The following is a 55664-nucleotide window of genomic DNA, read 5'->3' on the forward strand; positions in this document are numbered from 1 at the left end:
CGAAACAGACTGTGGGAGCGGCCTTGTGCCGCGAAGCGCCGCGCGGGCGGCGCTCGATCTCACAGGCGATGCTAAAAGCCCGCCGAACACCTCGCCTTTTCTTAACTGACTGGCATTAGCCCTGCCCTGCTTTTGATCTGGCTTTTGATCTTGATCTTCGCGACTTCAGGAGGCCGAACGCAGGCCTCCTGAAGTCGCAATCTGTGTCGCCTGGACTATCGCGCGCTTAGAAGCAAAAGCAAAAGCAACGGCAACGGCAACGGATGGATCAGACCAGCACTGTCCATAGCGCAAACCCGGCATACCACAACACCGCACAGCGCAGCAGCAGCTCCCACAGGCTGTCCAGCCGCCCCAGCCCGCGCTGGCTGTCTTCTTCCTCGGGAATGTCATCGGCAATGCGCCCGACTCGCGCCACCAAGTGTGCGGCGCTGATGTGCCAATTGAGCACTTCGTGCAGCATCACGCGTGTTACCGCCAGGAAGTTGCCCACCAAGGCAAAGCTCAATGCCAGCACCCGCACCGGCAGCCAGTCCAGGATATGCCGCAACTGTTCAGCTCGCGCCTTTAGCGCAGGTTGTTTGCTGTGCTCACCGGTCAACGCCAGCAGCCGGTACGCCAACGCCGCCCCCGGACCCACCACGAAATACCAGAAAATCACCGCGAAAAAGCCCTGGTACACCTGCCACAGCAAGTTGCCCTGCACCCGCACCAGCAGGCTGTGTGGCTCATCGGCCGCAAGGCCCAGGTCACGCTCGGCCACGTGCAGCGCAGCCTGATCATCACCACGCCGCCAGGCATCGCGGAACGGCCCCAGCGAGGCCTTGGCATCGCCACGCCCCAAGCTGTAGATCAGCACCAGCAAGTGCACCGGCAGGGCCAGCAGGCCATAGGCCACAGGTTCCAGTACATGCAGCAGCAACACCAGCAACGCTACCGGTGCCAGCACCAGGATGGCCAGCGTCCACCAAGGGTGCACCTTGCCGCTGCGCTCCAGGCGCACCAGCTCGCCAAGGAAGAACCCGTCACGCTGCACCTGATGGCGCAGGGCCGAAAACTTCTCGACCCACAGTGCCAGCAACAACACCAGAAAACTCATGCCTTGTCCTCATTGTGCTGCAGCGCTTGACGGTAGCGCGGCCAGTCGAAGGCCGGGCCAGGGTCGGTCTTGCGCTGCGGGGCAATGTCGCTATGGCCCTGGATACGGCGCTGATCGATAGCCGGCCAGGCGCCGCAGATGTGCCGGGTGAGTTGCACCAGCACGGTGTACTGAGCATCGGTGTAAGGCAGGTCGTCAGTGCCCTCCAGCTCGATACCGATGGAAAAGTCGTTGCAGCCTTCACGCCCGTCGAAGCTCGATACACCCGCATGCCAGGCGCGGTCGCACAACGACACGAACTGGGTCACCGCGCCGGTACGCTCGACGAACAAGTGCGCCGACACGGTCAGGTGGTTGATGCTGGCAAAGTACGGGTGTTCATCGGGGTCCAGGCGGTTCTGGAAAAACTGCTGGACTTTGCCGGTACCAAAACAGGCCGGCGGCAGGCTGATGTTGTGGATCACCAGCAGGGAAATCGATTCGCCTTCGGGGCGGGTATTGAAGTTTGGCGAGGGGCAGTGGGTGATTCCGATTCCGTGGAACCAGCCAGTGGCACGGTCCAATTGCATGGGGCAGATCCTGAAAACGCCGTTAACAGGGCAAGAGTATGCCTTGTGGCCAATGTGGTGTGCATGTGAATCATTGTAATGTCAGTGACCACAACCCGGCACTGGTCCCCTGTAGGAGCGGCCTTGTGTCGCGAATGGGTTGCAAAGCAGCCCCAGGATGTCAGCACAGATGCTCAAATTGCTGGGGCTGCTTTGCAGCCCATTCGCGACACAAGGCCGCTCCTACAGGGGGCGCGTCAGTTTCTAGACTTTGCGCAGGCTGTCGAGTACCGCCTCCAGCGCCCGCTCGAACAACAGCCCGTCATCCAGCACCCGCACTTCACCGCGTTGCAGTGCCTGGGCCAGGCTGGTGCTGCTCCACTCGCGCACTTTCATGCCGGTGCGGTTGGCAAACACCAGCCTGTCGCTACTGTCGATACGCGCCACCAGTTTGCAGCGCAGCGGTTGGTCTTCGTCCAGCACCTCGACCCAGGTGCCGATGCGCAAGCGCTGCGCCTGAAGCAACGCCGCAGCGTGCCCATCGTCTTGCCACAGCGGTGCGCAGCCTGGCTCTTCGGCGATTGCCAGCACAATGTCATGGGCCACCAGCACTTCAGCCAGGGGCGGCTCGTCGCTACCCGCGCAGGCGCGCAGGTGCAACTGCTCAAGCTGCAGGAAAAACTCACGGGTCGCCAGCGAGCCCTGCGCCACACTGGCCAAACCATCACGCAGTGCCTTGAGCAGGCCCGGCACCTGCTGCAACAGGGCTTGCGGCTCGTGTGGCGGGATGATGCTGGCCAGCAGCGTATCCATCGTCTGCACCGCATGGCACCAAGCCTGGGAACCCTCACCCTGCTTCAACCAAGCCAGCAACAGCACCTGGCTCCAGGCTTGCACCAGCATCTGCACCACCACCTGCGGCAATACCCGGCCACGCAGGCGCTGATTAAGTAGCTGCTGCACCTGTTGCCTGGCCTGCAGGGCCCGCGCCCGGCCTTGTTCGGCGTCGCGGGTGCGTTGTTCGAGCAACTCGTTGCGCCGCCGCTCGTCGTGGTTGAAGGCGAGAAAATCGTCGAGCAACTCGGCAAACAAGCCGGCATCTTCGGCAAAATCGTTTAGAAGCCGCTGGACGGTCCGCTCTACCCGCAGGTGCAGGCTGTCACGCACGCCTTCGCGGTTGCATTCCCAGCCAATCGCTGCGCCGGCAATTTCATTGAGCAAGCGGCGCGCCGGGTGGCTGGCCCGGCTGAACAGCCCCTTGTCCAGCAGTGCCACCTTGAGCAGGGGAATCTGCAAGCGGGCAATCAGTGCTCGCAGGCTGGCCGGCAAGTTGTCATCGCGCTGGATATACGCGAACAGCAGCCTCACCAGGTTGATCATGTCTTCGTCGGCCACGGCGATGCGCCGACGTGTGCCGCTGCGCACGCTGACCCGCAGCAGCAATTGCTCAAGTTGTGGGCCAAGCTCGTAATCATCCGCCTCGTGGGTGGCGGGCACGTAGCGCTGCAAATGCGAAAGCAACCGCAGCAGGTCGGCGGTAGTGATCGGCTGGGCAGCTGCCACCGCCTGCAAACGCGGGGCGAACTGCCCTCGCATCGGGGCCAGCAGCGTTTGCAGCGAAGCAAAGAAAGCCTGCCCCGCTGCGTCCGCACCCAGCGCCTGGCCAAGCCTTGCCGGGCTGCGTCGTGCGTGCATGCGCCGGTCCTCGGCACGCCGGCGCGGTGCCGGTTGCAGTTCCGGCAGTACCCCGGCGGCGGCCAGCAGTTGGTTGGCCTCACCATAGATCACATCGGCATCGCGTAGCACATAACGCTCGAACAGCTTGAGCAGCACCAGCTTGACCCGCAGGCAAACACCCAGGTTGCGCCCGGCATCGAGGAAATAGCCACACAATGCCGCCGGCCCCAACGGGTTGTGCTGCTCGTACAGCGGGCGGTCGAGCAACGCCTGCAAGCGCAGGCTCAGCTGCTGCAGGGCAATGCCGTCGCGGGACAGTACGCGCCCCACCATGCCTTCGACAGCCGCTGCCCGTTCTATCTGGGCCTTGCCACCCGAGTTGTCCGGCTCGACCAGATGCGCCAACAGGTCAACCTGGCCAATGCGCGCAAAGGTTTCATGGAAGGTATCCAGAAACCCACGCTCGATACTCTTGCGCTTGAGGCGCAGGTCGCGCATGGCTTCGAAATACAGGCCCTGGTCACAACGGTCCAAGGCCTTGTCGGCCATTTCGAAGAGGGTGTCGTCGGCGTTGTCGAACAAGTCCTGCAAGCCTTGGCGCAACTGCAGCGCGGCCTTGTCGCGGACCTGCAGAAGCAATACCGGAAGGCAAGGCAGGGGCGCACGCCCGCCCCGGTCGATGGCCGCCGCCAAGGGCACCACCTTGCCTTCTTTTTGCATCCTGGACTCCTTGCAGGGTGTCTCGCCCGATGAGGCGGTAATCGTCAAAGCTATGACGCCAAATACTGGGCGCATTATCGGTAAAAAGTCGCAGCGCTGCCAGCGTCGTCTCACCGCCGGGTTAATGACCCTAGCTCAGGCCAATTGCTCACGACGCTCCGACCAAAGGTCATCGCCAAGGCGGCTGTACACACCGGCCCCCTGCCCTATAATCGCGGGCATCTAGCTTGTGGAGCCAACCATGCCGAATCTACGCCTTGCCGACTTGACCGCTGAAATCGAAGCCAACGTGCGCCGTGCGCTGTTGGAGGACATCGGCAGTGGCGATATCACCGCACAGTTGATCCCGGCCGAGCGCCTGGCCAAGGCGACCATCATCACCCGCGAAGACTGCGTGATCGCCGGCACCGCCTGGGTCGACGCGGTGTTCCGCCAGCTCGACCCGCGTGTGGCGGTGCATTGGCAGGTAGCCGACGGTGAACGGGCCACCGCCAACCAGCCGCTGTTCCACCTCGAAGGCCCGGCCCGTTCATTGCTGAGCGGTGAGCGCAGTGCACTGAACTTCCTGCAGCTGCTTTCGGGCGTTGCCACCCGCGCGCGCTTCCTTGCCGACCTGGTAAAAGACACCCAAGTGCGCTTGCTCGACACCCGCAAGACCCTGCCGGGCCTGCGCCTGGCACAAAAGTACGCGGTGACCTGCGGCGGTTGCGACAACCACCGCATCGGCCTGTACGACGCCTTCCTGATCAAGGAAAACCATATTGCCGCCAGCGGCGGCGTGGCCGAGGCGGTGGCGGCGGCGCACCGCATTGCACCGGGCAAGCCGGTGGAAATCGAAGTTGAAAGCCTGAGCGAACTGCGCGAGGCGCTGGCAGCGGGTGCCGACATCATCATGCTTGACGAGCTGAACCTGGATGAAATGCGCGAGGCAGTGGGCATTACTGCCGGGAAAGCCAAGCTGGAAGCCAGTGGCGGAGTTAACGAGAGCACCTTGCGGGTGATTGCCGAGACCGGGGTGGATTACATTTCGATTGGTGCGATGACTAAAGATGTGAAGGCGGTCGACCTTTCGATGCGCTTGAGCCTCTGAGCAAATAGCAGACAAAAAAAACCGGCCATTGAGCCGGTTTTTTTGGGGGCGCTTTGCGCCCCTTCGCGGGTGAACCCGCTCCTACAATGGTTCACATACTCCTGTAGGAGCGGGTTCACCCGCGAAGGGCTGCAAAGCAGCCCCCGACAATCTCGAGTCAGAACGAGGCGTTGGCCAGCCCGTCCAGGTAGCGCTCAACGTCCAGCGCCGCCATGCAGCCAGCACCGGCCGAGGTAATGGCCTGGCGGTAAACGTGGTCAGCCACGTCACCGGCAGCGAACACACCTTCGACGTTGGTGGCAGTGGCATTGCCTTCACGGCCGCCGTTGACCACCAGGTAGCCGTCTTTCAGGGTCAGCTGGCCTTCGAACAGCGAAGTGTTCGGGGTGTGGCCGATGGCAATGAACACGCCGTCGACCTTGATTTCGTCGCTGCTGCCGTCGTTGTTCTTCAGGCGCGCACCGGTCACGCCCATGTTGTCGCCCAGCACTTCGTCCAGGGTGGCGTTGAGCTTGAGCTCGATCTTGCCTTCGGCCACGCGGGCGTTCAGCTTGTCGACCAGGATCTTCTCGGCGCGGAAGGTTTCACGACGGTGTACCAGGGTCACCTTGCTGGCGATGTTGGCCAGGTACAGTGCTTCTTCAACGGCAGTGTTGCCGCCGCCAACCACGGCCACCGGCTTGTTGCGGTAGAAGAAACCGTCGCAGGTAGCGCAGGCCGAAACGCCCTTGCCCATGAAGGTTTCTTCCGACGGCAGGCCCAGGTAGCGGGCGCTGGCGCCAGTGGCGATGATCAGCGCGTCGCAGGTGTACTTGCCGCTGTCACCCTGCAGGGTGAACGGCTTGTTGGCCAGGTCGACGGCATTGATGTGGTCGAAGACAATTTCGGTTTCGAAACGCTCGGCGTGCTCTTGCATGCGCTGCATCAGGGCCGGGCCGGTCAGGCCGTGGGGGTCGCCCGGCCAGTTGTCGACTTCGGTAGTGGTGGTCAATTGCCCACCGGCCTGCATGCCGGTGATCAGCAGCGGCTTGAGGTTGGCACGGGCGGCATACACCGCGGCGCTGTAACCGGCAGGGCCGGAACCGAGAATGATGACGCGCGAATGACGTACTTCAGACATGTCGAACTCCTGTCGAGCGGGCCGGTATCGGTGTACCGGCGGCGCCAGCTGGAAAATAAAAAGGACCCACGCAGCACTTGGGGAAGGCTACAACGCGCAGGCCCAGAAAGCGGAAAGTTGAGCGCACTGTAGCGAGGTCGCAAAGATTAAGGAAATATCCTTCGACAATCCACCTCATAGGCATCGTCTATGCTGCGATTTCATCGGCGGCCAAGCGGCTGGTGCTTTTGTTACAGCCGGTTTCGCGCCCGCCAGCCGCCTTTCGTCGGCGCGACAAACTCGGTAAGGTCAGCGCGTTTTCCTTGTCTGCGGAGTACCTCGATGCAAGCCCCTGTCCTCTCTGGCCCCCAATACCTGCGCGAAGGCCTGAAACTGGTGCTGAGCCCCAATCTGCGCTTGTTCGTGCTGCTGCCGTTGGCGGTCAACCTGTTGCTGTTCGGTGGCCTGATCTACTTCGCCGGCCATCAGTTCAGCCTGTGGGTGGATGCGCTAATGCCAAGCTTGCCGAGCTGGCTGAGCTTCCTTACCTACATCCTCTGGCCGTTGTTCGTCGCCTTGGTGGTGTTGATGGTGTTTTTCACCTTCACCCTGGTGGCCAACGTCATTGCTGCGCCGTTCAATGGCTTCCTGGCGGAAAAGGTCGAAGTAGTGGTGCGCGGCGAAGACAACTTCCCGGCCTTCAGCTGGGGTGAGCTGGTGGCCATGGTGCCGCGCACGCTCAGCCGTGAGATGCGCAAGCTGGGCTACTTCCTGCCCCGCGCCATCGCCCTGTTCATCCTGTCGCTGATCCCAGTGGTGAACGTAGTGGCTGCACCGCTGTGGCTGATCTTCGGCGTGTGGATGATGGCCATTCAGTACATCGACTACCCGGCGGACAATAACAAAATGAGCTGGCAGGACATGCTCGCCTGGCTGCGCCAGAAGCGCTGGCAGTCGCTGGGCTTTGGCGGCATAACCTACCTGGCGTTGATGATTCCGGTGGTGAACGTGCTGATGATGCCCGCGGCGGTGGCGGGGGCTACGTTGTTCTGGGTGCGCGAGCGCAACTGATCCTTGGCTGTACGCGATCCCTGTAGGAGCGGCCTTGTGTCGCGATAGGGCCGCAGAGCGGCCCCAACAATTTGTGCATTAACTTTGAGATCCCGGGGCCGCGTTGCGGCCCTATCCGACCGGTCCGACGCCTCGGCAAGGCCGCTCCTACAAAAAGCAGAGCGCGTCTGGCTTGGTTTCTACTGCCCCAACCGGCTGGAAAACTGCCCCACCACATCCACCACCCGCTTCGCCCCGTCCTGGATCTCGACAATCACGCTGCCGGTCTCGTCCGCCAGCGCCAGCCCCTGTTCGGCCTGGCGCTTGCTGGTATCAATGATCGCCACCGCCGCCTGCGCCAGTTGCTCGTTCTGCTGCACAACCCGGGCGATTTCCTCGGTGGCGGTGCTGGTGCGCGAAGCCAGCTGGCGTACTTCGTCGGCCACCACGGCAAAACCACGCCCCTGCTCGCCTGCGCGGGCAGCTTCGATGGCGGCGTTCAGCGCCAGCAGGTTGGTCTGCCCGGCAATGTCGCTGATGGTCTTGATGATCGAGCCGATCACCCGCGACTGGGTATCCAGTGCCTGGATACCTTCGGCCGCTTCTTGCATCGAAGCCTCCAGGCCACGCATCACGCTGACGCTCTGGGTCACCACATCGGTGGCCTTGCGGGCGCTGGCATCCGTCCCCAGTGAGGTGGTGTAGGCAACATCTGCCGCCTCGGCCACCGCTTGCTCTTGGTTGACCTGGTCGGTGATCACGGTGGCGAACTTGGCCACTTTGTACAGCACGTCATGAGCATCGAAAATCGGGTTGTACGACGCCTCCAGCCAGATCACCCGGCCATAGGCATCGATACGTTTGAAGCGCTCGGCCACGTACTCGCCCCGGCGCAGCTTGCCCCAGAACGCCTGGTAGCCGGCCGAGTTGGCCTCTTCCGGCTCGCAGAACATACGGTGATGCTTGCCGCGAATCTGCTCCAGGCGGTAGCCGACGGTGGCCAGGAAACGGTCATTGGCGGTGAGAATGGTGCCGTCGAGGTCGAACTCGATCACCGCGGTGGAACGCATCAGCGCCTTGATCAGGCTTTCATGCTCGCGTGAGGTCTGAATGGTACGGGTGAGGTCGCTGGAATGCAGGGTGAAGTACTTGATGCGCCCTTCACTGTTCTTCACCGGCTGCAGGATCGAACGCAGCCAGGCTTCCTGGCCATTGCCGCGCAGCAGGCGAAACGCGCCGTTCAGGTGTTCGCCACGGCTGATCGCGCTTTTCATGCGCTGGTAGAAATCCAGCGATTTGACATGGTCAGGGACGATGTCCTCGATGTTGCGTCCAAGCAATTGTTCGGCACGGTAGAGCATCTCGCTCTCAAAGTTGCCATTGACCATCTCGATCCGTCCCTGGGGGTCGAGTTGCAGTACCAGCATCTCGCTGTCGAGGCTGCTCTTGACCTGTTGGATAGACAACAGGTCTTCGCGCAGCTGACGGATTTCTTGCTTGAGCTTGTTGTTGAACATCACCGCTCTCCTATGGAGCGCATCAGGTAGTCGAATGCATCTTCATCGGCTGCCAGTGACACCTTCTTGAGCACCGCGCCAGGAAATATTCGTGCGTCGGCGGTCAGGCGTCATCTGTACGTCACATGGCAGTCACATTGGCGCAATCGAGCAGGCGGAAACTTTTTGTCATGAATACACGCGCCCTACGCATCACCCTGGTCAGTGAAACCTTCCCACCCGAAATCAACGGCGTGGCCAACACCCTTGGCCGCCTCAGCGAAGGGCTGCGCCAACGCGGCCATGAGCTTGAAGTGGTGCGCCCGCGCCAGGCCGGCGAAGGGCCGGTGCACAACGACCCACAGCTGATGCTGTGCCGGGGCTGGGCCTTGCCGGGCTACCCCGGTTTGCAGTGGGGCGAAGTGTCGATGCACAAGCTGTTGCGTCGCTGGCGGCGACAGCGCCCGGATGTGCTGTACATCGCCACCGAAGGGCCGCTCGGGCTCAGTGCTTTGCGTGCGGCGCGGCGCCTGGGGGTAGCGGTGGTCAGTGGTTTTCATACCAACTTTCCGCAGTATTCCGGCCAGTACGGGCTGGGCCTGCTGGCGCGCATGCTCACGCACTACCTGCGCTGGTTCCATCGGCGCACGGCCATCACCCTCGTCCCTAGCCTCAGCCAGCGCCTGGAACTTGAGCGCCGTGGTTTCGAACGCCTGGAACTGCTGGCCCGGGGTGTCGATGCCTGCCTGTTCAACCCGGCGCGACGTAGCCAGGCGTTACGCGAAAGCTGGGGGCTTGGGCCGGACGATATCGCCGTGCTGCATGTCGGCCGGTTGGCGGTGGAAAAGAACCTTGGCTTGTTGCGGCCGTGCCTGGAGGCACTGCAAAAGACTTATCCACAGAAGCGCCTGCGCCTTGTTTTCGTAGGGGACGGCCCTCAGCGCGCCACCCTCGAGCAACAGTTGCCGGACGCGGTGTTCTGTGGCGCCCAGCGCGGCGAAATACTGGCTGAACACTATGCCAGCGGCGATTTGTTCCTGTTCCCGAGCCTGACCGAAACCTTTGGCAATGTGGTGCTCGAGGCGATGGCTTCGGGGTTGGCGGTGGTGGCTTATGACGAGGCCGCTGCAGCGCAGCATATTCGCCATGGCCATAGCGGCGCGCTGGCCATGCCGGGGGACCAGGCGGCGTTCATTGATGCGGCTTGTTGGCTACTGGAAGAAGAAGAAACATTGCGCCGGGTGCGCCTGAACGCGCGACAGCATGCCAGCCGCCAGGGCTGGACGGCGATTGTCGAGCAGTTCGAGGAATATCTGAGCACGGCTTTCAGAAAAGATGCTGCGCCCTTGCCCGGCAGTGGCTCGCTGGCAATGAAGATCAAGCCTGAATCATCCTAGACGCGCGTGTATGCGTGTTTGATAACTTACGGCCCGTTTGTGTTGCCTCAAATTGGCTGCTGCTTTTTCCAACCCCCCGATCGCTTTTAATGCTTCAGCACGTTGGATGACAAGATTATCCGTAATATAACTGGCGTCTTCAGCGAAGATTATTTTGCTGCCTTCTCCACCCTGCGCTGCGCTTTGTAGGCGGGTTCTTGTTGTATTATTGGTGTCTTTCAGATATTTCAGCTCATCACTCAACATGCGCTCACCGACCTTGATCTCAGCCGAGCTGAGCGTACTATTTTGGGTGTTAGCGCCAGCGCTTGACCAGGTGGAAGGGGCCGCTTCCAACTGATCTATTTTTTTGAAAATCTTTTCTCCATGTTTGGCTTTGACATATTCATACGCCACCGTATCGATAAGTTTCAGCGCGGTACTTTTTACAGATTTTAATATTTTTAGGGGTTTTTGCAGGATGCGGCCCGAGGGGTCGCTGTGGTTGACCGGGTCGCTTTTGCAGTAAACATATGGATTAATCCCCGCCGCCCCGAATGGGCTCCAGTCGTCAGGAGAGTGGAAGCGCATCAAGCGTGGATGGTAGAGACGGTAACCATTCCCTAGCAGGTATCCGCCCATTACTGGCTCAGGTACTTGGCCGGTAAATGCAGGCAACCCGGGCTGAGTTGGCTGATAGCCATACGGTGAATAACAACAATGTCTGGCTTTCTGCTGTGGGTTGATCAGCAAAGTGGAGCCTAAAGCATCACTGGCCAGTAAGACGGGGGGAGTTGCCTGCGTTGCCTCTAGCAGCAATGCATGGGTTTGTATCTCTGAAGTCATCAACCGGCGCTGTGCCTGTGTGTGCTGTATCAGCGCCAGACGGTCCTGTTGATAAAACAATTTGCTCGCCATCGACCAAACCCCGTTTGCGTTTCACGAGGTTGAAGTTTGGCAACACCGTCACCCGGTTGGCTACTGGCAAAAATATCAGGGCCTGCCACGTTGCAGAAAGGGCCGCACAGCGGCCCCGGGATTATCACCCCAGCGCTTTCTCGATCGCCTGCACCACCGCCGGATCATCCGGCGCCGTACGCGGCGAGAAGCGCGCCAGCACCCGCCCATCCTTGCCGACCAGGAACTTCTCGAAGTTCCAGGTGATATCGCCAGGGAACTCGGCGCCCTCACCCGCCAGCAGGCGATACAGCGAATGGCGCTGTGGCCCGTTGACCTCCAGCTTGCCGCCCAGCGGGAAGCTCACCCCGTAGTTCAGGCTGCAGAAGTCCTGAATTTCCTTTTCGCTGCCTGGCTCTTGCCCGGCAAACTGGTTGCACGGCAGGCCAAGCACATTGAAGCCCTTGTCCTTGTAAACCTGATAGAGGTTTTCCAGGGCTTTGTATTGCGGCGTGAGACCACACTTGGAAGCGACGTTGACCACCAGCACCACTTGGCCCTTGAACGGTGCGAGCGGCAGCTCCCCGCCGTTCAGCGCGTCCAGTTTCAGCTCGTGAAATGCACTCATGACGAATCCCCTCTCAGCTTCCCGGGTGCCGCACAGGCGAATTCCGCCCACTAAAAAGGCGCTCGTCCAAACCGTTCACCTCCCGTAGGAAGGCAAATCGGTTTGCCCGAGCGCCTGGCGACTTTCTGAGCTTAGCGCAGAAAATCAGTGGTGATGGCCACCTTCACCGTGGATGTGACGGTGAGCGATTTCTTCGTCGCTGGCGTCACGCACGTCGACCACCTTGACCTGGAAGGTCAGGCGCTGGCCGGCCAGCGGGTGGTTGCCGTCAACAGTGACGTCGTCGCCGTCGATGTCGCGGATGGTGACGATCTGCATCTGGCCGTCCGGCGCCGAAGCATGGAACTGCATGCCGACTTCCAGCACGTCGACACCTTCGAACAGGCTGCGGTTCAGGGTGCTGACCAGCTCGGCCAGGTATTCGCCGTAGGCCTCTTCCGGCTCGATGGAAACGTTCAGTTCGTCACCGGCCTGCTTGCCTTCCAGGGCTTTTTCCAGGCCCGGGATGATGTTGCCGGCACCGTGCAGGTAAACCAGCGGCGCACCACCGGCGGAGCTGTCGATGGTCTCCCCGGCGTCGTTGGTCAGGGTATAGTCGATGGAGACAGCCTTGTTGGCGGCGATCAGCATGGGGCAAGACCTTTTGCAAAAGAATGTAGAGCGCACAAGTGTAACCAAGCCATCGCCCGATTGCGAACGCACTGCGGACCAGCAGCGGCCCATCAGTCGGATCACCGGCTTTCACCAGGACGAAGAAGGCCACTGGGTGGCCGAACTGTCCTGCGGCCACACTCAGCACCTGCGTCACCAGCCACCCTGGCAGTCACGCCCCTGGGTGCTTGACCCGGTACAGCGCGCACAACGCATCGGCCTGCCTTTCGCGTGCGGCTGGTGCGCACAGGGGGCCGATAGCGCTACCCTTGGCCGTTAATTTCTTGCACCGCTTATTTCGAGAAGCACGCATGCAGACATTTTTCATTGCGCCGACCGACTTCGGTGTCGGCCTGACTTCGATCAGCTTGGGCCTGGTGCGTACCCTTGAGCGCGCCGGCCTGAAGGTCGGCTTCTTCAAGCCGATCGCACAGCCTCACCCGGGTGACACCGGCCCCGAACGCTCCAGCGAACTGGTCGCCCGCACCCACGGCATCAAGCCTCCCGTGCCACTGAGCCTGGCCCAGGTCGAGCGCATGCTCGGCGACGGCCAGCTGGACGAGCTGCTTGAGGAAATCATCCGCCTCTACCAGCAAGCCTGCGTCGGCAATGACGTGGTGGTGGTCGAAGGCATGGTACCCACGCGCCACGCCAGCTATGCGGCGCGCGTCAACCTGCACCTGGCCAAGAGCCTGGATGCCGAAGTGATTCTGGTCTCCGCGCCAGAGAATGAAGTGCTCAACGAGCTTTCCGGGCGCGTGGAGTTGCAGGCCCAACTGTATGGTGGCCCGCGTGATCCGAAAGTGCTTGGCGTCATTCTCAACAAGGTGCGCACCGACGAAAGCATGGCCGATTTCGCCACGCGCCTGCGGGAACACTCGCCCTTGCTGCGTGGCAATGACTTCCGCCTGCTGGGTTGCATCCCTTTCCAACCGGAGCTGAACGCACCGCGCACACGCGATGTGGCCGACTTGCTCGGCGCCCAGGTGCTCAATGCCGGCGATTACGAGCAGCGGCGCATGAGCAAGATCATTATTTGTGCGCGTACGGTCGCCAATACCGTGCCGCTGCTCACGCCCGGAACCCTGGTGGTAACCCCGGGCGACCGGGATGACATCATCCTCGCCGTGAGCCTTGCGGCTATCAATGGTGTGCCGCTGGCGGGGTTGCTGCTGACCAGCGATACAAAGCCCGACGCACGCATCCTTGGCCTGTGCCGTGGCGCGTTGCAGGCTGGCCTGCCGATCCTGTCGGTCAGTACCGGCTCTTACGACACCGCCAACCAGCTCAATTCGCTGAACCGCGAAATCCCGGTGGATGACCGCGAACGTGCCGAGTTCATCACCGACTTTGTCGCCAGCCACCTCGATGCGGCCTGGCTGCACCAACGCTGCGGTACCCCGCGTGAACTGCGCCTGTCACCCGCGGTGTTCCGCTATCAGCTGATCCAGCGCGCGCAGCAGGCCAACAAGCGTATTGTCCTGCCAGAGGGCGCCGAGCCTTTGCTGGTGCAGGCTGCGGCGATCTGCCAGGCCCGTGGCATTGCCCGTTGCGTGCTGCTGGCCAAACCCGAGGATGTCGACGCCGTGGCCCGCGCCCAGGGCATCACCCTGCCGCCGGGCCTGGAAATTCTCGACCCCGAGCTGATTCGCGGTCGCTATGTAGAGCCGATGGTCGAGCTGCGCAAGAGCAAGAACCTCAATGCACCGATGGCCGAGCAGCAACTGGAAGACCCGGTGGTGATCGGCACCATGATGCTGGCCCTGGATGAAGTGGACGGGCTGGTTTCCGGCCTGGTGCACTCCACCGCCAACACCATCCGCCCTGCCCTGCAGTTGATCAAGACCGCGCCGGGCTCGAGCCTGGTGTCGTCGGTATTCTTCATGCTGTTCCCCGAGCAGGTGCTGGTGTACGGCGACTGCGTGATGAACCCACACCCGAGCGCCGCAGAACTGGCCGAGATCGCCCAGCAGAGTGCCGAGTCGGCGCAGGCCTTCGGCATTGCGCCACGGGTGGCGATGATCAGTTATTCAAGCGATTCGGCCAGCGATGAAGAAGTCGGGAAAGTGCGCGAAGCGACACGCCTGGCACAGGGCGCGACGCAGGGGCTGCTGATCGATGGGCCGTTGCAGTATGACGCGGCGGCCAACCCGGCGATTGCCCGCGAGTTGGCGCCGGACAGCCCGGTGGCAGGGCGTGCCACGGTGTTCGTGTTCCCTGACCTGAACACCGGCAATACCACGCACAAGGCTGTGCAGCGCAGTGCCGACGGGGTCAGCCTGGGGCCGATGCTGCAGGGTTTGCGCAAGCCGGTAAACGACCTGCCGCGCGGGGCTCAGGTGGACGATATCGTGCACACCATTGCCCTGACGGCGATTCAGGCCAGCGTAACAGGTTAGAACCTGGGGCTGCTTTGCAGCCCCTGTGGGAGCGGCTTCAGCCGCGAACACCGGCGAAGCCGGTGCCATACACGGTGTTGTCTGCTTCGCGGGCATGCCCGCTCCCACAGGGCCGCTGTGCGGCCCTGGCGGTCAATCAGGGATACTGCTGAACCTGGCCCTGCTGCTGGTCATACTGCTGACCTGGAATAGGCTTCAGGTTCACTTCCACACGGCGGTTCTGCGCACGGCCATTGGCATCGGCATTGCTGGCGATCGGCTGGTCCGGGCCCATGCCACGTACCGATAGGCGCGAGGCGTCCACACCCTGCGAAGTCAGGTAGGTGCTGACTGCCTGTGCACGGCGCTGGGACAGGTCCATGTTGTGCTGGCGGCTGCCGGTGCTGTCGGTGAAACCGACCACTTCGATGGTGTTCTGGTTGAACTGCTTGAACGAACCGGCCAGGTTGTTGAGCGGCTGGTAGAAGCTCGGCGCAATGTTGGCCGAGTCGGTAGCGAAGGTGATGTTGCCCGGCATGATCAGCTTGATCTGGTCACCCTGACGCTGCACTTCCACACCGGTGTTGGCCATTTGTGCACGCAGTGCGGCTTCCTGCTTGTCGGCGTAGTAGCCGTAACCGGCAGCTGCTGCACCCACTGCGGCGGCGCCGATCAGTGCACCCTTGCCACGGTTGTTGTGGTCGATGGCAGCACCGGCGACAGCACCAGCCAGTGCACCCAGGCCGCCGTATTTGGCGGTTTTGCTCATCCCCGTGGAGCCCTGTGCCTGACCCTGGCTGTCATAAGGGTTCTGGCCGGCACAGCCGGTCATCAGGGCAGCGGCAGTTGCGACGATAATCAGACGACGCATGGTGAACATGGACAAGCTCCTACTGAATTCATGAATGCGGCAGATCACGAACGGATCTATGCCAGCCTTGGAACACGCGGGCAATGAAAAATTCCATGAAAGTGCCTTCATGTGCCATCAGGCCCGCACGAAGGGGTTTTCGCGCATTTCGTCACCCAGGCAAGTATCAGGCCCGTGGCCGGTCACCACGATGGCTTGCTCGTCCAGCCGGTACAGCCGCTCCTTGATGGAACGCACGATAGCCCGCTGGTCGCCGCCCCACAAATCGGTGCGGCCGATACCACGATGGAACAAGGTGTCGCCAGCGATCAGCAGCTTGGCATCGGCAAACCAGAAGCTCATGGAGCCTGGGGTGTGGCCCGGTGTATGCAAGGCCACGCCGCAACCGCAGGCCAGTTCTTCGTCGTCGCCCAGCCAGCGATCGGGAGCCGGCACCGGGGTGTAGGGCACACCGAACATCTGGCATTGCATTTCCAGGTTGTCCCACAGCACTTGGTCGTCCTTGTGCAGGTGCAGCGTGGCGCCCGTCAGTTCCTTGAGCTTGCCCGAGGCGAGGAAGTGGTCGAAGTGCGCGTGGGTGTGGATGATGCTTACCAGCGTCAGGCCGTGGGCCTGCAGGCGAGCAAGGATCTTGTCCGGGTCACCGCCCGGGTCGACGACGATGGCCTTTTTGGTTAGCGGGTCGCCGATCAGGGTGCAGTTGCACTGCAGGGGGCCTACGGGGAAGGTTTCGCGGATGAGTGCGGGCGATGGATTCTGCATGGTAAATAGAGGAACCGATTAATCGAAGAGGGTTTGCACGCGAGCCAGTGCATCGAGAATCACAACTTCAGGTACCGACTCTATGCGCTTGGCCAGACGGGCTTCAAGGTCGACTGTACGCACTTGGTTGCAAAGCATCACACCCTGAGTTTGCGTTCCTGCACCGTTGAGCGTGACAGCGAAACCTGCGTGCCTTGCAAAATCGCCGCCCTGGGTAATGGGGACTATTACTGCCAGGCCTGACGCATTGAACGCCGCCGGGGTGAGCACAAGCGCAGGCCGCCCCGCACCTTGCTGCTCTCGCCCGACTGTGGGGTCGAGGTTGACACGAACGATATCGCCCCTGGCGAACTTCACCCGCTTCACACCTCACGCCCCACCGGGCGCATTGCGTTCCAGTCAGCCATGTCTGCTGGCTCCGGTGCATTCAGATCGCACTGAGCCATCAACTCTTCAAGGGTATATTTGGGTTTTGACCTGACAGGCTTGAGCACCAGGGCCTCACCGGCAGTATCCAGGCTCAATGTAGAGCCGACACCGAGACGCATCTGTTTGAGGACTGCGGCCGGCAAGCGGATGGCGGCACTGTTGCCCCATTGCTGAATCTTGATTTGCATGAGTATCTCCCAAGGTAGATACATAGTAGAAACCCTCCAAGCGATTGCAAGAAAAATGTAGAGACGTCGTATCTACACTGCCATTAGCCCGGCCATGACAAAAGCCCTGCAATCGCATCTAGGAAATGCCCTACGCTACCCTGGGAAACGACTTCCCAACTGCAAAAAAACGAAACACTGGCTCAGCCTGTTTTTAAGGCAGGAACAACCTGAACAACCCTCCCCCAAGCGCCCCACCGTTGGAAATTTCGATCCGCCCGCGCACACCGCCGCTTTCATGCAGCGCCGCAATCCGTGCCGCAAAGTACAGCCCCAGGCCGGTACTGCCACTGTTTGAATCGATACCCTGGATGTACTCCTCCTGGCGCTCGAGCATGCGCTGTGGATAACCCGGGCCGTCATCGTTGACGCAAATGGCCAGCTGGTTGTCGGCCTCTTCGATGGTGATCAGCAAGGCATGCGCGGCAAAGCGGGTAGCATTGGTGATCACATTGGAGATGACCGAAGCCACCAGTTCGCGGTCGAAGAAGCCCAACGGGTTGTCAGTGTCGATACGCCAGGTGGCAATGATGTCCTTGTGCTTGAGCACTTCTTCGTGCGCGGCCAATTGGGCCTCGATGAAGTCGTCCAGTTCATGATAGTCGGGGCACACCGGCAGTTGGTTCACACCCAGTTTGTACAGCCCCAACAATTGCACCAGCATGCCGTTGAGGTGGCGAAACTCGTGCTCCATCACACCTTGCTCGGGGCCCCCGCGCAGTTCCTCGGGCAAGCGCTGTACCCACTGGTCATGGGACTGGATCAGCGCGGACAGGGTATTCTTCAGGTCGTGCACGGTGGAGGCGATCACCGTGGAAAAATCCAGCCCCAGATTGTCTTGAGTCATGCGCCGAACACTCGGATGTGCAGTTTGCGGTAACGGTCATAGCGATTGTCGCTGACAGGGATACCGGCCACGCTGGTCAAGGCGTCGCGGCACTCCTGCATGATCGCGGGCGGAGGGTTTTCACCGCCAATGCGCAGCAGCGCCTGGGCGGTGTTGAGGGCGATGCTGATGTTCTTCGGCTGTAAACCCAATGCCTTGCGGAACAGTTGCAACGCCTCGCCGAGCTGCCCTCCCTGGTAACTGCGCACACCCTGGCGATTGAGGGTGACCGCTTCGGTAATGGCGTTGAGCACGCTGGGGTCGTCGGTCAGCTTGCCCACTTTCTCCATGACCTTGGGGTCATCGCCATAACTTTCCACACAGTTCTTCAGTACGCCGATGGCGGCGGCGTCCTGGCCCATTGCCTGCAACTGCGCGGCAACGGTCAGGGCCGAATCGACTGAGAAGAACTGGTTCATCTTGTCCAGGCGCTGGATCGCCTGCTCGGTCAGCTTGGCCGCCGTTTCCGGGTCGCCAGCCTGCTGCAGGCTGGCGGCTTTCATCATTCGCGCACGCACCTGCAAACCCTGGTCCTCTGGGTTTTCCTTGGCCACTTCACTGAGCGTGGTGTTGATTTCGACCCGGGTACGGGCGTCCAGGCCAAAACCTGCGTTCTTGCTCATCAGCGCCTGCACCAGGCCAAGGTTGTTCTCGGCATCCTTGTAACGCGAACTCTGCCCTTGGTTCACTGCATGGCGGAAAGCTTTCGAAGCGCTCTCGAAATCCTGGTTTTCCAGCGCCAGCTTGCCCAGCGTCGACTGTCGGCGCACCGACAGTGGCGACAGGCGTACGGCCTCTTCAAGCAGGCTCTGCGCACGCTTGGTTTCACCCTGGGCGACCAGCACTTCAGCCATGCCATCGTACAGGCTCGGCATGATCGGGAACGCCTTCAACGCCTGCTCGTACACACCCTGGGCCTGGGCATTCTGCCCGCGCTTTTGCATCAGCGCACCCAGTGCGGCATACACCCACGGCTGCGGGCGGCTGGCCAGGATGGCCTTGAGGAATTTTTCCAGCTCGTCGAAGCGGTTGAGGTTGCGCAAGGCATCGGCCCGATAGCGCAAGCACAGCGGTGCCAGGCGCGGGTCCCGCTTGCACAGCTCGGCGCATGCCGCCAGCACTTCAGCCGGGCGGTTACGGTCCAAGGCCTGCAGGATCGGCTTGAGCAGCGTCTTGCGCTGGAACAGTTTTTCGACACGCTGGGCCAGCCCGACCCGGTTGAACGGTTTGGTCAGGTAGGCATCGGGCTCGTGCTCGATGGCACTGAGGACAATGGCCTGGCTGCTCTCGGCAGTGACCATGATGAACACGCACTCATGGCTGATGTGCTTGTCGATGATCAAGTCTTCGAGCACCTGCTGGCCGTTCTTCTTGCCGTCGCCCAGGTGGAAGTCCTGCAGAATGAAGTCATAGCGTTTCTGCGCGCACATGCGCAGCGCCTGCTCGCCGCTGTCAGCGGTGTCGACGTCACGCACACCCAGCTCGCGCAACATCGAACGGGTCGACGTGCGAAAGTCGGTAAAGTCATCGACGATCAGAAAGCTCTTTTGCCCGTACTGCAGCATCAACACGACCTGCCTTGGAATGATTGAAAAATCGCGCGAGGCGATGCCACCGATCGCTGTATCGGCAGCTGGTCGGGAAAGATGAGGGTAGAGCATTATCAGCCACAAACCATGGCCTCAGGCCATTACTTTAACGGGCCAGGAACGGCAGGACCAGCCTCATGCCAGCAGCCCCAGGGATTTGGCTTTGGCCACCGCCTGGGTACGCCGCTCCACCCCCAGTTTGCTGTTGATATGACTGGCGTGGGTTTTCACCGTGTGCAGCGAAATGAACAGGCGCTCGCTGATCTGCTGGTTGGAGCAGCCTTGGGCAATCAGTTCCAGCACCGCCAGTTCGCGGCCACTCAGCGCCTCGCCGCTGCCCATGCTGGCGCTTGGCTGCGGCGGCAGGCGCCTGAGCAGTTCGGCCTGAACCGGGCTGGCAGCACTTGCCTGCAATTGGTCGTGAAGCCACTGAGGGTATTGCTCCAACAGCGGCTGGAACGGCTGCAGCACGCCGCCCGCCGCAGCCTCCAGCAAACCCGGCAGCAACTGCGCAGCCTGCCCTTCCCGGCCTTCGTGCAGCAACAGCGCAAGCCACTGGCACAGGGCGTTGACCGTGAGCATCATACCGCCACTGGCACGGCCACGCTCGACCAGGCCGGACAGGCGCTGCACGGCGGCGTCGCCATGCAACTGGATGCGTTCGAGCAGTGCCTGCTGCAAAGCGATGTGCAGCGGCAGCAGCGGGTGGAATTCTGGCGCCGCCGCCGGCTGCTCGCCGCCATAGGCCTGGCCCAAGCGCAGCAACCAGGACTCTGCCAGGTCGATGCGGCCTTGGGCCAACCACAGTTCGCATTTGACCAGGGTGATCATGGCCAGGTAATAGACCGGGGGCACGTCCCAGATGTGCATCAGCCGTTCTGCCTCGGCCAGCTCGGCAAACGCTTCGGCAAAGTGCCCTTCCCGGCCATCGAGCGTGGCAATCACGCAATGGCCGATAAGCACACTGATATCCCGGCAGGCACGCGCTTCGCCCAGCCCTGCACGCAAGCGCGCACGGCCCTGGGCCGGTTGCAGGCGCGAGACCAGCAGGTAGCCTTCATACAGCGTCAGGCGTGCACGTACCGCATACAGCCGCTGCGCCGATAGCCCTTGCAGGCGCTGCAGGCCCTGATGCACTTCGTCCAATGCGCGCAATACCTCGCCACGGGCGTGCAGTACACGTGCCCGGTCGTAATGGGCCAATGCTTCGAACAACGGGTTGCCGACCCGCTGGGCCAGCTCCAGCGCCTCACGGTTCCAGCCACGGGCGCGCCAGAAGTCGCCATCGGCAATGGCCAGGTTGGAAAGCGTCGACAAACACACCAGGCGCTGGCCGTAGCGCTTGCCGGGCAGGCTCTGTAGCGCTTCACCGCAGTAGGCCAGGGTGCGCTCGCGGTCTCCACGGCCCCGGGCGATGACCCCGCTCAGCGCCAGCCACTGGGCGAGCATGGACTTTTGCGCGGTCGCCGAGGGTGCGGGCAGGAAGCGGCTGAGGTAGCCCGCCAGTTCTTCGGCCGCATCCAACTGACACGCCAGGCCCAGCGCCCAGCTGTACAACACGATCAGCCGCGGCGTGCTGATCAGCAGGCTGTCAGGCAAGTCCATCTTCCAGCGCAACAGCATGCCGACATTCTGCTCGGCCAGTAACTGTTCCTCGGACAGGCTCTGTACCAGGTCGGCGGCCACATCGAGATGGCCGGCACGCAGCGCCTGCTCCACCGCTTCATCCAGCAGGCCCTGGCGCTCGAACCAGCGGCAGGCACGCAGGTGCAGGGCCGCCAGCGGCTCACTGGCCTGGCGGCTGCGCAACAAGTCGGAGAACAGATGGTGATAGCGGAACCAGTGGCCATGCTCGTCCAGCGGCACCAGGAACACCTGGTGCGCCTGCAGGAAGCGCAGGATCGAGGCGCTGTCATGGCGACCGCGCACGGCATCGCACAGCGGGGCGCAGAAGCGCTCCTGGCAGGCGGTTTCGTACAAAAAGGCCTGGACGTCGGCGGGCAGCATGTCGATGACTTCTTCAAGCAGGTAGTCGCGGATCAGGCCTTCACCACCGTGCAACGCCTGGGGCAAGGCCTGCTCGTCAGTGCTCTCGCTGGCGGCCAGTTGCCAGAAGCGCAGCCCGGCCACCCAGCCGTCGCTGCGCTGGATCAGATTGTCCAGGGCCTGGCCACGCAGCCCGGTGGGCTGGCGACCGATCACCGCCAGCGATTCTTCGGCAGTGAGGCGTAAATCCTGTTCGTTGAGCTCGACCAGCTGTCGCGACAGGCGCAGCCGTGCCAGGTGCCAGTCCGGCCTGGTGCGACTGGTAACCAGCAGCACCAGCCCAGGGGGTAAATGATTGAGGAAAAACTGCAGGCAACGGTCGAGCACCGGCCCTTGGGCAAGGTGATAGTCATCCAGCACCAGCAGCAGGGGCGTGTCGGCACGCAGGTACAGCGTCAGCTCGTCGAGTAAGCCGTCGAGCCACTCTTCAAAGGCGAATGGCTGATGGCGCTGGCGCATTTTCAACAGGCCCATGGCCTGGCCGCCCAAGGCTGGGCAGTACTGCTGCAGGCCCTCGAGCAAGCGTTCGAGGAAGCGCCCAGGGTCGGCATCGCGCTGGCTCAGGCCCAGCCACAGGCTGCGCCAGTGCTCTGGCAGTGCTTCGCAAAACTCGATGGCCATGGAGCTCTTGCCGAAACCTGCCGGGGCATTGACCAGCAGCAACCGCCCGCCAAGGCCGGCGTGCAAGCGCTGGCACAAGCGCAGCCGCGGCACGTGCCCGTCCGGTAGCGGCGGCCGGAAGAAACGCCCGTCCAGCAGGCCAAGGGCCTGGGTCGCGAATCCATGCGTACGGGACAGATCTGTCATGGCCGGCTCGTTCTGGGTGGAAGACTACGGCGATATGGATGTTTGCGAGACTAGCCGGTAACGCTGCGCATTTGAAGATGATGGGCACAATTGCGGTGGAAAAGACTGCGACAAAAAGCAACTTGGCTGATGGACGGGCGCTGGGGCGGGGGTTTGGGGAGGTATTCAGCGGGTTTATTGCCTGTGCCGGCCTCTTCGCGGGTGAACCCGCTCCTACAGGTCCTTCACCGGATTTGAAACCTGTGCAGTTCCTGTAGGAGCGGGTTTACCCGCGAAGAGGCCGGGACAGGAAAATGGAAACGCCCCGGCAAGCCGGGGCGTTGTTGGGCTGCGCAGTGCTTAACGAATACCCGACTGCCGCAACGCTGCAGGCTGGAAGTCGGCCTTGCTGGCAGTGAAGCCGAAGTCGTAGGCTTTCTTCTCTTCGTTTTTCATACCCAGTGCCAGATAACGGCCCGACTGCAGGTCGTAGATGGCTTCCAGGGTGTACCAAGGAACCTCTTTGTTGTAATACGGCTGGGCGTGGGCCTCGGACACGCGCCACAGCTGGTTACGGCCGTCGTACTGGTCGATTACCGCAGCTTGCCAGGTGTCTTCGTCGATGTAGAAGTCACGCTTGGCGTAGATGTGCCGCTGGCCCGGTTTCAGGGTTGCAACCACGTGCCAGACGCGGCGCAGTTCGTAACGGGTCAGGTCCTGGTTGATGTGCCCCGCCTTGATGATGTCGCTGTACTTGAGCTTGGGGTCATCGAGCTTGAAGGCGTTGGACGCGATGTACAGCTCCTTCTTGCCTTCCAGCTTCCAGTCATAGCGGTCTGGCGCGCCGTTGAACATGTCCAGGTTGTCCGAAGTACGCAGGCCGTCGGCGGCGGTGCCCGGGCCGTCATACGATACCTGCGGCGCCTGGCGCACACGGCGCTGGCCAGCGTTGTAGATCCACGCCTTGCGCGGTTCCTTCACCTGGTCGAGGGTTTCGTGCACCAGCAGCACGGTACCGGCCAGGCGCGCAGGCGCGGTCACTTCCTGCTTGAAGTAGAACAGGATGTTGCCCGGGTTGTTCGGGTCGTAGTCCTTCATCTTGTCGCGGAAGACGAACTGGTCAGAGAAGTACACCGGGTTGAAAGAGCCGTTCTGCTGTGGCGTGGCCTGGGTCACCAGGCGGCTGACGCTGCCGCCGCGGTAGCGGGTGATGTGGTTCCAGATCACTTCCAGGCCGGTTTTCGGGATCGGGAACGGCACCGCCGTGCGGAAGTTGTTCAGGCCGTTGCCGCCCTCTACCAGGGTGGTCTTGGTGGCGTTTTCCTTGATGGCGGCGAACACATCGGCAGGCGCCGTGGAGCCGCGGTGGGTCTTGAACACCGGGATCTTGTAGGTGTCCGGGTAGCGTTTGAGCATGGCCAGCTGGCCGGGCGAGAGCTTGTCCTTGTACTGGTCGGCGTTTTGCGCCGTGATGGTGAACAGCGGCTTGTCACTGCCGTACGGGTCGGACAGGAAGCCCTTGCCGTCGACACTGCCTGCGGTCTTCGACAGCGGCTCCCACGGGCCGATAGAGCCATCGGCGTTGCCGGCCTTTTCGGCGCCCATCGGTGTCAGGGTAGTGCCCAGCTTGGCCGCCTCGTCGGCTGATACTGCAGCCATGACACTGGTCGCCAGCAGGGACAGGCCCAGCACACCGGCTTGCAGCAGACTTCTGGTCTTGTTCATGTCGTGTCGTCCTGGATCTGTGTGCTTAGAAGTTCACGCCGAAGCTGAGGGCGACGAAGTCGCGGTCATCCACGGTGCTGTACTTGCCGTCGAAGAAGTTGGTGTACGACAGGCTCGCCGTGTAGGTGTTCTGGTACTCGGCGTCCAGGCCCAGGCTGACCGCCTTGCGGCCTTCCTCGAAGTTGGCGCCAGGGCCTGGCGAGTAGCCGGACACGTCATGCGACCAGGCCACGCTCGGCTTCAGGTTGATGCCGGCAAACACGTCGTTGTAATCCCAGATGACACGGGCGCGGTAGCCCCACGAGGTGCTGGTGGTGTAGCCGTCGTTCTCGCACTTGCGGTTCAGGTTGGTGGTCGAAGCACCGGCACCGGCGCCGGCAATGGTGCTGGCGTTGAGTGCCTGGCAGGTATCTGCACCGCCGGTGGAAGGCAACGGGCCGGGGCCGAATACCGGGTCACGGCCGTAGCGGGTGTCGTGTGCGTTCTCCAGGCCGCCGACGTGGGTAACGCCCACCTCACCCACCACGGTCATGCGGCTGGCACCCATTACCTGATCGAAGAAGTGCGTCAGCGTAGTCTGGAACTGGGTGATCTCTTTGCGGCGGTAGCCGTGCAGGTCCTGGCCCGGCGTGCCGGTCAGCAGCGAAGCATTGCTCAAGGCACCGCCAATCGGACGAACCCCGGCAAACAGGATATCGGTGGTATTGAGCTGTACGGGTGCATTGGGGCGGTAGCTGACCTCGCCACTCCAGGCGGTCCCGGTGGGCAAGGTGGTAGAGAAACTCAAGCCATAAAGGCGAATATCCTCGGGGTACTCGACAAAGTACTCGGAGTTACCTGCCACAATCAGCGGCGCCAATGCGCGCAGTTGCGCAGGCAATGCACTCAGCCCGGCGAACACCGAAGGCGCCGCCCCTGTAGCGCTGAAAATTGGCGCACGGCTGTGGTAGTTCATGAAGTAGGCACCGAACTCGGTGTCCAACGGCTCGAACATGTAGCGCATGGCCACACCGAATTGCCCGCTGTCGCGTGCATCGCGGTCGGCGCCACGGCGCACCATGACGCCTTCTTCGTTGATGTTCACGCCCCGGGTGGCGAGGAACTGCTGGGCCGCACCCGGTACCGTACGGCTGCTGTTGAGCACGCGCAGGTTGTCGGTGCAACCGTCGGCAATGATGTCCGGCTGCGAGAAGAAGGTGCCGCAGTTGTCGACAACCGTCTGGTCCCACTCAAGCTGGTAGAAGGCCTCGGCCGACAGGTTGTCGGTCAGGCTCTGCGAGACGTAGAACATGTTGACCGGGATCAGGCCTTCCTTGATCTCGGCCCCTGGGCGACGGAACGCCGACACGTCGATGGGGTTGATCGAGTTGATGCCGCCGCCGATGAACGTACTTTCACCCCAGCTCACCACCTGCTTGCCAAAGCGCACCGAGCCGGGCTGATCGCCAATCGAGTAGTTGTGGTAGACGAAGGCGTCAAGCAGCTCGGCGCCGGAAGACTTGGCGCCTTCCTTGCGGTTGGAGTCGCTGATGTCCTTGAACTCGCGGCCTTCGTCCTTCAGCTCGAAGTCGTACCAGTACTTGCCGCGCACGAACACGCCGGTATCGCCGTACTTCAGCTCCAGGTCATGGATGCCCTTGAAGATCTTGGAGAAGGTTTCGCCCTTCTTGAAGTTCAGGTGGCCATCGTCGGAAGTCTGCGACAGGCCCTTGCCGCCGTTGTTCACCCCGATCAGGTTCTTGTTGGGGTTGGCGGTCGACCAGCTGGCGCCAATGGAGAGCGACGAGTCGAACTGGCCTTCGATTTCACCGATGTTGAAACTGACAGCGAAAGCAGGACTTGCGAGCGTGGAAGCAAGGCTGACGGCCAGGGGCAACTTGGCCCGGCGCCAGAACAGGTTTGCAGATTTCATCGACGCTACTCCATGTACTTTATTGTTATGGCAGTGAGTCCTTTCAAGAACGGCCCGAGCGACCGGCTTGCAGGTTTGCACCTGCGGCGACACGGCTTGCGCGTATCGCCCTCCCCCATTCCTGAAAATCCCCTGGCCCCGACTATAGCCAGCAAGGCACAGGCGCTTGATCCCTCTAAAGTGTGATTTGCGCTCCGTGCCGCCAACTCGCTGTATGTTTGCTCCGCTTGCGCGTTGGCAATGCTCAAGGATGGCGCATTTTTACCATTTGGCAAGGCTTCAACCGCTCTAGCATGCGGGTCGTGTTCTGTCGCGCACGACCCGCAGCGCAGTTACAGCGTGGAAAGGAAGGCGCTATTGCTGGCCTGCCACTGGACGATGTCCTGGCGAATGCGCTTCTTGTCGAGCTTGCCGACACTGGTCTTGGGAATTTCAGTAACAACGGCGATCTGGCTGGGAATCGCCCATTTGTTGATATGACCTTGTTCGACGAACGGCTTGAGGTGGTCCTTCAGTGCCTTGGCATCGATGGCCTGGCCCTCGCGCACCACCAGCAAGGCAAACGGCCGCTCGCCCCACTGCGGGTCGGCCACCCCCACCACCGCCACTTCGCGCACGGCCGGGTGGCGGCTGACCAGGTCTTCCAGGTCGAGTGAGGAAATCCACTCGCCCCCGGTCTTGATCACGTCCTTGATGCGGTCGCGGATGTCGATGTAACCCATGTTGTCGAGCGTGGCGACATCACCGGTATGCAGCCAGCCGCCCTGCCACAGCTCCTCGCTCTTTTCCGGCTCTTTGAAGTAGCCCATGGTCAGCCATGGCGCACGCAGTACCAGTTCGCCCTGGGTTTCGCCATCGGCGGGCAGGAAGTTGCCGTCACCGTCGACAATGGCCGCCTCGACCAGCGGCACCGGTACACCGGCCTTGATGCGGTAGGTGACCCGTTCATCTTCGCTACCGGCCTGCAGTTCGTCGTTCAGGTGGGCGGCGGATATCAGCGGGCAGGTCTCGGACATGCCATACGCGGCGGTGAGTTGAATACCGCGCGCCAGGGCAGCCTGGTATAGCGATCGGTTCAGCGAGCTGCCGCCTATGATGATCTTCCAGCCGCCGAAGTCCTGGCCCTGGGCGTTCGGGCAGTTGAGCAGCATCTGCAGGATGGTCGGCACACAATGGGAGAAAGTGACCTTCTCTTCGCGCCACAGCCTGACCAGCATGTCCGGCTCGTAGCGACCGGGGTACACCTGTTTCATGCCGAGCATGGTGGCGGCATACGGAATACCCCAGGCATGCACGTGGAACATCGGCGTGATCGGCATGTACACATCGTTGCTGCCCAGCAGGCGCACGCTGTCGATACTGCCGGTGACCGAGGCTTCGGCGAGGGTGTGCAGTACCAGTTGCCGGTGGGTGAAGTACACACCTTTGGGGTTGCCGGTGGTGCCAGTGGTGTAAAAGGTGGTGGCGACCGAGTTCTCGTCGAAGTCCGGGAAGTCGTAATGCGGGTTGGCGGCAGCCAGCAGTTGCTCGTACTCGCCAACCAGGTTGGGCAGGTCGGCAGTCTGGTCGGGGCCGTCGGTCAGCAGCAACGTCTTGTCGACGGTGGTCAATTGCCCGGCAATGGCCTGGTAGAGGCCGACGAAGTCGCTATTGACTAGCACCACGCGGTCTTCGGCGTGGTTCATGGTGTAGAGGATCTGCTCGGGCGACAGGCGCACGTTGATGGTGTGCACCACGGCACCGATCATCGGGATGGCGAACATGCATTCCAGGTAGCGGTGGCTGTCCCAGTCCATCACCGCCACGGTGTCACCGGCCTTGACCCCGGCCTCGGTCAGCACATTGGCCAGGCGGGCGATGCGCTCGTTGAGCTGTGGGTAAGTCAGCCGCAACTGGTCGCGGTAGACGATTTCGCGGGTCTTTTCATAGCGGCTGCCGGACATCAGCAGGCGTTTGATCAGCAGGGGGTAGGCGTAGGCGCCCTCGGCGGGCTTGATGATGCGGGTCTGCAGCATGGGTATCCCTTTTCTGAAAAGCGGGCCGGACAAGTCTGGGGATTACTGTAGTGGGTGAATGTGACGGCCAAATCAGCCAAAGGAATGATTTGCCTGGCGAAGGTATGAGCGGCGGGCGTTGACGGGCGGCAAGGTTGAGCTAGACACTGCGGCGGCAGCTTCCGTCATGTGGTGAAGCTGAGGGCCTCTTCGCGGGTAAACCCGCTCCTACAAGGGTTGTGGTGTCCTTGTGGGAGCGGGCGTACCCGCGAATGGCCCAGACACCAACATCCCGCCCTGCCACCGGAGAGCCCCATGCCCAGCCCGCGTCGCGCCGTGTTTCTCGATCACCAGTCCCTGGACCTTGGCGACCTCGACCTCTCGCCCCTGCAGCAGCAGTTCGACGAATTCGAGCTGTTCGCCGCCACCCGCCCCGAGCAGGTCGCCGAACGTCTGCACGGCGCGGTGGCAGTGGTCAGCAACAAGGTCATGCTCGACGCCGCAACCCTGGCCGCCAACCCGCAACTGAAATTGATCCTGGTGGCCGCCACCGGTACCAACAATGTAGACCTGGCAGCCGCACGCGCCCAGGGCATCACCGTGTGCAATTGCCAAGGCTATGGCACGCCGTCCGTCGCCCAGCACACCCTCGCCCTGCTGCTGGCCCTGGCCACCCGGCTGTGCGACTACAACCAGGCAGTTGCCGATGGCCAGTGGGCAAAGGCCAGCCAGTTCTGCCTGCTGGACTTCCCTATCGTCGAGCTGGAAGGCAAGACCCTCGGCCTGCTCGGCCACGGTGAGCTGGGCGGCGCAGTGGCGCGGCTGGCCGAAGCTTTCGGCATGCGCGTGCTGAGCGGGCAGATCCCTGGCCGCCCGGAACGCGCCGATCGGCTGCCACTGGACGAGCTGCTGCCGCAAGTCGACGCCCTGACCCTGCACTGCCCGCTGAACGAGCACACCCGGCACATGCTCGGTGCCCGCGAACTGGCCCTGCTCAAGCCCAATGCGCTGGTAGTCAACACCGCGCGTGGTGGCCTGATCGACGAACAGGCGCTGGCCGACGCCCTGCGCAGCGGCCACCTGGGCGGCGCCGCCACCGATGTATTAAGCGTGGAGCCGCCAGTCAACGGCAACCCGCTGCTCACACCCGGCATCCCCCGTTTGCTCATTACCCCGCACAGCGCCTGGGGTGCGGTGGAGTCGCGTCAGCGTATCGTCGGCCAGCTCAGCGAGAACGCCCAGGCCTTCTTCGCCGGACAGCCCCGCCGCGTCGTCAGCTGAGCACGGCGCCTGCCTCTGCTACACTGCGCCACTTTTTTCCAGGAGGCGTCGTCCATGGACCCGCGCAGTGAAGTGTTGCTCCGCCAGGCAGAGCTGTTCCAGGGGCCGCTGCTGCTCGCCGGCGCCCCCGCCGACGACTTGCTCGGCCAGTTGCCCCAGGCCCAGGCCTGGACCTGGCATGCCGGCGACCAGGCCATGCTCGACAGCCGCTTCGCCGGCCGCAGCCATTTCGGCGTCGAAGCCCCTCAGGTGGCTTTCGACAGCGCCGTGCTGTTTTTGCCCAAGTCCCGTGAACTGGCCGCCTACCTGCTCAATGCCCTGGCCTCGCGCCTGGCAGGCCGCGAGCTGTACCTGGTCGGTGAGAAGCGCGGCGGCATCGAAGGTGCAGCCAAACAGCTGCAGGCCTTTGGCAAACCACGCAAGCTCGACAGCGCCCGACACTGCCAGCTGTGGCAGGTGACCATTGACCAGGCACCGCAGGCAAAACCACTGGAAAGCCTGGCAGAGCGCTTCGAACTGGCCCTGGAAGATGGCCCGCTGCAAGTGGTCAGCCTGCCCGGCGTGTTCAGCCATGGTCGCCTCGACCGGGGTACTGCCCTGCTGCTCAAGCACCTCGACGGCCTGCCCAGCGGGCACGTGCTGGACTTTGGCTGCGGTGCCGGGGTGTTGGGCGCCACGGTCAAGCGCCGTTGTCCCCAAAGCCAGGTAACGCTGCTGGACGTGGATGCCTTCGCCGCAGCGGCCAGCCGCCTGACATTGGCGGCCAACGGCCTGGAGGGCGAGGTAATCATCGGTGACGGCATTGACGCGGCGCCTGCCGATTTGAGCGTGATTCTAAGCAACCCACCGTTCCATACCGGCGTACATACCCATTACCAGGCATCGGAAACTTTGCTGAAAAAATCTGCAATTCATCTGCGAAAAGGTGGCGAAATCCGCCTGGTGGCCAACAGCTTCCTGCGTTACCGGCCGCTGCTGGAAGCGGCGCTGGGCAACTGCCAGGTCCGCGACGAGGCTGACGGTTTCCGTATCTACCAGGCAACACGCGGATAAAAACACCGCTTGCCGAAAGCGTTTCGGCTAGGCAGAATCCGCACCGTCCTAGGGGAGTAGTCTCCCGCGAGCGCCAGCTTGCCCGGCACGCGTCAACATACTTGGTCCACAGACCATGGCGCGTGCGACCCACCATGCCAGCCTGCATGGCGAGATCCGCAGAGACGGATCCCGGGTTTGACAAGACCTATGACACGCACACCTTACCCGGGGCGGGGAGGCTGTACGTGTCATAGCCGTGTCGACCCGCCCCCGTAGGAACCCTGATGCTGGAATCTCTGTTGGTCCCCACCGCAATCGTTGCCCTCGCCGAAATCGGCGACAAGACGCAACTGCTCGCGCTCATTCTCGCTGCCCGCTTCCGCAAGCCGTGGCCGATCATCGCCGGCATCATCGCCGCTACCCTGGCCAACCATGCCGCAGCCGGTGCCGTGGGCGCGTGGTTCGGCAGCTTCTTCAGTGATTCGGCACTGCACTGGATCCTGGCCGCGAGCTTCACCGCCACCGCGCTGTGGACCCTGGTACCGGACAAGATGGACGACGACGAAAACCCGGCACGCCGCTTCGGGCCGTTCCTGACCACGCTGATTGCGTTCTTCCTGGCTGAAATCGGTGACAAGACCCAGGTCGCCACGGTGATGCTGGCAGCGCAGTATCCGCACCTGATCATGGTCATTATCGGGACCACCCTGGGCATGCTGATTGCCAACGTGCCGGTGGTGCTGGCGGGTAACTTTGCGGCGGACAAACTGCCGCTGACGCTGATTCGTCGCCTGGCGGCCACGGCGTTCTTCGTGCTGGCGATCGTGGCTGTGTACTCGGCGATGAAGGCCAGTGGCTGGATTGGGTAACCTGTAGGAGAGGGCTTGCCCGCGAAGCAGGCAGCGTGGTGCATGGCACCGGCCCTGCCGGTGTTCGCGGGCAAGCCCGCTCCTACAACGACCGCATCATAGCGGCCAGATGCTTTATTGCTTGGCAGCAGCCTGATACAGCGGCATCACTTTCGGAATGGCCGCCTGCAGCGATGCAATGCGGCTGGCCGACGCCGGGTGGGTACTCATGAACTCGGGCGGAGCCCCTTCGGACGCCTTGCTCATCTTGTTCCACAAGGTGATCGCGGCATTCGGGTCGTAGCCGGCACGCGCCGACAGCTCCAGGCCAATCAGGTCGGCTTCGTTCTCGTTGGCACGGCTGTTGGGCAGGGTCATGGCGTAGTTCACCACGGTGTCAGCCATGGCCATGCTGCCCTGGCCGAGGCCGAAGATGGCACCGGCGCCCTGGCGGGCCATTTCCACGCCGTAGGCCTTGGACATGGCTTCACGGCTGTGCTCACGCAGGGCGTGGGCAATTTCGTGCCCTACCACCGCGGCAATTTCTGCATCGGTGAGCTTGAGCTGATCGATCAGGCCGGTGTAGACGATGATCTTGCCACCTGGGCCGCAGTTGGCGTTGAGCTCATCGCTTTTGATCACGTTGACTTCCCAGTTCCACTGCGCGGCATCCGGGCGGAACTTGGGCGCCTGGGCGATCAGCCGGCTGGCGATGGCCTGCACACGCTTGGCATCGGCGCTGGACTTGTCGAGCACACCCTTGCTCGAAGCCTCACCCAAAGTCTGCTGGTACGACTGGGCGTACATCTGGTTGACCTCATCGGTCGAGAGCATGCTGAACATGTACTGCTGGCGCTCGACGCCGACAGCACCGCCGCTGGTGGTGTTCACCGCCTGGCAGCCGGCTAGCAGGATGCCAGCACTCAACAGGCTGACAACAAAAGACTTACGCATGAAAACACTCCCTTTTTACATGCGCCGTATCCTAGGCCGAGTCGCCTGAGGCCGCCATAGCCGCAGGGAAGATTTTCGTCGCCTGGGCCGGCCCTTTCGCGGCTAAAGCCGCTCCTACAACGGTAACGCGTTCGTTGTAGGAGCGGGTTCACCCGCGAAGAGCCCGGCACAGCCACCCCATCAAGCCGGCGTCAGGCACTCCGGCGCATCCAGCTTCGGATCATTGACGAAATTCGCCAAGGCCCGCTCGCGCAACTGCGCCGGCTGGCTGGCCAGCATTTCATGCAAGCGGGTAACCGGTGTGTCCGGGTCCAGCCAGGCCGCTTGCCCTGCTTCGTCCAGTATCAATGGCCGGCGCTGGTTCATCGCCGCCTGGGTTACCACCGCGCAACTCAGCCATACCTGGCCCTGCACCGGGTAGGCCTCCCACACCGCGGCAAAGTACAGCGACGCGCCCTCCCCTGGGGTCAGCCAATACGGGCGTTTGCGCACATTGCCGCGCCACTCGTAAAAGCCGTTGGCCGGCATCAGGCAGCGGCGCTGGCGAAACGCGTCACGGAACATTGGCTGCTCGGCCAGGGTTTCGGCACGGGCATGGGCGGGCGTGCGGGAAAGGTCGGTGAGCCAGGCCGGCGTCAGCCCCCAGCGGGCCTTGGCCAGTTGCTGCTGGCCGTCGAGCTGGCGCTGGATCAGCACCGAAGCACCGGGCGAGATATTCCATTGGGCCGGCTGGCCGACCGGAAACCCCGGCAGATTGGCAAGGGCCAGGGGCCAGCGAAACAGGGCGTAACGTCCACACATGGGGGAATTCAGAACCTAGCAGATCAAGGTGCCGGGGAAACTCTCCGGTTCGTCGCCAACCAGTGGCTGGGCATCATTGTACGCATCGATCAGCTGCCGTGCGTACTCGGCCTGTTCATCCACCACGGCAAGCCCGAGCAGGCCCTGCATGGGCAGCTCGCCCACGCCGCCCATCAGGTCACGGCCCACCAGTTGCACGTCGATGCCCTCACTGGCCAGCATGCCCATCAGCATTTCGGCTTCGAGCAGGTTTTCCGGTTCGTAGATCCGCCGCATCAGTCGTTCTCGCCATAGACATCCAGCATCCATTCCTCGCCATGGACCTGCAGCACGAAGCGGATAGGCTTGCAGCACACCTGGCAGTCCTCGATGTACTCCTGATCGCCGCCAGACAAGTCCACCGTGGTTTCGACTTCTTCGCCACAATAAGGGCAATCGTAGATCGCAGATTCCAGCATCGCGGCCTCCAGGGTGACTTATGCGTATAATTGCCGGTCTGATTACAGGGCCTGTGTGCGTCCGAGCCGTTTTTCGGAGCCTGCCCCTACCTATTACCCTAGCCGTTTCCAACAAGAGAGCATGATGGGCGAATTCGATGCCATCCGACCGTACGACGACGCTGAGGTCCCTGCCGTTCTGGCGCGCCTGCTCAGCGACCCGGCATTCCTCGATATCCTCACTCACTTTCGCTTCCCGCGTGCCGCCGGTGCTCTTGGCTGGCTGCTCAAACCGCTGATCGCCCGCCGCCTGCGCAAGGAATTCGCCGGTGTTACCTGCGTTTCCACCTTGCAGGACAAAGTCGAGTATTACGTCGACCAGACCATCGATCGCGCCACCGACGGCGTCACCTATTCGGGTGTGGAGCAACTGAAGGCCGGTACCGCCTACCTGTTCCTGGCCAACCACCGCGATATCGTCATGGACCCGGCCTTCGTCAATTACGCGGTGTACCACGCCGGCCTGCCCACGCCGCGCATCGCAATCGGCGACAACCTGCTGCAAAAGCCGTTTGTCAGCGACATGATGCGCCTGAACAAGAGCTTCATCGTGCACCGTTCGATCAGCGGGCGTCGCGAGAAGCTGGCCGCCTACCAGCTGCTCTCGGCCTACATCAACCATTCGATCCGCAACGATGCCACCTCGATCTGGATTGCCCAGGCCGAAGGCCGCGCCAAGGACGGTGACGACCGCACCGACTCGGCGATTCTCAAGATGTTCCACATGAGCCGCAAGGACGAGGCGTTCGGCGCAGTGATCCAGAGCCTGAACCTGACCCCGGTGTCGATCAGCTACGAGTACGACCCGTGCGACCAGGCCAAGGCCCGCGAGCTGTACATCCGCGCCACCACCGGCAGCTACCAGAAGGCGCCAGGCGAGGATGACAACAGCATTGCCAAAGGCATTACCGGCTACAAGGGCCGGGTGCACATCAACTTCGCCCCACCGGTGACCGAGTTTTACGAGGACACCAAGCAACTGGCAGTGGAAATCGACCGGCAGATTCTGGGGGGCTACCGGCTGTTCCCGGTGCACTATCTGGCCTATGCCATGTGGGAAGGCAAGGACGAGGCCCTGCAGGTGCCGGGTGCCGAGCAGGTGTTCCCAGCGGATGAATTGGCCAAGGCCAAGGAAGAATGGCAGCGCCGGCTGGATGCCTGCCCTGAGGAGCAGCGGCCGTACCTGGTGTTGCAGTATGCGACGCCGGTGCGCAACCAGTATCAGGTCAGGCAGCAGGCGCCGGTTGCCTGATGGATTTGGGGGCTGCTTTGCAGCCCATCGCGACGCAAGGCCGCTCCTACAGGGGGACCGCGATCCCTTGTAGGAGCGGCCTTGCGTCGCGATGGGCCGCAAAGCGGCCCCAATAACTCAGACCCAGGTGCTGAACCAGGAAAGCAGCAGCGCCATCGCCAGGCAAGCAAACCCGAGAATGTAAAAGTACTTGGGCACCCGCAAATCGAACGCGTCCACCACCCCTTCCTCCAGCGCCAGGCTCTCGCGGGTTTCGGCCTCACGCCGCCGTGCGCTGTGCAGCAGCAACCCGCCTGGGCAGGTCAGCAGCAGCGCCAGCAGGTTGATCAGCTTGGTGGGATGGGCGGCCAGGAACCCCCAGAGCACTTGCAAGGACATTACGCAACCTCGGTGTAAGCGACGGCAAAGGCCCGCATTCTACCCAAGTCGCCCCTTGACGCCCGGCCTTGGCGACAAACTGTCATTAAATTTCATCTGTCATTCGCTCGTCATCTGAACAGGCCACCCTGTCGGCCTTTTCATGACCCGGAGCTCGTTCATGCTGCACGCCGAAAACCAGGACCGCCTCTATCTCGTTGCCCAGAGCGATGAACAACAGGCGATGATCGATGGTTTTGCCATCAATGTGCAGGACCGCCAGTGGCTGGTTTACTGTGCACTGGGTGGGCATGTGCATGAGGATTTGCCGGAGGTGGATGCAGGGACTGGCTTCAGTTTGCTGGATTTCCATATAGAAGCAGCGTGAACCTGTTATGGCCTCTTCGCGGGTAAACCCGCTCCTACAAAGGTTTCACCGCCTGTGGGCCTGGTGCAATCCTTGTAGGAGCGGGTTCATCGAGGCGTCGAACCGCCGCGAAGAGGCCGGTACAGGCAACAAAAAACCCGCTGCCTGGCATACAGGCAGCGGGTTTTTTCGTGCAGCTAGAAGGCTTACTGCCCCAGCACCTGACCAATGGTCGGGTCTTTGAACAGGCGGGTCAGTGCATCGCTCAGCACATCACCCACCAGCTGGGTGTTGGTGTCCTGGTTCGGCGCCATGCCGAAACGCTGGTCCAGCGAAGCGCCGTAACGACCGTTGTAACTGCGGCCGCCGTTGGTGACGTCGGCGCGGAAGGTTGCGCCGATGGTCGCCTCGGTCACGTACAGGTTGTCTTTCGGCGACTGGTACTTCAGCTCGGCCAGGGTCACGGTCAGCTGCGGTGCGTTGCCGGCGTTTGGCGTCGGGGTGAAGCCGAGCAGGCGCACGGCGGCTTCAGCCTGGGCCTGCAGCTTGGGCACGATGTCGTGACCGCTGACGCTGATGGTGCTGGTTTCGGGGTACATGCCACCGCGAGTGCCCAGCGACTGCGAAGGACGACCGTCAACTACCCGGACCACAACTGGCTGGCCATGACCGACCGGGGCGAGCTGGGCCTTGAGCGTGGGTTGCGGGTTGAGTTGTTGCGGGCTGTGGGCACAACCGACCAGGCTGAGGCTGGCCACGGCAAGCAAACCGAACAACAGACGTTGCAACATGCGCGTTTCTCCAGAAAATGCGGCAAAGGCCCACAGTATACCTAGCGGCAAGCTGTAAGCGGCAAGCGGCAAGAAAAAGCAGATCGCGCGGGCAGCAGGCATTTGCTTGCAGCTTGCAGCTTGCAGCTTAAAGCTCGTTGTCACAATCGTTTCATGGCCATGCCCTTATCCTTGCGCCAAGCCCTAACGCAAAGGACTCGTCGCCATGGCCTCGCTCTGGACTCGGCTCTTCCAACGCCCGCGCCACAACGCCTATGCCCGCCTTGATGGCGAAGGCAAATGCCTGGCGTTCAAGCAATGCAGCCAGGCGCCAAGCGGTAGCGGCTGGGTGCAGATCGACGAAATCCAGCTGGCCTGGCTGGGCCGCGAACTGCCCGCCAGCGCCCGGGTTTGCGCCCGCGCAAGCCGCCGCTGGCACCAGCGCATCCTCGCAGCCTGACAAACGCTGCAATAAAAACCACGAATGGCGACATTTCTGCCCGCGACATCGCTATAATCTCCCCCCGATTATAAGGACGTCTCCTGATCGGGCCCCGCATTCGCCGATTGACCCCGGCAACTTCACCGCTTCGCCCACAGAGAGCCTTCCACTCAGGTCTTGCATCGGCTGTCGTGCCTGCTTTTCCGGCCCTTCACACTGCATGAACCTGCGGGTTGCCATCGCGCAGTCCCCTTTTGAGGTTCACGTCTCCAAAAGAGCGTGAAAAAACGGTTTTCACAACTTCACAAGAGTGTGGCGAGCAAATGAACAGTCTGGCATGTGCAAAAGCGGCAGATGTGTCCCGAACAGCCCTGAACAGGCGGCAAATGCGCTCATCCCGTATGAGTGTCTGAACCGTTCCATAACGCACGTACGACACCTTGACCATAAGTCGAATTGCCGCACCCGTGGTAAACGGCGTTCAATACCCGAACCCGAAGACTGGTTGGCGGTGTCCGCGGAAGTTGCAAGAACTGCGAAAAGTCGGACATGGCGACCCTGGCGAACCCAGGTCCTATGCTGTCAATTAGGTAGCTGTAGATTGTGGAGACGCGTTAAATGGCGCAGAACGAATCGGTTGATGTAGTACTGGTAGGCGCGGGCATCATGAGTGCCACCCTGGCCGTACTGCTCAAGGAGCTTGACCCGACCCTGAAGCTTGAGGTCGTCGAGGCGATGGACTCCGGAGCCGCGGAAAGCTCCAACCCTTGGAACAACGCAGGTACCGGCCACGCCGGCCTGTGCGAGCTGAACTACACGCCGCAGGCCGCCGATGGCAGCATCGACATCAAGAAGGCCGTGCACATCAACACCCAGTTCGAGGTTTCGCGCCAGTTCTGGGCCTACCTGAGCAAGAAGGGCAACTTCGGCTCGGCGCGTGCGTTCATCAACCCTGTCCCGCACCTGAGCTACGTCGAAGGTGACAAGGGTGTTTCCTTCCTCAAGAAGCGCTTCGAGCTGCTCAAGCAGCACCACGCCTTCGCCGACATGGAATACACCGAAGACAAGGCGGTGATGAACGACTGGATGCCGCTGATGATGCCTGGCCGCCCGGCTGACCAGCACATTGCCGCAACCCGCGTGGCCAAGGGCACCGACGTCAACTTCGGCGCCCTGACCAACAAACTGCTCAAGCTGCTGGGCGACTCGCCGGACGCGCAGGTCAAGTACAGCAAGAAGGTCGTCGGCCTGCGCCGTAACGGCAGCGGCTGGACCGTGAGTATCAAGGACGTCAACAGCGGCGGTAGCCGTGAAGTCGACGCTCGCTTCGTATTCCTCGGCGCTGGTGGCGCGGCCCTGCCGCTGCTGCAATTGTCCGGTATCCCGGAAAGCAAGGGCTTCGGCGGCTTCCCGGTCAGCGGCCAGTGGCTGCGTTGTGACAACCCGGAAATCGTCAAGCAGCACCAGGCCAAGGTCTACAGCCAAGCCGCAGTGGGTGCCCCACCGATGTCGGTGCCGCACCTGGACACCCGCGTCGTAGACGGCAAGACCTCGCTGCTGTTCGGCCCGTATGCCGGCTTCACCACCAAGTTCCTCAAACACGGCTCGCTGATGGACCTGCCACTGTCGGTGCGCATGGGCAACATCGGCCCGATGCTGGCCGTGGCCCGCGACAACATGGACCTGACCAAGTACCTGGTCAGCGAAGTGATGCAGTCGATGGAGCAACGCCTGGAAGCGCTGCGGCGCTTCTACCCACAGGCCAAGGCCGAAGACTGGCGCCTGGAAGTGGCCGGTCAACGCGTGCAGATCATCAAGAAGGACCCGAAGAAAGGCGGCGTGCTGCAGTTCGGTACCGAGCTGGTCTCGGCCCAGGACGGCAGCCTGGCTGCGCTGCTCGGCGCTTCGCCGGGTGCTTCGGTGACCGTGTCGATCATGCTGGAACTGATCGAGCGCTGCTTCCCTGAGCAGGCCAAGGGAGCCTGGGCTGCCAAGCTCAAGGAAATCTTCCCGGCACGCGAGAAGACCCTGGCGACCGATGCGGCCCTGTACCACAAGATCAGTGCCGACAACGACGTGGCGCTGGACCTGGCAGAAAACAGCCCGGCGGCCAAGCATTACGCCTGAGCTGGCCAGTAATGAAAAACGCCCCTCGGGGCGTTTTTTTATGCCGGCCCCTTCGCGGGTAAACCCGCTCCTACAGGGAATGCGTCCGTTGTAGGAGCGGCTTTAGCCGCGAAGAGGCCGGAACAGGCTTACAAATCAGCCACGGGCGTTAGCAATGATCTCGACATACTCAGAGGCATTACGCTGGTCAGCAATCTGCTCGACGAAAGTCTTGCCGTGCTCGTCCTTGCCATCCAGGTCCAGGCCCGCTTCGACGAAGAAGCCGACAAAGCGCTCGAAGTCGTCGACGCGCAGGCCGCGGTAGGCCTTGACCAGCTTGTGCAACGACGGCGAAGTCACGCCATCGGCCGGCTCGAACTGAAGGAACGACTTGATGTAGTCATCGCTGATTTCGTCACCGATTACCTGTTTCTTGTCTTTACGCATTGCCGACTCCAACTGGACCATCACGGAATTTCGAAGGCCGGCAGTTTACCCCCCGCAGGCCGCCCGCCTCAACGCGTACGTACGGTGCCGGTGTGCAGGTCGGCCCAGATGTGGCCGTTGCTGTAGGTAAGAAACTGTACATACAGGGTTTCGTTACGCAGCAGGTCCATGATCACCCGGTAATCGCTGAGCGGGTAATTCAGGCTCAGGGTACGGGCCTTCTCGTCGTATACGGGCTTCTTCAGGCTCTTGGCGGCTTCGCCGTCAAAGGTCAGCAGCACCTGGGCAATGGTCGCGCCTTTGCTCAGCGGCTTGCCTTTGAGCCGCACCTGCAGCGACGACGTGATCGGGATCGGTTGCTGGTCGGACTGACGCTGAGCGCCAACTACCACCGAATAGTCGGTTACTTGCAGCAGTTGCTGGCTGGTCGGCGCTTCCTGGCGCAGCGATTGATCGTCGGGCGGCAGAAACTGGCTGTGCAGCGGGGCGGCGGCGAGTGGCAGGCTGACCGCCAACAGGAGGGGAAGAATCGCACGCATGTGAGGCTCCTTGTATGAAGGGGCACTCTAGCACGCTGTCTCCAGACTGTATTTGCCCTGTGGGAGCGGGTTTATCGAGGCGTCGAACCGCCGCGAATCAGGCGACGCGGTGCATGGCACCGGCTACGCCGGTGTTCGCGGGTAAACCCGCTCCCACAAGAGCCAGCACGGCCAAGGTCAATCGAACTGTGCAAGCATCCAGGCCTGGTACTTGGCCACACCGGCTTCGCCTTCACGCGGCGCCCAGTGTGCATGTTCGCCTTCGCCCACTGGCCGGTACGGGCCGGCCTTGCACTCGAACAAGATGCTGTCCGGCTCCAGCACCACCAGGCCATGGTAGGTGCCCGGCGCCAAGTCGACCCCCAAACAATCACCACCGGCCTGCAGCACCCGCTTGTCGGTCACCGCGCCCTGTTCATCGAAGATCAGCAGGCCCAGGCGGCCCTTGAGTGCGATCAGTGCTTCGGCCTTGTCATCGTTCAGGTGGCGGTGCGGCGGGATGTAGGTGCTCGGCTGCAGCCCGACCGCGATGCGGTGGCAGGGCTCTTCCATTTCATGGAAATTGTGGTGCTGCCGCCCACGCGGGTTGGCAGTAGCCTTTTCGGCCAGCCCGGCGAACAGCGATTGGTCGATGAACGCAGGCTGGCGCATGGTCACAGCCCCTTGACGGCAAAGATGCCGTTGGCGTTGCGCCAGTAGCCTTTGTAGTCCATGCCGTAACCGAAGATGTAGCGGTCGACGCAAGGCAGGCCTACGTAGTTGGCCTTGAGGTCCGGGCTGGCCTTGCGGTCATGGTCCTTGTCGATCAGCACGGCGGTGTGCACCGAGCGCGCGCCGGCATGCTTGCAGAACTCGATGATGGCGCTGAGGGTGTGGCCTTCGTCAAGGATGTCGTCGACGATCAGCACGTCACGGTCGATGAACGACACTTCCGGCTTGGCCTTCCAGAACAGCTCACCGCCACTGGTCTGGTTGCGGTAGCGGGTAGCATGCAGGTAGGACGCTTCCAGCGGGAACTGCAGGTGGGTCAGCAGTTTGCCGGCAAAGATCAGGCCGCCGTTCATCACGCAGAACACCACCGGGTTCTTGTCGTGCAGGTCTTTGCAGATCTGCTCGCCGACGTTGGCGATGGCCGCTTCGACTTCGGCTTCGGTGTACAGGCAGTCAGCTTCACGCATGACTTGACGGATATGCTCGAGATCGGCGGACATGGCGCTCTCCGGGGGGTGCATTTTGGAAAAGCGGGCAAAGGTACGCATCCGCTCGTCACAGATCAAGCATTTATGGACTAACGTCCAGAATGACCAGACGACAGCACAGGCTGAATAGATTAATCTAGCGCGGTTTTTTTGCCCGCCTTTCGGAGCCCCCCTATGCCCACTCGTGAGATCCGCCATCCGCTGATCCGCCACAAGCTCGGCCTGATGCGCCGTGCCGATATCAGCACCAAGAATTTTCGCGAACTCGCCCAGGAAGTCGGCGCGCTCCTGACGTATGAAGCCACCCAGGACCTGCCACTCGAAACCTACGAGATCGACGGCTGGTGTGGCAAGGTCTCGGTGGAAAAGATCGCCGGCAAGAAGATCACTGTAGTACCAATCCTGCGTGCCGGCATCGGCATGCTCGACGGCGTGCTCAGCTTGATCCCGGGTGCCAAAGTCAGCGCCGTCGGTGTTGCCCGCAACGAAGAAACCCTCGAAGCCCACACCTACCTGGAAAAGCTCGCGCCGGACATCAACCAGCGCCTGGCCCTGATCATCGACCCGATGCTGGCCACTGGCGCCTCGATGGTCGCCACCATCGACCTGTTGAAAAAGGCCGGCTGCAAAGAGATCCGCGCCATGGTCCTGGTCGCCGCGCCAGAAGGCATCGCCGCGGTGGAAAAAGCCCACCCGGACGTGCAGATCTACACCGCCTCGGTCGACCAGCGCCTGAACGAACACGGCTATATCGTGCCGGGCCTGGGCGATGCCGGTGACAAGATCTTCGGCACCAAGCAAAAGGACGCCTGACCATGCAGGACGGCTTCAACGACCCGCTCTGGCGCCAGGTCGTTTCGGGCGCGCAGATGCTCTTCGTGGCATTCGGCGCGCTGGTGCTGATGCCCCTGATCACCGGCCTCGACCCGAACGTCGCGCTGTTCACCGCCGGCATCGGCACCTTGCTGTTCCAGCTGGTCACCGGCCGTCAGGTACCGGTGTTCCTGGCATCGAGCTTTGCCTTCATCACCCCGATCATTCTCGCCAAGGGCCAGTTCGGCCTGGCCGAGACCATGGGCGGCGTGATGGCCGCAGGCTTCGTGTACACCTTCATGGGCCTGATGGTGAAAATCAAGGGCACCGGCTTCATCGACCGCATGTTGCCGCCGGTGGTCATCGGCCCGGTGATCATCTCCATCGGCCTGGCCATGGCGCCGATCGCCGCCAACATGGCGATGGGCAAGGGGGGTGACGGCGCTGCGCTGATGCCCTACAAGACCGCCATGCTGATTTCCATGCCGGCGCTGCTGACGACGTTGATCGTCGCCGTGTTCGGCAAAGGCATCTTCCGCCTGGTACCGATCATCTCTGGGGTGTTGGTGGGCTTTGCCCTGTCATTCGCCTTTGGCGTGGTCGACACCGCGAAGATTGCTGCAGCACCGTGGCTGGAGATCCCCAATTTCACCGCGCCAGCGTTCAACTGGCAGGCCATCCTGTTCATCGTCCCGGTAGCCCTGGCACCGGCGATCGAGCACATCGGCGGGGTGATTGCGGTTGGCAGCGTCACGGGCCGTGACTACCTGAAAAAGCCCGGCCTGCACCGCACCCTGCTGGGTGACGGCCTGGCCACCACCGCAGCCGGCCTGTTCGGCGGCCCGCCCAACACCACCTACGCCGAAGTGACCGGTGCGGTGATGCTGACCAAGAACTACAACCCGAAGATCATGACCTGGGCGGCGGTATTCGCCATCACCCTGGCGTTCATCGGCAAGTTCGGCGCGCTGCTGCAGAGCATTCCGGTACCGGTGATGGGCGGCATCCTGTGCCTGCTGTTCGGCTCCATTGCCGCGGTGGGCATGAACACCATGATCCGCCACAAGATCGACCTCGCCGAGGCACGCAACCTGGTGATCGTTTCGGTGACCTTGGTGTTCGGTATCGGGGGTGTGCTGATCGGCAGCGGTGATGGCCCGGATGACTGGGGCCTGAAGGGTATCGCCCTGTGCGCCATCGTCGCGATTGCGCTGAACCTGATCTTGCCGGGCAATGATGGCTGGAAGCACAAGCAGCAGGATGATCTGCTGCCTTGAGCCGCCTGTAACCTGTACCGGCCTCTTCGCGGGTGAACCCGCTCCTACAACGACTGCGCGAACCATGTAGGAGCGGGTTTACCCGCGAAGAGGCCGGTACAGGCAACCTGTATCAGGCCTTCTCGCACATCTCCGCCAACACCCTCACCCACTCAGGGTGATCATTCAGGCACGGCACCAGCACCAGCTCCCGCCCGCCGGCCTCGACAAACTGCTCGCTACCGCGCATGCCGATCTCTTCCAGGGTCTCGATGCAATCGGCAACAAATGCCGGGCACATCACCATCAGCTTCTTCACCCCCGCCTTGGCCAGCTCGTCCAGCCGCGTTTCAGTGTAGGGTTCGATCCACTTGTCACGCCCAAGCCGCGACTGGAACGATACCGACCACTTGCCGTCCGGTATGCCCATTTGTTGCGCGAACGCTTTGGCCGTGGCCAGGCACTGCCCGCGATAACACACCGCCCGCACCTCGGCACTGGCGTCCTTGCAACAGTCCGCTGCGCGCAGGTCATGCTTGCCGGTCGGGTACAGTTTCTTCAGGTGCCGTTCCGGCAACCCATGGAAGCTCAGCAGCAAGTGGTCGTAGTCCTGCTCAAGGTAAGGCCTGGCGCTGGCCACCAATGCTTCGATGTAATCCGGATGTTCATAGAACGGTTGCAGCACGCGCATCTGCAACGGCAGCTGGCGCTGGCTGATGGTCTGCTTTGCCAACTCCACTACAGTGGTCACCGTGCTGTCGGCGAACTGTGGATAAAGCGGCGCCAGGGTCACCTTGCGCACGCCTTGCGCTGCCAGGCGCTCCAGCACCTCGGGCAAGGCTGGCTGGCCATAACGCATGGCAATCTCCACCGGGCCATGTGGCCAGTGCCCGACCATCGCGGCCTGCAACCGACGGGTCAGCACCACCAGTGGCGAGCCCTCCTCCCACCAGATCGAGCCATACGCATGTGCGGACTGTTCCGGGCGCTTGATCAAGATCAGCGATACCAGCAGGCGCCGCACCGGCCACGGCAGGTCGACCACATAGGGGTCCATGAGGAACTGGTTGAGGTAGCGGCGTACATCGGCCACCGAAGCGGAAGCCGGGGAACCCAGGTTGACCAGCAGCAGGGCGTGATCAGTCATGCAGCGTCCTATGTCAGAGGCGGTTGGACAAATCGTCCAGAGCCGATTGCAGATCGTTGAAGCGGAACGTGAAGCCTGCCGCCAGCAAGCGTACCGGGCGCGCCCGCTGGCCGCCCAGCAACAAGGTCGACAGCTCGCCCAGGCCAGCCTTGAGCAACAGTGCCGGCACCGGCAGCAGCGCCGGCCGATGCAGGGCGCGGCCCAGGCACCGGGCAAACTCGCGGTTGCGCACGGGCTCGGGCGCGCAGGCATTATAAGGACCGCTGGCATCCTTGTGCTGCAAGAGAAAATCAATCAGGGCGATCTGGTCGTCTATATGGACCCACGGCATCCACTGCCGACCATTGCCCAACGGCCCGCCCAGCCCCAGTTTGAAGGGCACACGCAAGCGCGACAAAAAGCCGCCATCGCTGGCCAGCACCAACCCGGTACGCACCAGCACCACGCGGATGCCCTGGGCCTGGGAGCGCTGTGCCGTTTCTTCCCAGGCAATGCACAGCTGGCTGGCGAAATCTTCACGCACGGGCGCTGCGGCCTCGGTCAGCTCACGCTCGCCACCATCACCGTACCAACCCACTGCCGAGCCGGATATCAACACCTCCGGGCGCTGCTCACGGGTACCCAGCCAGGCCAGCAACTGCTCAGTAAGCGTGATACGGCTGGCCCACAGCAGGTTGCGCCGGGCTGCCGTCCAGGGCCGCTCGGCAATCGGAGCGCCCGCCAGGTTGACGACCGCATCGAGGTGATCGTCAGCCTCCAGTTGCTCCAGGCGGGCGATGCCACGTACGCCCGCACCGCACATTTTCGGCACCTGCTCAGGTCGCCGGCTCCACACCGTCAGCCGATGGCCCTGGCCGAGCCAGTACCGGCACAGGTGCTTGCCAATCAACCCGGTGCCGCCTGTCAGCAATATATGCATAGGTGTGTCCTCGCAGAATGCGGCGGTGGTCTATTTTTAACAACAAGGCACTTTTTTGACCCGACGCTCTCGGATAAACAATAGGCCAACCTACCCGTTAACAGGGAATAACCTTATACAAAATTTGTGCATTGTACAGGTTTGCCTGACAGCGTAGTCTGCTCACAGCAAGGTTTGAAGAGGCCATCATGACAGTACCTATTGCCATCATCGGGGCCGGTATCGCCGGCTTGTCAGCCGCCCAGGCCTTGCAGAAGGCCGGGCAATCCGTGCATTTGTTCGACAAAGGCCACGGCAGTGGCGGGCGCATGGCCAGCAAGCGCAGCGAGGCCGGTGCGCTCGACCTCGGCGCCCAGTACTTCACCGCCCGAGACCGGCGCTTTGTCGAACAAGTGCAGCAATGGGTCACTGCCGGCTGGGCCGAACAGTGGAAACCACAGCTGTACAACTACCACGGTGGCACCCTCAGCCCCTCCCCCGACGAGCAGACACGCTGGGTCGGCGTACCCCGCATGAGCGCCATCACCCGCGGCTTGCTCAAGGACGTGACGGTCAACTTCGGCTGCCGCATCGCCGAGGTGTTCCGCGGCAAGCAGTACTGGCACCTACAGGACACCGATGGCTGCAGCCACGGCCCCTACAGCCGCGTAGTGATTGCCGTACCGGCCCCCCAGGCCACGCCTTTGCTGGCCGCCACCCCGAAACTGGCGGCGGTGGCTGCCGGTGTGCAAATGGAGCCTACCTGGGCCGTTGCCCTGGCATTCCAGGCAGCACTGGACACGCCGATGCAAGGCTGCTTCGTACAGGACAACCCGCTGGACTGGTTGGCCCGCAACCGCAGCAAGCCCGGCCGTGACGAGCAACTCGACACCTGGGTACTGCACGCTACGTCGGACTGGAGCCGGCAGCACATCGACCTGCCCAAGGAAGAAGTGATTGAGCAGCTGTGGGGCGAGTTTGCCGAACTTGTTGGCTGCGTGGTACCGGCCCCCACCTTTGCCTTGGCCCATCGCTGGCTGTACGCCCGCCCCAGCGCCGTCCATGAATGGGGTGCGCTGGCCGATGCCGACCAAGGCCTGTACGCCTGCGGTGACTGGTGCCTGTCCGGGCGTGTCGAAGGTGCCTGGCTAAGTGGTCAGGAAGCGGCACGGCGGCTGCTCGAACACCTGGAGTGATGTAGCGCTATACAAAAAAAGGGGTTTGCATAACGTCAGCGCTGTGCTGGAATAAACCTGTACAAGATTTTAGTCACGTACAGGTTTCCGGAGGCAGCCATGCACGACCCGTCCGCTCACATCAAGCCGCGTATTGCCATCAGCGCCTGCCTGACCGGGCACAGCGTGCGCTACAACGGCGGCCACAAAGCTTCCGACCTGTGCCGTTTGCAACTGGAAGAACACTTCGAATGGTTACCGGTGTGCCCGGAAGTGGCCATCGGCCTAGGCGTGCCACGCGACCCGATCCGCCTGGTCGGCAACCCTGAACAACCGCAAGTGGTCGGCACCCGCAAACCGGATACGGACCTGACCGGTCCGCTACGCACCTATGGCGAGCAGATGGCCAGCCAGCTCGACGACATCTGCGGCTACATCTTCATGCAGAAATCCCCCTCCTGTGGCCTTGAGCGGGTCAAGGTGTATCAGGACAATGGCCACCCTGCCCTGCACGGTGGCCGCGGGGTTTATGCCCAGGCGTTCTGCGCACTGCGCCCGGACCTGCCGGTTGAAGAGGAAGGCCGCCTGCATGATCCCGTGCTGCGCGAGAACTTCATCAGCCGTGTGTATGCCTACGCCGACTGGCAACGCCTGCTGGCCGAAGGGCTCAGCCGTGGTGCCCTGGTGCGTTTCCACTCGCGCTACAAATACCTGTTGATGGCCAACAACCCCCTGGCGTATCGCACCCTCGGGCGCCTGCTTGGCAGCATGGGCAAGGACGCCGACCCGCACACCCTCGGCCCGCATTACTTCAGCCAGTTGATGCAGGCGCTGCGCCGTTGTGCCAGCCGTGGCACCCACTGCAATGTGCTGCAGCACCTCAGCGGCTATTTCAAGGATGCCCTCACACCGCAGGACAAGGCCGAGCTGCAAACGATCATCGGCCAGTACCAGCAGGGCGTGGTACCGCTGGTGGTGCCGTTGACCCTGCTCAAGCACCATTTGCGCAAGCACCCCGACCCGTACCTGCAACAGCAGGCCTACCTGCAGCCACACCCTGAAAGCCTGGGCCTGCGCAATGCCGTCTGAAGCGCTGCTGCCCATCGGCGAACTGGCACGGCGCACTGGCGTGAACCCTGTCACGCTGCGCGCATGGGAGCGCCGTTATGGTTTGCTCAAACCCCAGCGCACCGCAAAGGGGCATCGCCTGTACCCGCAGGAACAGGTCGCACGGGTCGAGGCGATCCTGGCCTGGCTGCAGCGTGGCGCGTCCGTCGGCCAGGTACGCGAGCTGCTCGACAAGCCAGCCAGCACACCGCCCAAGGGCGATTGGCAGACCCGGCAATTGCAACTGGTCGAAGCCATCGCCAACCTGTCACAGCGCACCCTCGACCAACAGCTCAATCAGGCCATGGCCCTGTACCCCGCCGTCACCCTCTGTGAGCAGTTGCTGCTGCCGTTGCTCGACCTGCTCGACCTGCGCTGGCACAACTACTTCAATGCGCGGCTGGAGCAGGTGTTTTTCCACAGTTGGCTGCGCAGCAAGCTCGGCGCCCGCGTGTACCACGACAACCAGTTGCTGCAAGGTCCCCCTGTGTTACTGGCCGAAGACAGCGAGCGCACCTTCAGCCCCGGGCTGTGGTTGTGCGCTTGGTTGTTCACTGGCAATGGCTTCCCGGTGGAGGTGCTCGAGCAACCTGTCAGCGGCCCGCAACTGCTCAGCGCCATCAGCACCTTCAAACCACGCGCCGTGCTCCTGCACCTGGGGGCGCGCATCGACGACAAGGCGCTGCTGCGCACCCTGCAGGGCGTACCAGGCCCGAAGCTGCTGGGCGGCAACATGGTTGCCCTGTATGAAGCCACCCTGAAGCAAGCGCAGTTGCCCGAACTTTTCCTGTTCGATACCCCGCAGGCGGCATTGCGCTTGCTTCAAGCCCATGACCGCCAGCCTGTAGAGATAAATGCCCCATGCACCTGACCTGGCTGCGCAGTGACCTGCGCATTGATGACAACACCGCGCTCAGCGCTGCGGCCGAGCGCGGCCCGACCTTGGCCCTGTGGCTGGTCAGCCCAGGGCAATGGCAGGCCCACGACGATGCCGACTGCAAAGTCGACTTCTGGTTGCGCAACCTGCGCGATCTACGTCAATCGCTGGAAAAACTGAACATCCCGTTGCTGATCCGCAAGGTCGATACCTGGGCCCAGGCGCCCCAGGCGGTGCTTGATGTCTGTCGTCAGCATCATGTGCAGAGCGTGCACTGGAACGAGGAGTACGGCATTAACGAACAACAGCGCGACGATGCTACCCGCGCGCTGCTGGAAAAGTCGTCAATCCAGGCCCACAGCCACCTCGACCAGTTGTTCTTCCGCCCGGGCACCATCCTGACCCGCAGTGGCGACTACTTCCAGGTGTTCAGCCAGTTCAAGAAGACCTGCCTGGAACACCTGCACCGCAGCCTGCCTGCGCTGGCCCATCGAGTGAAGCGCCAGGCACCGCTCCAGATCGACAGCGACCCGATCCCCCCCCACATCGAGGGGTTCGAAAAAACCGCGCCTGCCGTGCGCGAGCATTGGCCGGCGGGCGAAGCCGAGGCGCAGGGGCGGCTGTCGCGCTTTCTCGACGAAACCATCGACGACTACCAGCAGTTGCGCGACCTGCCGGCACAGCCCGGCACCAGCCAGCTTTCCGCCTACCTGGCGGCCGGCGTGATCTCGCCGCGCCAGTGCCTGCATGGCGCCCTGGCCAGCAACCGCGGCGAATTCGACAGCGGCAGCACCGGCGTGCAGACCTGGATCAACGAACTGCTCTGGCGCGAATTCTACAAACACATCCTGCAGGGTTATCCACAGGTCTCGCGCCATCGCGCTTTCCGCGCCCATACCGAGGCGCTGCCCTGGCGTGACGCTCCAGCAGACCTGCAGGCGTGGGAACAGGGCCGTACCGGCTTCCCGATCATCGATGCCGCCATGCGCCAACTGTTGCACACAGGCTGGATGCACAACCGCCTGCGCATGGTCGTGGCCATGTTCCTCAGCAAGAACCTGCTGATCGACTGGCGCAAGGGTGAGCGGCATTTCATGCGCCACCTGATAGACGGCGACCTGGCTGCCAATAACGGCGGGTGGCAGTGGAGCGCGTCTACCGGCACCGACGCGGTGCCCTATTTCCGTATCTTCAACCCGGTATCGCAGTCGCAGCGGTTCGACCCGGAGGGGCGCTTCATTCGCCACTGGGTGCCGGAATTACAGGCGCTTGATGAAAAAACAGTTCACCAACCCGTGAAGTCGAATGACCTTTTTGGTAATAGCTTGTATCCAAGTCCAATGGTCGATCTCAGCAGCAGTCGCCAGCGTGCACTGGAGGCCTTCAAAGGCTTGCCACGCCGGCAGTAACAGGGGAACAACGTCTTGACTAACTCACGCAGGTTTTGGGTTACGGGCGCAAGCAATGGACTAGGCTTGGCTTTGGTAGAACGGATGCTGGAGCAAGGGCATCGGGTTGCCGTTAGTGGCAAGGATGACCGGGCGCTTGAGGGATTGGTAGCGAAGCACGGCAGCCTGTTGTTGCGCTTGCCGTGGCACTTGCATGAAGAACAGCAGGCGGCGAGTGCCGCCCAACAGATCTGTCATGCCTGGTGTGGGCTGGACGGGTTGGTCATCAACGCCGGTACCAGTGACTACCTGGCTGACGATGTGGCCGACAGTGAGCTGATTGAGGCGATCGTCACCAGCAACCAGCTGGCTGCCGAATACTGCCTGGCCAGTGCGTTGCCGTTGCTGGCCAAAGGTGATTCGCCGCAGGTGATGGCGGTGTTCAACCGCTACTCGGCGTTGCAGCTGTATGCGCCGACCCAGACGACTGCGGGATGGAACAATATTCCCCAGTGGTTGCGCGAGCAGCGCAACACGCTTAAAGCGCATGGGGTTACGTTGACGGTGGTGGGGCCGCAGTCGCTGAAAACACCGGTGACGTCGGCGCCGGCGATACCGGAGGCATGGACACCGGAGAGTGCAGCAGCAGAGTTGCTGCACCGCTGGCCGCTGGGGGAGCCAGAGTTGGTGCTGGAAACCTTGGACGTCAGCAGCCTCTGGCCTTTCCACCGAGATAACTGACATGTCATGCCCCCTGTAGGAGCGGCCTTGCGTCGCGATCGGGCCGCAAAGCGGCCCCAGGGTTTCAGCACCAAGGCAAGTATTGCTGGGGCTGCTTTGCAGCCCGATCGCGACGCGAGGCCGCTCCTACAGGGCAATAAACTGATTCTGCTGACTCAAAGCGCCATGCGGTAATGCAGGCTGTAGCTTTCCACGCCATCATTGGGCTGCTTGATACCCGCGTTGGAATAGTGAATCGCCCGCACGCCAATCTCATGCCCGCCGGCAAAGCGCAGACCGAAGCCGATGCGGTCTTCGAACTGGAAGGCCGAGCCCAGGTCGTTGCTTTCCAGCTTGGTGCTGGAGAATGCCGCCACACCAATCCCCGCCTCGATGTAGGGCTTCACTGATTCCCCGGCAAATTCATAGACGAACACGGGTGCGAACGACAGGCTATGGTTGCTCGAGGTCTCGTCGCCATCCCAATAGGTGTACGCGCCGTCCCAGTAGCCCGTCACGCGCCCGACACTGGTCTGCCACCAGCTCGCGTCCCAGTTCGATTGCAACCCCAGCCGATAGACCATGGTCGAGTCACCGGTCTGGCCTACCGAAAACGAAACATCGGCCGCCTGCGCCGATACCGCTTGCCCCAACCCAAAGACGGCAGCTGCCGCCAAGCCCAGCAGTTTCTTCATGAGAAACATCCTTCTTCCTGATGCTGTTATTAGTGTCCGCCTCATCTCAGGCAAAGCGGTAGAAAGCGGCAGTGGGACGATAGTTCAGCTTTTTTCACGTTTTTTTCACAACGCAAAGCTTTGCACATCGTCGGACTTATGCCACAGCACAGGTAGGATTTTTCTGAGAGATTGCGGATCGGCGCTGGTCCAGAAGCGGGTGTCCCGCGCCGGGCCGTCGGCCAGCAGGTCACTTGCGCCCAATAGCCGTTGGAGTTGACGCGCCACGGCAGCACCGGTGTCGATGATGGCGACGTCCGCAGGCACCATGCCGGCCAGCAGCGGGCGCAGGAAGGGGTAATGGGTGCAACCGAGGATCAGTGTGTCACAGCCGGCGGCCAGCAGCGGCTGCACATAGCCCAGCAGCATCTGGTACAGCGCCGGGCTACCCAGGTCACCGGTTTCGATCAGCTCGACCAGCCCCGGGCAAGGCTGGGTGATCACCTGGACGTCACTGGCGAAGCGGTCGAGCAATGCGGCGAACTTGGCGCTCTGCAAGGTGCCGGTGGTCGCCAGCACTCCCACCACGCCGGAACGGGTTGCTGCCGCTGCTGGCTTCACTGCGGGCTCCATCCCCACCAACGGCCAGTTCGGGTACAGTTCACGCAGGTCAGCCGCCGCCGCTACGGTGGCGGTGTTGCAGGCCAATACCAGGGCCTTGGCGCCTTGCTCGTGGAAAAACCCGGCAATGCGTCGGCAGCGCTCACGGATATAGTCTGGCGACTTCTCGCCATAAGGTATGTGGCCGCAATCGCCCACGTACAGCAGCGTCTCGTTGGGCAGCAGGCGCTGGATCTCGGCGAGTACCGACAAGCCGCCGACCCCTGAGTCCATCACGCCGACCGGCGCCGAGCGCTCAGCCATCGCGTTTGCCACAGACCGCGCAAGCCGGGTCGCGTTTGACCCGTAGCTCTCGAATACGGGTGCCAAGGGCGTCGATCAACAGCAGGCGGCCGACCAGCGGCTCACCGAACCCGGCCAGCAGTTTCATCGCTTCCAGCGCCTGCAGGCTGCCCACCAGACCCACCAGCGGGCCGATCACACCGGCCTCGCTGCAGGTCAGCTCGGCTTCGCTGCCATGCCCGTACAGGCAGTGGTAGCAAGGGCTGTAGTCGCGGCGCGGGTCGAACACCGACAATTGCCCTTCCAGGCGGATTGCCGCGCCACTGACCAGTGGTTTGCCGGCAGCGACACAGGCAGCGTTGACCGCCTCGCGGGTGGAAAAATTGTCGGAACAGTCCAGTACCAGGTCGACCGCTGCCACGGCGGCTGCCAGCGAGTCTTCGTCCAGTGCCTGGCGGTGCGCAACCAGGGTGATTTCCGGGTTGATTGCCTCCAGCCGTTGCAGGGCCGAGTCAACCTTGCTCATGCCGACGCTGGCGCTGTCATGGATTACCTGGCGCTGCAGGTTGGTCAAGTCGACGGTGTCAAAGTCGGCCAGGTGCAGCTCGCCGACCCCGGCAGCGGCCAGGTACAGGGCAACCGGCGAGCCCAGCCCACCCAACCCGACGATCAGCGCCTTGCTGTGCTTGAGCCGCAGCTGGCCATCGATGTCGATCTGGGCCAGCAGCACCTGACGGCTGTAACGCAGCAGTTCCTGATCACTCAGCATGGCAGACGCCCCAGGGTAATACGTTCATGGCCGCCCAGGTCGGTACGGCTGGCGACCTCGACAAAGCCTTGCTCGGCCAGCAGCGCGCGTACCGCTGCGGCTTGATCGTAGCCGTGCTCCAGCAACAGCCAGCCACCCGGCAACAGATGCGCGGGGGCCTGGGCGGCGATCACGCGCAGGTCGTCCAGGCCATCGGCACCGGCCACCAACGCACTGCTGGGTTCGAAGCGCACATCGCCCGCCACCAGGTGGGGGTCTGCAGCAGCGATATAGGGCGGGTTGCTGACAATCAGGTCGAAACGCTCAGTGGCCAGGCTGTCGAACCAGTGGCTGACCCGCACCTGGGCGTTGCCCAGGCCCAGGCGCTGACGGTTGCGCTCGGCCAGGGCCGCGGCCTCCTCCACCCGGTCAACCGCTGTTACCTGCCAGGCCGGGCGCTCGCTGGCCAGGGCCAGGGCGATAGCGCCCGTGCCGGTGCCCAGGTCGAGGACCTTGGCTGGCGAGGCAGGTTGCAGTTCAAGGGCTGTTTCGACCAGCAGCTCGGTATCCGGCCGTGGGATCAGCGTATGCGGTGCGACTTCCAGGTCGATCTTCCAGAAACCCTGCTGGCCGAGGATATAAGCCACCGGCTCGCCGCCACGGCGGCGCTGCAAGTAGCCCGCGTAGGTCTGGGCATCTTCGCTACTGACAATACGCTCGGGCCAGGTGTGCAGGTAGCTGCGCGACTTGCCGATGGCCGCGGCCAGCAGCAGTTCGGCGTCCAGGCGCTCGGAGGGCGATTCGGGCAGCTGCGCGTTGCGCAGCAGGCTGGCGATAATGGTCATCAGTCCCCCAGGGCGGCCAGTTGATCGGCCTGGTATTCGGCCAACAGCGGTTCGATGACCGCCTCCACGCCACCGCTGAGGATGTCGTCCAGGGAGTACAAGGTCAGGTTGATACGGTGGTCAGTCACCCGGCCCTGTGGATAATTGTAGGTGCGGATGCGCTCGGAGCGGTCGCCGGAGCCCACCAGCAGCTTACGCTCGCTGGCAATGGCGTTCTGCGCAGCGCTGGTCTGCATGTCGTTGAGCTTGGCCGACAGCCAGGACATGGCGCGGGCGCGGTTCTTGTGCTGCGACCGCTCTTCCTGGCACTCCACCACTATGCCGGTGGGCAAGTGGGTAATGCGGATGGCTGAGTCGGTCTTGTTGACGTGCTGGCCCCCGGCACCGGATGCGCGATAAGTGTCAACGCGCAGGTCGGCCGGGTTGATTTCGATGGCGGCCTGTTCGTCCGGCTCGGGCAGTACCGCCACCGTGCAGGCAGACGTGTGGACACGGCCCTGGGATTCGGTCTCGGGCACACGCTGTACGCGGTGCGCGCCGGACTCGAACTTGAGCTTGCCATAGACGTTCTCACCCTCGACGCGGGCGATGATTTCCTTGTAGCCGCCGTGCTCGCCTTCGTTCTCGGACAGGATTTCCAGGCGCCAGCCGCGTTTTTCGGCGTAGCGCGAATACATGCGGAACAGGTCGCCGGAGAAGATTGCAGCCTCGTCACCACCGGTACCGGCGCGGATTTCGAGGAACACGTTGCGGCCGTCGTTGGGGTCTTTGGGCAGCAGCATGCGCTGCAGGTTTGCCTCCAGCGTCAGCAGTTGCTCCTTGGCTTCACGCACTTCTTCCACGGCCATTTCGCGCAGGTCCGGGTCGCTGTCCTTGAGTAGCGCCTGGGCACCTTCAAGGTCGTCCTGGACTTTGCGCCACTCTTTATAAGCAGCGTAGACCGGCTCTACTTCGGCGTATTCGCGGGAATAGGCGCGAAAGCGCGTCTGGTCGGAAATGACCTCGGCATCACCGAGCAGGGCGGTGAGTTCTTCGAAGCGGTCCTGGAGGATTTCCAGTTTGTTCAGCAGCGACGCTTTCATTGCGGGGATTTGTCCGTCGAGCCCTCGTTGAGGGCAAAGAGTTCCTGGGCCATGGCCAGCGCATCGACGCGCCCCTCGGCCGAGAGCTTTTTCAGCTGCACGCTGGGCGCATGCAGAAGTTTGTTGGTGAGCCCCCGGGCCAGTTGGGCCAGTACGTCTTCGGGGTTGCCGCCGTTGGCCAGCAGGCGCTGGGCTTTTTGCAGTTCTTCGTCGCGCAGGCGCTCGCTTTGCTGGCGATAGGCCTTGAGCACGTCCACCGCCGCCAGCTCGCGCAGGCGCAGCATGAAGTCTTCAGCCCCTACTGTCACCAGTTCTTCGGCGGCTTGTGCCGCGCCCTGACGGCTCTTGAGGTTTTCCGCCACCACGTCGTGCAGGTCATCGACGGTGTACAGGTATACGTCGTCCAGCTCGCCCACTTCGGTTTCGATATCGCGTGGCACAGCGATGTCGACCATGAAGATCGGCTTGTGCCGGCGCTGTTTCAGCGCGCTCTCGACCGCGCCCTTGCCGAGGATAGGTAGCTGGCTGGCGGTGGAGCTGATGACGATATCGCTGTTGGCCAGTTCCTGAGGGATGTCGGCCAGTAGCACGGCATGTGCACCGAACTGCTCGGCGAGGATGCTGGCACGTTCCAGGGTGCGGTTGGCGACGACGATGCGGCGTACGCCCTGCTCATGCAGGTGGCGGGCGACCAGGGTAATGGTTTCGCCGGCACCGATCAGCAGGGCCTGGCTACGGCCCAGGTCGGCGAAGATCTGCTTGGCCAGGCTGACTGCGGCAAACGCCACCGACACCGGGTTTTCGCCGATGGCGGTGTCGGTACGTACCTGCTTGGCGGCGCTGAAGGTTGCCTGGAACAGGCGCCCGAGCAGCGGCCCGACGGTACCGGCCTCGCGGGCGACGGCATAGGCGGACTTCATCTGGCCGAGGATCTGCGGCTCGCCGAGGACCAGCGAGTCGAGGCCGGAGGCGACGCGCATCATGTGCTTCACGGCGTCGTGCTCTTCGTGCACATAGGCACTGGCGCGCAGCTCGTCGAGGCTGAGGCGGTGGTAATCGGCCAGCCATTGCAGCACCGCGTCGGCGGACAGGTGGTCCTGCTCTATATAGAGCTCACTGCGGTTGCACGTCGACAGGATCGCCGCTTCGCGGCTGGACGTCAGTCGGCAGAGCTGCTGCAGGGCGTCTACCAGCTGCTCT

General features: G+C 62.5%; 55 protein-coding genes and 1 riboswitch (1 of these 56 running past the window's edge). Of the genes, 19 read left to right on the plus strand and 36 right to left on the minus strand.

Annotated features, from left to right (window positions below; translation table 11 throughout):
• Positions 1-268: 268 nt before the first annotated feature.
• The 3 genes from ampE to ACIP02_RS18645 form a co-directional block, all read right to left on the minus strand.
• The gene (ampE, locus tag ACIP02_RS18635) at positions 269-1099 is read right to left on the minus strand and encodes a regulatory signaling modulator protein AmpE (protein WP_400618990.1); all 831 of its coding nucleotides are present in this window, start codon (positions 1097-1099) and stop codon (positions 269-271) included.
• Positions 1096-1668 (minus strand): 1,6-anhydro-N-acetylmuramyl-L-alanine amidase AmpD, encoded by a 573-nt coding sequence (ampD, locus tag ACIP02_RS18640; RefSeq protein WP_400618993.1) that lies wholly within the window; start codon positions 1666-1668, stop codon positions 1096-1098. The genes ampE and ampD overlap by 4 nt, the downstream gene beginning before the upstream one ends.
• Before the next feature lie 243 nt (positions 1669-1911).
• Positions 1912-4044, minus strand: a complete 2133-nt coding sequence (locus ACIP02_RS18645; RefSeq protein ID WP_400618995.1) for a DUF1631 domain-containing protein — start codon at positions 4042-4044, stop codon at positions 1912-1914.
• Positions 4045-4285: 241 nt separating this feature from the next.
• Between ACIP02_RS18645 and nadC the strand changes: the two genes are divergently transcribed.
• Positions 4286-5134 (plus strand): carboxylating nicotinate-nucleotide diphosphorylase, encoded by an 849-nt coding sequence (gene nadC, locus ACIP02_RS18650; RefSeq protein ID WP_400618998.1) that lies wholly within the window; start codon positions 4286-4288, stop codon positions 5132-5134.
• A gap of 157 nt (positions 5135-5291) precedes the next feature.
• Here nadC and trxB read toward each other — a convergent pair whose 3' ends face one another.
• A complete protein-coding gene (trxB, locus tag ACIP02_RS18655) occupies positions 5292-6254 on the minus strand; it encodes a thioredoxin-disulfide reductase (protein ID WP_003247318.1) in 963 nt (320 codons plus the stop codon).
• 321 nt (positions 6255-6575) lie between these two features.
• On the opposite strand from trxB, the gene cysZ reads away from it, so the two are divergent.
• Positions 6576-7304: a sulfate transporter CysZ gene (cysZ, locus tag ACIP02_RS18660; RefSeq protein WP_400619002.1), complete on the plus strand. Its 729-nt coding sequence runs from the start codon at positions 6576-6578 to the stop codon at positions 7302-7304.
• 179 nt (positions 7305-7483) lie between these two features.
• On the opposite strand, the gene ACIP02_RS18665 is transcribed toward cysZ, so the two are convergent.
• Positions 7484-8800, minus strand: coding sequence for a methyl-accepting chemotaxis protein (locus ACIP02_RS18665; protein WP_400619005.1), 1317 nt, complete (start codon positions 8798-8800; stop codon positions 7484-7486).
• Between the two features lie 170 nt (positions 8801-8970).
• On the opposite strand from ACIP02_RS18665, the gene ACIP02_RS18670 reads away from it, so the two are divergent.
• Positions 8971-10176, plus strand: a complete 1206-nt coding sequence (locus ACIP02_RS18670; RefSeq protein WP_400619008.1) for a glycosyltransferase family 4 protein — start codon at positions 8971-8973, stop codon at positions 10174-10176.
• Here ACIP02_RS18670 and ACIP02_RS18675 read toward each other — a convergent pair.
• From ACIP02_RS18675 to ACIP02_RS18685, 3 genes are all read right to left on the minus strand, one after another.
• Positions 10168-11073: an RHS repeat-associated core domain-containing protein gene (locus ACIP02_RS18675; RefSeq protein ID WP_400619011.1), complete on the minus strand. Its 906-nt coding sequence runs from the start codon at positions 11071-11073 to the stop codon at positions 10168-10170. The genes ACIP02_RS18670 and ACIP02_RS18675 overlap by 9 nt on opposite strands.
• 124 nt (positions 11074-11197) lie before the next feature.
• Complete coding sequence (locus tag ACIP02_RS18680) at positions 11198-11680, minus strand: glutathione peroxidase (protein WP_400619014.1); 483 nt, start codon at positions 11678-11680, stop codon at positions 11198-11200.
• Positions 11681-11824: 144 nt separating this feature from the next.
• Entirely contained in the window at positions 11825-12310 is a 486-nt protein-coding gene (locus ACIP02_RS18685; RefSeq protein WP_400619017.1) for a peptidylprolyl isomerase, read from the minus strand.
• Between ACIP02_RS18685 and ACIP02_RS18690 the strand changes: the two genes are divergently transcribed.
• Together ACIP02_RS18690 and pta are read left to right on the plus strand one after the other, a co-directional pair.
• Positions 12309-12611, plus strand: coding sequence for a DUF3565 domain-containing protein (locus ACIP02_RS18690; protein WP_400619020.1), 303 nt, complete (start codon positions 12309-12311; stop codon positions 12609-12611). The genes ACIP02_RS18685 and ACIP02_RS18690 overlap by 2 nt on opposite strands.
• 31 nt (positions 12612-12642) lie before the next feature.
• Positions 12643-14730 carry a phosphate acetyltransferase gene (gene pta, locus ACIP02_RS18695; protein ID WP_400619023.1) on the plus strand — a complete coding sequence of 696 codons (2088 nt, stop codon included), beginning with the start codon at positions 12643-12645 and terminating at the stop codon, positions 14728-14730.
• 136 nt (positions 14731-14866) lie between these two features.
• On the opposite strand, the gene ACIP02_RS18700 is transcribed toward pta, so the two are convergent.
• From ACIP02_RS18700 to ACIP02_RS18745, 10 genes are all read right to left on the minus strand, one after another.
• Positions 14867-15589 (minus strand): OmpA family protein, encoded by a 723-nt coding sequence (locus tag ACIP02_RS18700; RefSeq protein WP_400619026.1) that lies wholly within the window; start codon positions 15587-15589, stop codon positions 14867-14869.
• 108 nt (positions 15590-15697) lie between these two features.
• A complete protein-coding gene (locus ACIP02_RS18705) occupies positions 15698-16342 on the minus strand; it encodes an MBL fold metallo-hydrolase (protein ID WP_400619029.1) in 645 nt (214 codons plus the stop codon).
• An 18-nt stretch (positions 16343-16360) separates the two neighbouring features.
• Positions 16361-16708: a type II toxin-antitoxin system ChpB family toxin gene (locus ACIP02_RS18710; protein ID WP_400619031.1), complete on the minus strand. Its 348-nt coding sequence runs from the start codon at positions 16706-16708 to the stop codon at positions 16361-16363.
• Positions 16705-16983, minus strand: coding sequence for an AbrB/MazE/SpoVT family DNA-binding domain-containing protein (locus ACIP02_RS18715; protein ID WP_400619034.1), 279 nt, complete (start codon positions 16981-16983; stop codon positions 16705-16707). Before ACIP02_RS18715 ends, ACIP02_RS18710 begins: the two co-directional genes overlap by 4 nt.
• Before the next feature lie 169 nt (positions 16984-17152).
• Entirely contained in the window at positions 17153-17845 is a 693-nt protein-coding gene (locus ACIP02_RS18720) for a sensor histidine kinase (protein ID WP_400619037.1), read from the minus strand.
• Positions 17842-19449: a response regulator gene (locus ACIP02_RS18725; RefSeq protein ID WP_400619040.1), complete on the minus strand. Its 1608-nt coding sequence runs from the start codon at positions 19447-19449 to the stop codon at positions 17842-17844. The genes ACIP02_RS18720 and ACIP02_RS18725 overlap by 4 nt, the downstream gene beginning before the upstream one ends.
• Positions 19450-19608: 159 nt before the next feature.
• Positions 19609-22326: a LuxR C-terminal-related transcriptional regulator gene (locus tag ACIP02_RS18730; protein ID WP_400619042.1), complete on the minus strand. Its 2718-nt coding sequence runs from the start codon at positions 22324-22326 to the stop codon at positions 19609-19611.
• A 339-nt stretch (positions 22327-22665) separates the two neighbouring features.
• Positions 22666-24030 (minus strand): DUF1329 domain-containing protein, encoded by a 1365-nt coding sequence (locus ACIP02_RS18735; protein WP_400619045.1) that lies wholly within the window; start codon positions 24028-24030, stop codon positions 22666-22668.
• A gap of 25 nt (positions 24031-24055) precedes the next feature.
• Positions 24056-25942 carry a DUF1302 domain-containing protein gene (locus ACIP02_RS18740; protein WP_400619047.1) on the minus strand — a complete coding sequence of 629 codons (1887 nt, stop codon included), beginning with the start codon at positions 25940-25942 and terminating at the stop codon, positions 24056-24058.
• A gap of 332 nt (positions 25943-26274) precedes the next feature.
• A complete protein-coding gene (locus ACIP02_RS18745) occupies positions 26275-27957 on the minus strand; it encodes a fatty acid--CoA ligase (protein WP_400619049.1) in 1683 nt (560 codons plus the stop codon).
• Positions 27958-28251: 294 nt separating this feature from the next.
• Here ACIP02_RS18745 and ACIP02_RS18750 point away from each other — a divergent pair, with 294 nt between their 5' ends.
• The 3 genes from ACIP02_RS18750 to ACIP02_RS18760 all read left to right on the plus strand — a co-directional run bounded on the left by ACIP02_RS18750 (position 28252) and on the right by ACIP02_RS18760 (position 31121).
• A complete protein-coding gene (locus ACIP02_RS18750; RefSeq protein WP_400619051.1) occupies positions 28252-29217 on the plus strand; it encodes a 2-hydroxyacid dehydrogenase in 966 nt (321 codons plus the stop codon).
• A gap of 54 nt (positions 29218-29271) precedes the next feature.
• Entirely contained in the window at positions 29272-30270 is a 999-nt protein-coding gene (locus ACIP02_RS18755) for a methyltransferase (RefSeq protein WP_400619054.1), read from the plus strand.
• A gap of 39 nt (positions 30271-30309) precedes the next feature.
• Positions 30310-30448, plus strand: a riboswitch (yybP-ykoY riboswitch).
• 88 nt (positions 30449-30536) lie between these two features.
• Positions 30537-31121, plus strand: a complete 585-nt coding sequence (locus ACIP02_RS18760; RefSeq protein WP_110740555.1) for a TMEM165/GDT1 family protein — start codon at positions 30537-30539, stop codon at positions 31119-31121.
• 114 nt (positions 31122-31235) lie between these two features.
• Here ACIP02_RS18760 and ACIP02_RS18765 read toward each other — a convergent pair whose 3' ends face one another.
• The 4 genes from ACIP02_RS18765 to ACIP02_RS18780 form a co-directional block, all read right to left on the minus strand.
• A complete protein-coding gene (locus ACIP02_RS18765; protein WP_400619058.1) occupies positions 31236-32054 on the minus strand; it encodes a M48 family metallopeptidase in 819 nt (272 codons plus the stop codon).
• A 180-nt stretch (positions 32055-32234) separates the two neighbouring features.
• Entirely contained in the window at positions 32235-32855 is a 621-nt protein-coding gene (locus ACIP02_RS18770) for an SOS response-associated peptidase (RefSeq protein WP_400619061.1), read from the minus strand.
• A 15-nt stretch (positions 32856-32870) separates the two neighbouring features.
• Positions 32871-33131: a DUF2007 domain-containing protein gene (locus ACIP02_RS18775; protein ID WP_400619064.1), complete on the minus strand. Its 261-nt coding sequence runs from the start codon at positions 33129-33131 to the stop codon at positions 32871-32873.
• Positions 33131-33313 (minus strand): CPXCG motif-containing cysteine-rich protein, encoded by a 183-nt coding sequence (locus tag ACIP02_RS18780; RefSeq protein WP_400619067.1) that lies wholly within the window; start codon positions 33311-33313, stop codon positions 33131-33133. The genes ACIP02_RS18775 and ACIP02_RS18780 overlap by 1 nt, the downstream gene beginning before the upstream one ends.
• Positions 33314-33437: 124 nt before the next feature.
• Between ACIP02_RS18780 and ACIP02_RS18785 the strand changes: the two genes are divergently transcribed.
• A complete protein-coding gene (locus tag ACIP02_RS18785) occupies positions 33438-34604 on the plus strand; it encodes a 1-acyl-sn-glycerol-3-phosphate acyltransferase (protein WP_400619069.1) in 1167 nt (388 codons plus the stop codon).
• A gap of 117 nt (positions 34605-34721) precedes the next feature.
• Here the strand turns inward: ACIP02_RS18785 and ACIP02_RS18790 are convergent, their stop codons facing one another.
• Positions 34722-34982, minus strand: a complete 261-nt coding sequence (locus tag ACIP02_RS18790) for a hypothetical protein (RefSeq protein ID WP_400619072.1) — start codon at positions 34980-34982, stop codon at positions 34722-34724.
• Positions 34983-35142: 160 nt separating this feature from the next.
• On the opposite strand from ACIP02_RS18790, the gene ACIP02_RS18795 reads away from it, so the two are divergent.
• Positions 35143-35349: a hypothetical protein gene (locus ACIP02_RS18795; RefSeq protein ID WP_400619075.1), complete on the plus strand. Its 207-nt coding sequence runs from the start codon at positions 35143-35145 to the stop codon at positions 35347-35349.
• Between the two features lie 185 nt (positions 35350-35534).
• On the opposite strand, the gene ACIP02_RS18800 is transcribed toward ACIP02_RS18795, so the two are convergent.
• On the minus strand, positions 35535-36119 hold the full coding sequence (locus ACIP02_RS18800; RefSeq protein ID WP_400619078.1) for a YajG family lipoprotein: 585 nt from the start codon (positions 36117-36119) through the stop codon (positions 35535-35537).
• Between the two features lie 205 nt (positions 36120-36324).
• Between ACIP02_RS18800 and ACIP02_RS18805 the strand changes: the two genes are divergently transcribed.
• Complete coding sequence (locus tag ACIP02_RS18805) at positions 36325-36558, plus strand: hypothetical protein (RefSeq protein ID WP_400619080.1); 234 nt, start codon at positions 36325-36327, stop codon at positions 36556-36558.
• A 600-nt stretch (positions 36559-37158) separates the two neighbouring features.
• A complete protein-coding gene (gene mqo / locus ACIP02_RS18810; protein ID WP_400619083.1) occupies positions 37159-38667 on the plus strand; it encodes a malate dehydrogenase (quinone) in 1509 nt (502 codons plus the stop codon).
• Between the two features lie 135 nt (positions 38668-38802).
• Here mqo and ACIP02_RS18815 read toward each other — a convergent pair whose 3' ends face one another.
• From ACIP02_RS18815 to ACIP02_RS18830, 4 genes are all read right to left on the minus strand, one after another.
• Entirely contained in the window at positions 38803-39093 is a 291-nt protein-coding gene (locus ACIP02_RS18815) for a PA4642 family protein (protein WP_400619086.1), read from the minus strand.
• A gap of 68 nt (positions 39094-39161) precedes the next feature.
• On the minus strand, positions 39162-39632 hold the full coding sequence (locus ACIP02_RS18820) for a hypothetical protein (RefSeq protein ID WP_400619089.1): 471 nt from the start codon (positions 39630-39632) through the stop codon (positions 39162-39164).
• A 177-nt stretch (positions 39633-39809) separates the two neighbouring features.
• On the minus strand, positions 39810-40283 hold the full coding sequence (locus ACIP02_RS18825; RefSeq protein ID WP_400619092.1) for a WbuC family cupin fold metalloprotein: 474 nt from the start codon (positions 40281-40283) through the stop codon (positions 39810-39812).
• A gap of 2 nt (positions 40284-40285) precedes the next feature.
• Positions 40286-40843 carry a hypoxanthine-guanine phosphoribosyltransferase gene (locus ACIP02_RS18830; RefSeq protein ID WP_016713294.1) on the minus strand — a complete coding sequence of 186 codons (558 nt, stop codon included), beginning with the start codon at positions 40841-40843 and terminating at the stop codon, positions 40286-40288.
• 162 nt (positions 40844-41005) lie between these two features.
• On the opposite strand from ACIP02_RS18830, the gene upp reads away from it, so the two are divergent.
• The gene (gene upp / locus ACIP02_RS18835; RefSeq protein WP_400619096.1) at positions 41006-41644 is read left to right on the plus strand and encodes a uracil phosphoribosyltransferase; all 639 of its coding nucleotides are present in this window, start codon (positions 41006-41008) and stop codon (positions 41642-41644) included.
• Between the two features lie 2 nt (positions 41645-41646).
• Positions 41647-42921, plus strand: coding sequence for a uracil-xanthine permease family protein (locus ACIP02_RS18840; protein WP_400619099.1), 1275 nt, complete (start codon positions 41647-41649; stop codon positions 42919-42921).
• A 112-nt stretch (positions 42922-43033) separates the two neighbouring features.
• On the opposite strand, the gene hemH is transcribed toward ACIP02_RS18840, so the two are convergent.
• Positions 43034-44047 (minus strand): ferrochelatase, encoded by a 1014-nt coding sequence (gene hemH / locus ACIP02_RS18845; protein WP_400619102.1) that lies wholly within the window; start codon positions 44045-44047, stop codon positions 43034-43036.
• 13 nt (positions 44048-44060) lie between these two features.
• Complete coding sequence (locus ACIP02_RS18850) at positions 44061-44966, minus strand: TIGR01777 family oxidoreductase (protein ID WP_400619104.1); 906 nt, start codon at positions 44964-44966, stop codon at positions 44061-44063.
• Between the two features lie 188 nt (positions 44967-45154).
• Here ACIP02_RS18850 and ACIP02_RS18855 point away from each other — a divergent pair, with 188 nt between their 5' ends.
• The 5 genes from ACIP02_RS18855 (at position 45155) to ACIP02_RS18875 (ending at position 50233) form a co-directional block, all read left to right on the plus strand.
• Positions 45155-46141, plus strand: a complete 987-nt coding sequence (locus tag ACIP02_RS18855) for an NAD(P)/FAD-dependent oxidoreductase (protein ID WP_400619107.1) — start codon at positions 45155-45157, stop codon at positions 46139-46141.
• A gap of 99 nt (positions 46142-46240) precedes the next feature.
• Positions 46241-47209, plus strand: coding sequence for a YbgA family protein (locus tag ACIP02_RS18860; protein ID WP_400619110.1), 969 nt, complete (start codon positions 46241-46243; stop codon positions 47207-47209).
• Positions 47199-48098 (plus strand): MerR family transcriptional regulator, encoded by a 900-nt coding sequence (locus tag ACIP02_RS18865; protein WP_400619113.1) that lies wholly within the window; start codon positions 47199-47201, stop codon positions 48096-48098. Before ACIP02_RS18860 ends, ACIP02_RS18865 begins: the two co-directional genes overlap by 11 nt.
• Positions 48089-49513: a deoxyribodipyrimidine photo-lyase gene (gene phrB / locus ACIP02_RS18870; protein WP_400619116.1), complete on the plus strand. Its 1425-nt coding sequence runs from the start codon at positions 48089-48091 to the stop codon at positions 49511-49513. The genes ACIP02_RS18865 and phrB overlap by 10 nt, the downstream gene beginning before the upstream one ends.
• 15 nt (positions 49514-49528) lie before the next feature.
• On the plus strand, positions 49529-50233 hold the full coding sequence (locus ACIP02_RS18875; protein WP_400619118.1) for an SDR family NAD(P)-dependent oxidoreductase: 705 nt from the start codon (positions 49529-49531) through the stop codon (positions 50231-50233).
• Between the two features lie 155 nt (positions 50234-50388).
• Here ACIP02_RS18875 and ACIP02_RS18880 read toward each other — a convergent pair whose 3' ends face one another.
• The 6 genes from ACIP02_RS18880 to hemA form a co-directional block, all read right to left on the minus strand.
• Positions 50389-50907 (minus strand): acyloxyacyl hydrolase, encoded by a 519-nt coding sequence (locus ACIP02_RS18880; protein WP_400619120.1) that lies wholly within the window; start codon positions 50905-50907, stop codon positions 50389-50391.
• 105 nt (positions 50908-51012) lie between these two features.
• Positions 51013-51810, minus strand: a complete 798-nt coding sequence (gene murI / locus ACIP02_RS18885; protein ID WP_400619123.1) for a glutamate racemase — start codon at positions 51808-51810, stop codon at positions 51013-51015.
• Positions 51803-52558, minus strand: a complete 756-nt coding sequence (locus tag ACIP02_RS18890; protein WP_400619126.1) for a molybdopterin-synthase adenylyltransferase MoeB — start codon at positions 52556-52558, stop codon at positions 51803-51805. The genes murI and ACIP02_RS18890 overlap by 8 nt, the downstream gene beginning before the upstream one ends.
• Positions 52552-53382 (minus strand): peptide chain release factor N(5)-glutamine methyltransferase, encoded by an 831-nt coding sequence (prmC, locus tag ACIP02_RS18895; protein ID WP_400619129.1) that lies wholly within the window; start codon positions 53380-53382, stop codon positions 52552-52554. The genes ACIP02_RS18890 and prmC overlap by 7 nt, the downstream gene beginning before the upstream one ends.
• Positions 53382-54464, minus strand: coding sequence for a peptide chain release factor 1 (gene prfA, locus ACIP02_RS18900; RefSeq protein WP_400619132.1), 1083 nt, complete (start codon positions 54462-54464; stop codon positions 53382-53384). The genes prmC and prfA overlap by 1 nt, the downstream gene beginning before the upstream one ends.
• Positions 54461-55664, minus strand: the 3' portion of a protein-coding gene (hemA, locus tag ACIP02_RS18905) for a glutamyl-tRNA reductase (protein ID WP_012270484.1). 74 nt of this gene lie beyond the right edge of the window; 1204 of the gene's 1278 nt are visible here — the last part of the coding sequence; the start codon falls outside the window, past its right edge — the gene reads right to left on this strand; its stop codon occupies positions 54461-54463. Before hemA ends, prfA begins: the two co-directional genes overlap by 4 nt.

The sequence above is a fragment of the Pseudomonas sp. NPDC089408 genome, from assembly GCF_044749445.1.
Classification (GTDB): domain Bacteria; phylum Pseudomonadota; class Gammaproteobacteria; order Pseudomonadales; family Pseudomonadaceae; genus Aquipseudomonas.

Coding starts and splice junctions, on each gene's coding strand:
- cysZ (WP_400619002.1), top strand. CDS start 6,576: ATGCAAGCCCCTGTCCTCTCTGGCCCCCAATACCTGCGCGAAGGCCTG.
- ACIP02_RS18760 (WP_110740555.1), top strand. CDS start 30,537: ATGCTGGAATCTCTGTTGGTCCCCACCGCAATCGTTGCCCTCGCCGAA.
- murI (WP_400619123.1), bottom strand. CDS start 51,810: ATGGCTGAGCGCTCGGCGCCGGTCGGCGTGATGGACTCAGGGGTCGGC.
- ACIP02_RS18880 (WP_400619120.1), bottom strand. CDS start 50,907: ATGAAGAAACTGCTGGGCTTGGCGGCAGCTGCCGTCTTTGGGTTGGGG.
- prfA (WP_400619132.1), bottom strand. CDS start 54,464: ATGAAAGCGTCGCTGCTGAACAAACTGGAAATCCTCCAGGACCGCTTC.
- ACIP02_RS18800 (WP_400619078.1), bottom strand. CDS start 36,119: ATGTTGCAACGTCTGTTGTTCGGTTTGCTTGCCGTGGCCAGCCTCAGC.
- ACIP02_RS18755 (WP_400619054.1), top strand. CDS start 29,272: ATGGACCCGCGCAGTGAAGTGTTGCTCCGCCAGGCAGAGCTGTTCCAG.
- ACIP02_RS18780 (WP_400619067.1), bottom strand. CDS start 33,313: ATGCTGGAATCTGCGATCTACGATTGCCCTTATTGTGGCGAAGAAGTC.
- ampD (WP_400618993.1), bottom strand. CDS start 1,668: ATGCAATTGGACCGTGCCACTGGCTGGTTCCACGGAATCGGAATCACC.
- upp (WP_400619096.1), top strand. CDS start 41,006: ATGCCCACTCGTGAGATCCGCCATCCGCTGATCCGCCACAAGCTCGGC.
- ACIP02_RS18860 (WP_400619110.1), top strand. CDS start 46,241: ATGCACGACCCGTCCGCTCACATCAAGCCGCGTATTGCCATCAGCGCC.
- ACIP02_RS18790 (WP_400619072.1), bottom strand. CDS start 34,982: ATGTCCTTGCAAGTGCTCTGGGGGTTCCTGGCCGCCCATCCCACCAAG.
- ACIP02_RS18665 (WP_400619005.1), bottom strand. CDS start 8,800: ATGTTCAACAACAAGCTCAAGCAAGAAATCCGTCAGCTGCGCGAAGAC.
- ACIP02_RS18730 (WP_400619042.1), bottom strand. CDS start 22,326: ATGACAGATCTGTCCCGTACGCATGGATTCGCGACCCAGGCCCTTGGC.
- ACIP02_RS18830 (WP_016713294.1), bottom strand. CDS start 40,843: ATGTCCGCCGATCTCGAGCATATCCGTCAAGTCATGCGTGAAGCTGAC.
- ACIP02_RS18785 (WP_400619069.1), top strand. CDS start 33,438: ATGGGCGAATTCGATGCCATCCGACCGTACGACGACGCTGAGGTCCCT.
- ACIP02_RS18670 (WP_400619008.1), top strand. CDS start 8,971: ATGAATACACGCGCCCTACGCATCACCCTGGTCAGTGAAACCTTCCCA.
- trxB (WP_003247318.1), bottom strand. CDS start 6,254: ATGTCTGAAGTACGTCATTCGCGCGTCATCATTCTCGGTTCCGGCCCT.
- ACIP02_RS18715 (WP_400619034.1), bottom strand. CDS start 16,983: ATGTATCTACCTTGGGAGATACTCATGCAAATCAAGATTCAGCAATGG.
- ACIP02_RS18850 (WP_400619104.1), bottom strand. CDS start 44,966: ATGCATATATTGCTGACAGGCGGCACCGGGTTGATTGGCAAGCACCTG.
- ACIP02_RS18795 (WP_400619075.1), top strand. CDS start 35,143: ATGCTGCACGCCGAAAACCAGGACCGCCTCTATCTCGTTGCCCAGAGC.
- ACIP02_RS18855 (WP_400619107.1), top strand. CDS start 45,155: ATGACAGTACCTATTGCCATCATCGGGGCCGGTATCGCCGGCTTGTCA.
- ACIP02_RS18735 (WP_400619045.1), bottom strand. CDS start 24,030: ATGAACAAGACCAGAAGTCTGCTGCAAGCCGGTGTGCTGGGCCTGTCC.
- ACIP02_RS18865 (WP_400619113.1), top strand. CDS start 47,199: ATGCCGTCTGAAGCGCTGCTGCCCATCGGCGAACTGGCACGGCGCACT.
- hemH (WP_400619102.1), bottom strand. CDS start 44,047: ATGACTGATCACGCCCTGCTGCTGGTCAACCTGGGTTCCCCGGCTTCC.
- ACIP02_RS18890 (WP_400619126.1), bottom strand. CDS start 52,558: ATGCTGAGTGATCAGGAACTGCTGCGTTACAGCCGTCAGGTGCTGCTG.
- ACIP02_RS18820 (WP_400619089.1), bottom strand. CDS start 39,632: ATGCGTGCGATTCTTCCCCTCCTGTTGGCGGTCAGCCTGCCACTCGCC.
- ACIP02_RS18745 (WP_400619049.1), bottom strand. CDS start 27,957: ATGCTGCAGACCCGCATCATCAAGCCCGCCGAGGGCGCCTACGCCTAC.
- pta (WP_400619023.1), top strand. CDS start 12,643: ATGCAGACATTTTTCATTGCGCCGACCGACTTCGGTGTCGGCCTGACT.
- ACIP02_RS18825 (WP_400619092.1), bottom strand. CDS start 40,283: ATGCGCCAGCCTGCGTTCATCGACCAATCGCTGTTCGCCGGGCTGGCC.
- phrB (WP_400619116.1), top strand. CDS start 48,089: ATGCACCTGACCTGGCTGCGCAGTGACCTGCGCATTGATGACAACACC.
- ACIP02_RS18720 (WP_400619037.1), bottom strand. CDS start 17,845: ATGACTCAAGACAATCTGGGGCTGGATTTTTCCACGGTGATCGCCTCC.
- ACIP02_RS18705 (WP_400619029.1), bottom strand. CDS start 16,342: ATGCAGAATCCATCGCCCGCACTCATCCGCGAAACCTTCCCCGTAGGC.
- ACIP02_RS18725 (WP_400619040.1), bottom strand. CDS start 19,449: ATGCTGCAGTACGGGCAAAAGAGCTTTCTGATCGTCGATGACTTTACC.
- ACIP02_RS18690 (WP_400619020.1), top strand. CDS start 12,309: ATGGGGCAAGACCTTTTGCAAAAGAATGTAGAGCGCACAAGTGTAACC.
- ampE (WP_400618990.1), bottom strand. CDS start 1,099: ATGAGTTTTCTGGTGTTGTTGCTGGCACTGTGGGTCGAGAAGTTTTCG.
- nadC (WP_400618998.1), top strand. CDS start 4,286: ATGCCGAATCTACGCCTTGCCGACTTGACCGCTGAAATCGAAGCCAAC.
- ACIP02_RS18775 (WP_400619064.1), bottom strand. CDS start 33,131: ATGCGGCGGATCTACGAACCGGAAAACCTGCTCGAAGCCGAAATGCTG.
- ACIP02_RS18700 (WP_400619026.1), bottom strand. CDS start 15,589: ATGTTCACCATGCGTCGTCTGATTATCGTCGCAACTGCCGCTGCCCTG.
- ACIP02_RS18840 (WP_400619099.1), top strand. CDS start 41,647: ATGCAGGACGGCTTCAACGACCCGCTCTGGCGCCAGGTCGTTTCGGGC.
- ACIP02_RS18770 (WP_400619061.1), bottom strand. CDS start 32,855: ATGTGTGGACGTTACGCCCTGTTTCGCTGGCCCCTGGCCCTTGCCAAT.
- ACIP02_RS18675 (WP_400619011.1), bottom strand. CDS start 11,073: ATGGCGAGCAAATTGTTTTATCAACAGGACCGTCTGGCGCTGATACAG.
- ACIP02_RS18685 (WP_400619017.1), bottom strand. CDS start 12,310: ATGCTGATCGCCGCCAACAAGGCTGTCTCCATCGACTATACCCTGACC.
- ACIP02_RS18805 (WP_400619080.1), top strand. CDS start 36,325: ATGGCCTCGCTCTGGACTCGGCTCTTCCAACGCCCGCGCCACAACGCC.
- ACIP02_RS18815 (WP_400619086.1), bottom strand. CDS start 39,093: ATGCGTAAAGACAAGAAACAGGTAATCGGTGACGAAATCAGCGATGAC.
- ACIP02_RS18765 (WP_400619058.1), bottom strand. CDS start 32,054: ATGCGTAAGTCTTTTGTTGTCAGCCTGTTGAGTGCTGGCATCCTGCTA.
- ACIP02_RS18680 (WP_400619014.1), bottom strand. CDS start 11,680: ATGAGTGCATTTCACGAGCTGAAACTGGACGCGCTGAACGGCGGGGAG.
- mqo (WP_400619083.1), top strand. CDS start 37,159: ATGGCGCAGAACGAATCGGTTGATGTAGTACTGGTAGGCGCGGGCATC.
- ACIP02_RS18750 (WP_400619051.1), top strand. CDS start 28,252: ATGCCCAGCCCGCGTCGCGCCGTGTTTCTCGATCACCAGTCCCTGGAC.
- ACIP02_RS18740 (WP_400619047.1), bottom strand. CDS start 25,942: ATGAAATCTGCAAACCTGTTCTGGCGCCGGGCCAAGTTGCCCCTGGCC.
- prmC (WP_400619129.1), bottom strand. CDS start 53,382: ATGACCATTATCGCCAGCCTGCTGCGCAACGCGCAGCTGCCCGAATCG.
- ACIP02_RS18645 (WP_400618995.1), bottom strand. CDS start 4,044: ATGCAAAAAGAAGGCAAGGTGGTGCCCTTGGCGGCGGCCATCGACCGG.